General features: G+C 69.2%; 41 protein-coding genes and 1 pseudogene (1 of these 42 cut by a window edge). 30 read left to right on the top strand and 12 right to left on the bottom strand.

Going from position 1 to position 49601, the window contains the following annotated elements:
- Positions 1-293: pseudogene (locus AB0H36_RS21365) on the top strand (hypothetical protein); the annotation flags it as partial.
- A gap of 22 nt (positions 294-315) precedes the next feature.
- Here the strand turns inward: AB0H36_RS21365 and AB0H36_RS21360 are convergent.
- A complete protein-coding gene (locus tag AB0H36_RS21360) occupies positions 316-1536 on the bottom strand; it encodes an aldose epimerase family protein (protein WP_360525800.1) in 1221 nt (406 codons plus the stop codon).
- Positions 1537-1762: 226 nt separating this feature from the next.
- Between AB0H36_RS21360 and AB0H36_RS21355 the strand changes: the two genes are divergently transcribed.
- The 3 genes from AB0H36_RS21355 (at position 1763) to AB0H36_RS21345 (ending at position 5541) form a co-directional block, all read left to right on the top strand.
- A complete protein-coding gene (locus AB0H36_RS21355; protein ID WP_360525797.1) occupies positions 1763-2362 on the top strand; it encodes an isochorismatase family protein in 600 nt (199 codons plus the stop codon).
- 4 nt (positions 2363-2366) lie between these two features.
- Positions 2367-3296, top strand: a complete 930-nt coding sequence (locus AB0H36_RS21350) for a DJ-1/PfpI family protein (protein WP_360525794.1) — start codon at positions 2367-2369, stop codon at positions 3294-3296.
- A gap of 97 nt (positions 3297-3393) precedes the next feature.
- On the top strand, positions 3394-5541 hold the full coding sequence (locus AB0H36_RS21345) for an MMPL family transporter (protein WP_360525791.1): 2148 nt from the start codon (positions 3394-3396) through the stop codon (positions 5539-5541).
- 112 nt (positions 5542-5653) lie between these two features.
- On the opposite strand, the gene AB0H36_RS21340 is transcribed toward AB0H36_RS21345, so the two are convergent.
- Positions 5654-8815: a glycoside hydrolase family 3 N-terminal domain-containing protein gene (locus AB0H36_RS21340; protein WP_360525788.1), complete on the bottom strand. Its 3162-nt coding sequence runs from the start codon at positions 8813-8815 to the stop codon at positions 5654-5656.
- 207 nt (positions 8816-9022) lie between these two features.
- Here AB0H36_RS21340 and AB0H36_RS21335 point away from each other — a divergent pair, with 207 nt between their 5' ends.
- Both AB0H36_RS21335 and AB0H36_RS21330 read left to right on the top strand, forming a co-directional pair.
- Entirely contained in the window at positions 9023-9982 is a 960-nt protein-coding gene (locus AB0H36_RS21335; RefSeq protein WP_360525784.1) for an LLM class F420-dependent oxidoreductase, read from the top strand.
- A 119-nt stretch (positions 9983-10101) separates the two neighbouring features.
- Positions 10102-13776 carry a S8 family peptidase gene (locus tag AB0H36_RS21330; protein ID WP_360525781.1) on the top strand — a complete coding sequence of 1225 codons (3675 nt, stop codon included), beginning with the start codon at positions 10102-10104 and terminating at the stop codon, positions 13774-13776.
- A 96-nt stretch (positions 13777-13872) separates the two neighbouring features.
- Here the strand turns inward: AB0H36_RS21330 and AB0H36_RS21325 are convergent, their stop codons facing one another.
- On the bottom strand, positions 13873-15231 hold the full coding sequence (locus AB0H36_RS21325; protein ID WP_360525778.1) for a lytic murein transglycosylase: 1359 nt from the start codon (positions 15229-15231) through the stop codon (positions 13873-13875).
- A gap of 252 nt (positions 15232-15483) precedes the next feature.
- On the opposite strand from AB0H36_RS21325, the gene hemL reads away from it, so the two are divergent.
- From hemL to AB0H36_RS21280, 9 genes are all read left to right on the top strand, one after another.
- The gene (hemL, locus tag AB0H36_RS21320) at positions 15484-16806 is read left to right on the top strand and encodes a glutamate-1-semialdehyde 2,1-aminomutase (protein WP_360525775.1); all 1323 of its coding nucleotides are present in this window, start codon (positions 15484-15486) and stop codon (positions 16804-16806) included.
- Between the two features lie 58 nt (positions 16807-16864).
- On the top strand, positions 16865-17488 hold the full coding sequence (locus AB0H36_RS21315; RefSeq protein WP_360525809.1) for a histidine phosphatase family protein: 624 nt from the start codon (positions 16865-16867) through the stop codon (positions 17486-17488).
- Entirely contained in the window at positions 17488-18054 is a 567-nt protein-coding gene (locus tag AB0H36_RS21310; RefSeq protein ID WP_360525773.1) for a TlpA disulfide reductase family protein, read from the top strand. The genes AB0H36_RS21315 and AB0H36_RS21310 overlap by 1 nt, the downstream gene beginning before the upstream one ends.
- Positions 18054-18797 (top strand): cytochrome c biogenesis protein CcdA, encoded by a 744-nt coding sequence (locus AB0H36_RS21305; RefSeq protein WP_360525770.1) that lies wholly within the window; start codon positions 18054-18056, stop codon positions 18795-18797. Before AB0H36_RS21310 ends, AB0H36_RS21305 begins: the two co-directional genes overlap by 1 nt.
- A gap of 1 nt (position 18798) precedes the next feature.
- Positions 18799-20373: a cytochrome c biogenesis protein ResB gene (locus AB0H36_RS21300; protein ID WP_360525767.1), complete on the top strand. Its 1575-nt coding sequence runs from the start codon at positions 18799-18801 to the stop codon at positions 20371-20373.
- A complete protein-coding gene (gene ccsB / locus AB0H36_RS21295; protein ID WP_360525764.1) occupies positions 20370-21359 on the top strand; it encodes a c-type cytochrome biogenesis protein CcsB in 990 nt (329 codons plus the stop codon). Before AB0H36_RS21300 ends, ccsB begins: the two co-directional genes overlap by 4 nt.
- Before the next feature lies 1 nt (position 21360).
- A complete protein-coding gene (locus tag AB0H36_RS21290) occupies positions 21361-21612 on the top strand; it encodes a DUF4229 domain-containing protein (RefSeq protein WP_360525761.1) in 252 nt (83 codons plus the stop codon).
- A gap of 249 nt (positions 21613-21861) precedes the next feature.
- A complete protein-coding gene (locus AB0H36_RS21285; RefSeq protein ID WP_360525758.1) occupies positions 21862-22467 on the top strand; it encodes a TetR-like C-terminal domain-containing protein in 606 nt (201 codons plus the stop codon).
- Between the two features lie 60 nt (positions 22468-22527).
- A complete protein-coding gene (locus AB0H36_RS21280; RefSeq protein ID WP_360525755.1) occupies positions 22528-24111 on the top strand; it encodes an MFS transporter in 1584 nt (527 codons plus the stop codon).
- Between the two features lie 83 nt (positions 24112-24194).
- Here the strand turns inward: AB0H36_RS21280 and AB0H36_RS21275 are convergent, their stop codons facing one another.
- Positions 24195-25214, bottom strand: coding sequence for a M48 family metallopeptidase (locus tag AB0H36_RS21275; RefSeq protein ID WP_360525752.1), 1020 nt, complete (start codon positions 25212-25214; stop codon positions 24195-24197).
- Positions 25215-25314: 100 nt separating this feature from the next.
- Here AB0H36_RS21275 and AB0H36_RS21270 point away from each other — a divergent pair, with 100 nt between their 5' ends.
- A complete protein-coding gene (locus tag AB0H36_RS21270) occupies positions 25315-25971 on the top strand; it encodes a hypothetical protein (RefSeq protein ID WP_360525749.1) in 657 nt (218 codons plus the stop codon).
- A gap of 79 nt (positions 25972-26050) precedes the next feature.
- The gene (locus AB0H36_RS21265; protein ID WP_360525746.1) at positions 26051-27205 is read left to right on the top strand and encodes a PLP-dependent cysteine synthase family protein; all 1155 of its coding nucleotides are present in this window, start codon (positions 26051-26053) and stop codon (positions 27203-27205) included.
- Positions 27206-27208: 3 nt separating this feature from the next.
- On the opposite strand, the gene AB0H36_RS21260 is transcribed toward AB0H36_RS21265, so the two are convergent.
- Complete coding sequence (locus AB0H36_RS21260; protein ID WP_360525743.1) at positions 27209-28294, bottom strand: hypothetical protein; 1086 nt, start codon at positions 28292-28294, stop codon at positions 27209-27211.
- A gap of 219 nt (positions 28295-28513) precedes the next feature.
- The gene (locus tag AB0H36_RS21255; RefSeq protein WP_360525740.1) at positions 28514-29386 is read right to left on the bottom strand and encodes a 1,4-dihydroxy-2-naphthoate polyprenyltransferase; all 873 of its coding nucleotides are present in this window, start codon (positions 29384-29386) and stop codon (positions 28514-28516) included.
- A gap of 103 nt (positions 29387-29489) precedes the next feature.
- Between AB0H36_RS21255 and menE the strand changes: the two genes are divergently transcribed.
- The 3 genes from menE to menD are packed head-to-tail and all read left to right on the top strand — an operon-like array spanning position 29490 to position 33147.
- Positions 29490-30581, top strand: coding sequence for an o-succinylbenzoate--CoA ligase (gene menE / locus AB0H36_RS21250; RefSeq protein ID WP_360525737.1), 1092 nt, complete (start codon positions 29490-29492; stop codon positions 30579-30581).
- Positions 30578-31510, top strand: coding sequence for an o-succinylbenzoate synthase (locus AB0H36_RS21245; protein WP_360525734.1), 933 nt, complete (start codon positions 30578-30580; stop codon positions 31508-31510). The genes menE and AB0H36_RS21245 overlap by 4 nt, the downstream gene beginning before the upstream one ends.
- The gene (gene menD, locus AB0H36_RS21240; protein WP_360525731.1) at positions 31507-33147 is read left to right on the top strand and encodes a 2-succinyl-5-enolpyruvyl-6-hydroxy-3-cyclohexene-1-carboxylic-acid synthase; all 1641 of its coding nucleotides are present in this window, start codon (positions 31507-31509) and stop codon (positions 33145-33147) included. Before AB0H36_RS21245 ends, menD begins: the two co-directional genes overlap by 4 nt.
- Here the strand turns inward: menD and mptB are convergent.
- The 4 genes from mptB to AB0H36_RS21220 form a co-directional block, all read right to left on the bottom strand.
- A complete protein-coding gene (gene mptB, locus AB0H36_RS21235) occupies positions 33134-34555 on the bottom strand; it encodes a polyprenol phosphomannose-dependent alpha 1,6 mannosyltransferase MptB (protein WP_360525728.1) in 1422 nt (473 codons plus the stop codon). The genes menD and mptB overlap by 14 nt on opposite strands.
- 50 nt (positions 34556-34605) lie before the next feature.
- Positions 34606-35370, bottom strand: a complete 765-nt coding sequence (locus AB0H36_RS21230) for an ABC transporter permease (protein WP_360525725.1) — start codon at positions 35368-35370, stop codon at positions 34606-34608.
- Positions 35367-36353 carry an ATP-binding cassette domain-containing protein gene (locus tag AB0H36_RS21225; RefSeq protein WP_360525722.1) on the bottom strand — a complete coding sequence of 329 codons (987 nt, stop codon included), beginning with the start codon at positions 36351-36353 and terminating at the stop codon, positions 35367-35369. Before AB0H36_RS21225 ends, AB0H36_RS21230 begins: the two co-directional genes overlap by 4 nt.
- 463 nt (positions 36354-36816) lie before the next feature.
- Positions 36817-37446 (bottom strand): PadR family transcriptional regulator, encoded by a 630-nt coding sequence (locus AB0H36_RS21220; protein WP_360525719.1) that lies wholly within the window; start codon positions 37444-37446, stop codon positions 36817-36819.
- 57 nt (positions 37447-37503) lie between these two features.
- Between AB0H36_RS21220 and AB0H36_RS21215 the strand changes: the two genes are divergently transcribed.
- Positions 37504-38328: a GNAT family N-acetyltransferase gene (locus AB0H36_RS21215; protein WP_360525716.1), complete on the top strand. Its 825-nt coding sequence runs from the start codon at positions 37504-37506 to the stop codon at positions 38326-38328.
- Positions 38329-38359: 31 nt separating this feature from the next.
- On the opposite strand, the gene AB0H36_RS21210 is transcribed toward AB0H36_RS21215, so the two are convergent.
- Together AB0H36_RS21210 and AB0H36_RS21205 are read right to left on the bottom strand one after the other, a co-directional pair.
- Positions 38360-38980: an MBL fold metallo-hydrolase gene (locus AB0H36_RS21210; protein ID WP_360525713.1), complete on the bottom strand. Its 621-nt coding sequence runs from the start codon at positions 38978-38980 to the stop codon at positions 38360-38362.
- Positions 38981-38982: 2 nt separating this feature from the next.
- Positions 38983-40245: an isochorismate synthase gene (locus tag AB0H36_RS21205; RefSeq protein ID WP_360525710.1), complete on the bottom strand. Its 1263-nt coding sequence runs from the start codon at positions 40243-40245 to the stop codon at positions 38983-38985.
- 143 nt (positions 40246-40388) lie between these two features.
- On the opposite strand from AB0H36_RS21205, the gene AB0H36_RS21200 reads away from it, so the two are divergent.
- From AB0H36_RS21200 to AB0H36_RS21160, 9 genes are all read left to right on the top strand, one after another.
- Entirely contained in the window at positions 40389-41087 is a 699-nt protein-coding gene (locus AB0H36_RS21200; protein WP_360525707.1) for a demethylmenaquinone methyltransferase, read from the top strand.
- 173 nt (positions 41088-41260) lie between these two features.
- Positions 41261-42574 (top strand): geranylgeranyl reductase family protein, encoded by a 1314-nt coding sequence (locus AB0H36_RS21195; RefSeq protein ID WP_360525704.1) that lies wholly within the window; start codon positions 41261-41263, stop codon positions 42572-42574.
- Between the two features lie 116 nt (positions 42575-42690).
- Entirely contained in the window at positions 42691-43050 is a 360-nt protein-coding gene (locus tag AB0H36_RS21190) for an NADH-quinone oxidoreductase subunit A (RefSeq protein WP_132147066.1), read from the top strand.
- Between the two features lie 3 nt (positions 43051-43053).
- The gene (locus AB0H36_RS21185; RefSeq protein WP_360487297.1) at positions 43054-43608 is read left to right on the top strand and encodes an NADH-quinone oxidoreductase subunit B family protein; all 555 of its coding nucleotides are present in this window, start codon (positions 43054-43056) and stop codon (positions 43606-43608) included.
- Positions 43605-44312: an NADH-quinone oxidoreductase subunit C gene (locus AB0H36_RS21180; RefSeq protein ID WP_360525701.1), complete on the top strand. Its 708-nt coding sequence runs from the start codon at positions 43605-43607 to the stop codon at positions 44310-44312. The genes AB0H36_RS21185 and AB0H36_RS21180 overlap by 4 nt, the downstream gene beginning before the upstream one ends.
- A complete protein-coding gene (locus tag AB0H36_RS21175) occupies positions 44312-45664 on the top strand; it encodes an NADH-quinone oxidoreductase subunit D (protein ID WP_360525698.1) in 1353 nt (450 codons plus the stop codon). Before AB0H36_RS21180 ends, AB0H36_RS21175 begins: the two co-directional genes overlap by 1 nt.
- Positions 45665-46471: an NADH-quinone oxidoreductase subunit NuoE gene (nuoE, locus tag AB0H36_RS21170; RefSeq protein ID WP_360525695.1), complete on the top strand. Its 807-nt coding sequence runs from the start codon at positions 45665-45667 to the stop codon at positions 46469-46471.
- A 2-nt stretch (positions 46472-46473) separates the two neighbouring features.
- Entirely contained in the window at positions 46474-47775 is a 1302-nt protein-coding gene (gene nuoF, locus AB0H36_RS21165) for an NADH-quinone oxidoreductase subunit NuoF (protein ID WP_360525692.1), read from the top strand.
- Positions 47772-49601, top strand: partial view of an NADH-quinone oxidoreductase subunit G gene (locus AB0H36_RS21160; RefSeq protein WP_360525689.1) — the 5' portion only. Its footprint extends 615 nt past the window's final position; only the first 1830 of its 2445 coding nucleotides appear in the window; its start codon is at positions 47772-47774; its stop codon lies off the right edge, out of view. Before nuoF ends, AB0H36_RS21160 begins: the two co-directional genes overlap by 4 nt.

Raw genomic sequence — 49601 nt, 5'->3', positions numbered from 1 at the left:
GAACGAGTCCGGCGCGGCGCTGTCTGTATGGGCCGGTGACGCGATGGACCACGACGGAACCGGCTCGCGTCGACGACGGCGACCTGGTCACCTGCGGCTCGGGATGGTTCGCGGGCGTCGACCTGGCCTGCTGGCTCCTCGAACGCGAACTCAACGCCAACCCCGAGGTGGTCGCGCTCGAACAATGGATCGGCCGGGACCGGCAAGGCACTGTGTGGCGGACCGCCAGGCCACCACAATCGCAGCCGCAGCACGCCGGCAGGGGGGAGTGCTCCCCGACACCGCGATTGTGATGGCCTGGGCGTCCGGCCTCGGCTACTTCGTGCCGAAGGTGTACGTGGTGGTGGAGGTGTAGGTGTCGCCGGGGCGGAGGACGGTGGACGGGAAGTTGGGGTGGTTGGGGGAGTCGGGGAAGTGCTGGGTCTCGAAGGCGAAGGCGTCGCCTTGGCGGTACGACTTGTTGCCGATGCCCTGGAAGGTGCCGTCGAGGAAGTTGCCGCTGTAGAACTGCGCGCCCGGCTCGGTGGTGTGGACGGTGACGGTGCGGCCTTCGTCGGGCTCCCAGAAGCGGGCCGCGAAGCGCAGGCCGTCCTTGCCGGCGTCGGCGCCGAGGACGAAGTTGTGGTCGTACCCGCGGCCGATCACCAGTTGCGGGTGGTCGTCGCGGATCCGCTTGCCGATCGCCGTCGGCTTGCTGAAGTCGAACGGCGTCCCGGCCGTCGGTGCGATCTCGCCGGTCGGGATCAGCCCGGCGTCGACCGGGGTGTACGACGGCGCGTCCATCTGCAGCACATGGCCGTCGATCGAGCCGCTGCCCTCTCCGGCCAGGTTGAAGTACACGTGGTTGGTCAGGTTGACCACGGTCGCCTTGCCGGAGACGGTCGCGTGGTACTCGATCCGCAGGGTGTCGCGGCGGTCGAGCGTGTACGTCACCCTGGTGGTCAGCTCACCCGGAAAGCCCATCTCGCCGTCGGGGCTGACGTAGCTGAACGCGACCCCGACGGCCTTGTCGCTGCGCACGACCTTGGCCTGCCACACCTTCTTGTCGAAGCCGATGGTGCCGCCGTGCAACGCGTTCTCGCCGTTGTTGACCGGGATCTGGTACGTCGTCCCGTCGAGCGTGAACCGGCCTTTGGCGATCCGGTTGCCGTACCGGCCGATGGTGGAGCCGAAGTACGGGCTGAGCGTCGCGTAGTCCGGCAGGTTGTCGAAGCCGAGGCTGATGTTCTCGGTGCGGCCGCGCCGGTCCGGGGTCTCGACCCGCTGGATGGTGGCGCCCCAGGTCAGCATCGAGATGGTGACCCGGCCGTTGGTGAACGTGTAGACGTCGACCTGCTGTCCGTCCGGGGTGGTGCCGAACGGGTCCTTGCGGATCTCGAACCTGCCGTGGTGTTCGCCCATGGCGGTCAACCTATCCGCCGTACCAGCGGCCGAACTGGCCTGGGCCACCCCACTGAGACTGCCCGCGGTGGCTGCGCCGAGGCCGATGGCCCCGGCCGTCCGCAGGACCTGGCGGCGAGGTAACTGGTCGGACATCGCAATCCCCTCACTGAGTCGTCGAAGTCGGCGAGAGCGTTCTCATGGAGCCGACCCGGGCACGATAGGCACGAGTGTCCAGTGTTTGGAACAGTTCGTAACGGTTTGAATTCGTCCGATGACTGCATGACAGTGGAAACGTCCCGCGCCGCCTGACCGGATCCGTCCGCCGCCGGGCCCGATCAGGTCTTCAGCGGTACGGCGTCCGGCCGCCAGGATGATCGTCATGAGCCGAACCGCACTGATCGTGATCGACGTCCAGGAGTCCTTCCGGGTCCGCCCGAACTGGGCCGCCGTGAACCACCCCGACATCGCCGACCGGGTCGACCGCCTGGTCCGCGCGGCCCGGGACAAGGGCGACCTCGTGGTCTGGGTGCTGCACTCCGAGCCGGGCACCGGCGGAGCCTTCGACCCGGCCAACGGCCACGTCCGCCTGATCGAGGGTCTCGAGCCGGTCGACGGCGAGCCGATGATCACCAAGACCTCGCACAACGCCTTCAGTACAACGAATCTTCAGCAGCAGCTGACGCAGCACGGTGTCACCGAACTGGTGATCAGCGGCATCCGCACCGAGCAGTGCTGCGAGACGACCGCGCGAGTCGCCTCCGACTTCGGGTACGACGTCGTGTTCGTCACCGAGGCGACCGCGACCACCCCGCTGCCGCACTGGACGATGCCGGCCGACGCGACCCTCGAGGAGGTCCTCGCCGACCCGCGGACCCTGAGCCCCGAGGTCGTCACCGAGCGGACCGAGTACGCGCTGGCCGGCCGGTTCGCCACCATTCGGACGCTCGACGACCTCACCGCCGTACCCGTGCCATCCTGACCAGATGAGCCCCACCCAGGTCGCGTTCCTCTTGGTGCCGAAGCTGCACCTGCTGGATCTGGCCGGGCCGGCGCAGGTCTTCTCGACCGCGAACGACCTCGGCTACGGCTACCGGCTGAGCTACGTGGCCGAGACCGACGAGATCGTCACCGCGCAGGGCGTCCCGGTCAAGGCCCGGCTGGACTGGCCCGACCTGGGGCCCGGCGACCTGATCGTCGTACCGGGGTGGCGGTCGCCGCGGTTGTCGCCGGTGCCGCCGATCGGGCCGGAGACCAGGCAGCGGTTGCGCAGTCATCACGCCGGCGGTGGGTCGGTGGCGAGTGTGTGCTCGGGGGCTGACGCGCTCGGGGCGGCCGGACTGCTCGACGGTCGGCGGTACACGACGCACCACGACCTGACCGACGAGCTGGCGGCGCGATACCCGCGGGCGACGATCGTGCGTGACGTCCTGTACGTCATGGACGACCGGGTCATCACCTCGGCCGGGATCGCGAGCGGTATCGACCTGGCGTTGCACCTGGTCGCCGGGCAGCACGGTGCCGAGGCGGCCGCGCGGGTGGCCCGCGAGATGGTCGTCTACGCGCGGCGGAACGGCGACGAGCTGCAGGAGAGCGTGATGTTGCGGCATCGCGGTCACCTCAGCGATCTCGCCCACCGCGTGCAGGACGTCATCGACGCCCGGTACGCCGACCGGCTGCTGCTGACCGAGCTCGCCCGGCAGGTCGGGGTGAGCGAGCGGACCTTGACCCGCATCTTCACCGCTGCGACCGGCCTGACCCCGTTGCGCTACCAGCAGCTGCTCCGGCTGGAACGCGCCGAGCACCTGATCGGCCACGGTACGACGGTCGAGGCAGCCGCCCGCGCGGTCGGCTTCGAGGACGCCCGGATGCTGCGCCGGCTCCGCTCCCGCACCGCCGAGCCGGTCGCAGGGTAGGCCTAACTCCACCCCGCCCGGGGGCTCAAGACTCCTGAGTTCCGCCCGCGTTCCGGACAGGCTCGTCCTGACCGGAACAAGGAAGAGGTGGGGCAGGGTGAGCAGGGGTTCAGTGACTGTGCGCGTCGCGCGCTGGAGTGCGACCCATCCATGGCGGGCGATCGGCCTCTGGCTGCTGCTCGTCGTCGTCGCGATCGGGATGTCGGTGGTCATCCCGAAGCAGCAGGCGGAAGACAAGGACACCTGGGTCGGCCAGTCCGGCCAGGCCGCGGAACTGATCGAGAAGGCGAACCTGGGCGACAGCCCGACCGAGACGGTCCTGCTGACCGACCCGGACGGCCCGCTGGACAAGGCCGCCGCGGGCACGGCGATCGCGCAGCTCCAGCAGAAGCTCGGAGCACTCGACTCGGTGCAGGCCGTCGGCCAGCCGGTGTGGTCCCAGAACGGCAAGGCCGCGCTGCTGCCGATGGAGCTGAAGGGCACCGACGACGACGCCGCGGACAACATCGAGCAGATCGTCGCCACCACCGCCGAGGTGCAGCAGGCGAACCCGGACCTGACGATCGCGCAGGCCGGCAGCGCGTCGGTCGACGCCGGGATCTGGAAGCAGGTCGGCTCCGACCTGGTGAAGGCGGAGAAGCTCAGCCTGCCGATCACCTTCGCGCTGATGCTGCTGGCCTTCGGCGCGCTGATCGCGGCCGGAATCCCGGTGCTGCTGGCGTTCTCGGCCGTCGGCGCCGCGCTCGGTTTCTACGCGCCACTGTCCTACCTGTTCCCGGACGGCGGCTCGGTGGCGAACGTCGTGATGCTGATCGGTATGGCGGTCGGCGTCGACTACTCGCTCTTCTACCTCAAGCGTGAACGCGAGGAACGTCGCAAGGGGCGCAGCACCCTGGACGCGGTCGAGATCGCCGCGGCGACCTCCGGGCACTCGGTGGTCGTCTCCGGCTTCGCCGTGATCGTCTCGATGGCCGGCCTGTACGTCGCTCAGGACGCCACTTTCGAGTCGATGGCAACGGCAACGATCGTGGTCGTCGCGGTTGCGGTGCTCGGCTCGCTGACCGTCCTGCCCGCGCTGCTCGCGAAGCTCGGGCACCGGGTCGACCGGCCGCGGGTCCCGCTGCTGTGGCGGCTCAACCGGCGCATCGGCCCGGGTGGCATCAGCCGCCGCGTCCTGGCGCCCGTACTGCGTCATCCCCGTGCCGCGCTGTCGCTGTCCGTTGTCGCCATGGTGGCCCTCGCCGTACCGGCGCTGGGGATGAAGACCGAGTCGGCCGACCTGAACACGCTGCCGCAGAGCATCCCCGAGGTGCGCACGCTCAAGGACCTGCAGGCCAACTTCCCGTCCCAGGGCGGTCTGTCGTACGACGTCGTCGCGCAGGGCGGCGGCGCGGTCACGGCGCTGGCCGGGCTGCAGCAGTCCGCCGTGCAGAGCGGCAAGTTCGTCGTCGCGCCGGGGGAGACGATCCGGCAGGGTGACGGGACCGCCGTACTGACGTTGGTGTCGGTGTTGCCGGAGAACAGCGAGAACGCAGCGACCGCGCTCGGGCAGTTGCGCGACGAACTGGCGCCGGCGGCGCTGGGCTCTCAGGTGACCTGGGCGGTCGGCGGCGAGTCCGCCGAGTCCGTTGACTACGGCAACAACCAGCGGGACAAGCTGCCGTACGTGATCGCGTTCGTCCTGGCGCTGACGCTGGTGATGATGGCGGCGACCTTCCGCAGTGTCGCGATCGCGGTGGTGACGACGTTGCTGAACCTGGCCTCGGTCGCCGCGTGCTTCGGCGTCCTGGCGCTGGTGTTCCAGCACACCTGGGCCGAAGGGTTGCTCGGGTTCACCTCGGCCGGGTTCGTGGTGTCGTGGATCCCGTTGTTCCTGTTCGTGATCCTGGTCGGGCTGTCGATGGACTACCACGTGTTCGTGCTCGGCCGGATCCGGGAGGGCGTCGCGGCGGGGCTGGCGCCGCGGGAGGCCGTCCGCAAGGGCATCACCGAGTCGGCGGGTGTGGTGACGAGCGCGGCAGCCGTGATGATCTCGGTGTTCGCGGTCTTCGCCACCCTCAGCATGCTCGAGATGAAGCAGATGGGGGTCGGCCTGGCCGTCGCCGTACTGATCGACGCCACCCTGGTCCGGATCGTGATGCTGCCGTCGATCATGGTCCTGCTCGGCCGCAAGGCCTGGTGGCCGAACAAGCTCGCCGCGGCCGCCGCTCCGGAGGTCCGGGAGCGGGAGCTCGCATCGGTCTAGACCGAATTCCAACCTTTTCGCCGGAACCTCCGTCTACCAGGTGCCGGGGGGATGAGCCGCGGGGGATGTGGCGGCCGGGATGGGAGAGGGGCCCGTCCCGGCCGCCACTCGGCTAGTTCGTGAAGGCGGTCGTCAGCTTGCTGACGGCCGCGTTCAGCTGTCCGGTCAGGAGCAGGTGCTCGGCGTCCGACGTCAGCTTGGACGTCGGCTCGGCGATGTCCTGTCCGATCCGGTTCTGCGCGATCCAGCGGGCCGCGCTCACCACCGCGTCACCCTCGGCATAGGAGTCGGCCTTGGTCCGCTCCAGGTACTTCGCCGACTGAGCCAGAGCCGCCAACGCAATCGGCGCCTGCGGTCCTGACCAGTCCTTGACGTGGAGCGCGACTCCGGCGGCGACACCCGCAGCCAGGGCATACGGGTCGTGCTCCCGCAGCAGGACATCGCGGGCCTCGGTCAGCTTCTGCCGGGCCGTCGCCTGCGTGGTCAGACCCCAGCCGTAGGGGTACTGCGGGTCGTACGACGCGTCGCCGACGTTCAACGGCTGCTGGTCCTCGGCCCGCGGCCAGCTGACCGGGAGGCGACCGGTGAACGGCCGCTTGCCGAACAGCACGTCCGCCACACCCGCGCCCTCGGTGCCAGGCAGCCAGGACGCGACGAGGGTGTCGATTGTGCCTAGTTGGTCCGCGATCACCTGCGGCCGGCCGGACACGATCAGTACGACGCACTTCATCGCGCCACAGACCTTGTCGACCGTGGTCTTGTCCGCGTCCGACAGCAGCAGGTCGTGCCCGTTGCCCACGTCACCGATTCCCTCGGCGTACGGGCGTTCGCCGACCACGACCACGCCGACGTCGTGACCGTCCAGCGGAGCCGAGGCGTCCGCGCTGAAGGTTGCCGTCGGCGCGACCTGCTTGATCCCGTCCAGGATCGTCGTTCCGGTCGTCGTCGTACCGGAGCCGCCTTGCCAGCTGATACTCCAGCCGCCCATCTGGTTGCCGAGGTCGTTGGCGTTGCTGCCGGCGACGTACACCTTGTCGGTCGCGGCCAGGGGCAGCAGGTTGCCGTCGTTCTTCAGCAGCACCTGAGACTTGGCCGCGGCCTCGCGGCCGACCGCCCGGTGTGCGGCCGAGCCGATGTCGGCGATCCGCGAGGTGTCGGCGTACGGCTTCTCGAACAGGCCGAGCTTGAACTTCTCGGTCAGGATCCGCCGGACCGCGTCGTCGATCCGGGTCATCGGGACCCGGCCGGCGGTGACCTCGCCGGTCAGGCCCTGGGTGAAGCCCTGGTAGTTCGTCGGCACCATGATCATGTCGAGACCGGCGTTGACCGACGTCTGGATGTCGCTCGGGTAGTCGCCCGGCAGCTGGTCGATGGCCTGCCAGTCGCTGATCACGAACCCGCCGAAGCCCATCCGGTCCTTCAGCACGCCGTTGATCAGCTCACCGTTGCCGTGCATCTTCACCGGCGCCTGGCCGTCCACCGCGACACTCGAGTACGACGGCATCACGGTGCCGACTCCGAGGTCGACAGAGGTCTCGAACGGCGCGAGGTGCAGGGTCTCCAGCTGCTGCCGGGTGACCTCGGTGACGCCCTGGTCGATCTTGTACGAGCCGGTCGTCGACGAGCCGTACGTCGTGCCGCCGTCGCCGACGAAGTGCTTCGCGGTCGCCAGCACCCGGTTGTTCTGCTTGAGCTGGCTGCCGTCGGCCTTGCCCTGCAGCCCGGTGATCACGGTCGCCATCGACTGCACGAGCGCCGGGTCCTCGCCGTACCCCTCGTAGGTGCGGCCCCAGCGGTCGTCGCGGACGACGCACACGCACGGCGCGAAGTCCCACGGGATGCCGGTGGCGCGGACCTCGGTCGCGGTCACCTCACCGGTCCGGCGGGCCAGGTCCGGATCGCGGGTCGCGCCGATCCCGAGGTTGTGCGGCAGGATCGTCGCGCCGACCACGTTGTTGTGCCCGTGCACGGCGTCGACGCCGTAGACCAACGGGATCTGCAGCCGGGTCGCCTGGGCGTTGAGCTGGAAGGTGTCGATCATCGCGGCCCACGCGGCCGGCGTGTTCGGGGTCGGCACCGAGCCGCCGCCGGAAAGCAGCGAGCCGAGCGCGTACGTCGCGATGTCGCTGCGGGACCGGAGTGCGTTGCGCTCGGCCTGGGTCATCTGGCCGACCTTCTCGGCCAGGTTCATCCGGGCGAGCAGGTCCGCGACCCGCTTCTTGATCGGGAGCTTGCTGTTCAGGTACGGCAGGTCGTGAGCGTTGATCACCACGGTCGGCTGGGCTGCCGGCGGCTTCGCTCCGGTGACCGTGAGCTCGAGCGGGATCGTCTCGGCGACCTCGGCGGTGCGGTCCTTGCTCGTGCTGACGGAGACGGTCTGCGACGCGCCGGACGCCGTACCCACGGGGAAGGTGATGGTGCCGGACGTGGGTGTGTAGTCGTCCGAGCCGGCGCTCCCGGCGCCGGTCTGGTAGGCGACGGTGACCGGCTCCTCGAGCGGGGTGCTGCCGGTGGTCCCGACCGAGATCTTGACCTGGGCGGTCCCGCCCTCCTTCACCGGGTAGACGCCGGCGTCGGTGACGACACTCGCCTTGAGCGCCGGGTCGGCCTTGCCGAACACCTCGACCTGGTCGATCGCGAACTCACCCGGCGCTCCGGCCGGCATGGTGAACGCGTACCCCCACATGTGGGTCAGGTTCAGGATCTGGTCGATGCCGCCGACCGGCTGGTAGTCGCCGCGGTAGACCAGGTCGGTGAACGGGATCTCGACCAGGTGCCAGCCCTGCCAGTCGTCGGTGAAGCTGGTGTTCCACAGCTCCGAGGCCTCGGCGTTGGCGCCGCCGTCCTTGATCTCGAAGAAGATCCGCTTGCCGGATCCCGGCGGCAGCGGCGCGGTGTTCTGGCCGTACCACCAGAACCGGATGCCCTTGTGCGCCGACCAGTCACCAGGGTTCTGGTCGAACGTCACGTCGTGGCTGAACCCACCCCAGCCACTGATGTTGTACGTCCCGTGCAGCACCTTCTCGCCACTGGGCGCGTCCGCCCGAGCCTGCAGTTCCATCGTTGGCGGGTCGTCGCCGTCACTGCCCCACCCGAAGATCCCCGGGTTCGGCGGTGACGCGAACGGCTCTCCTCCTTCGAACGCCGCCAGCACGATCGGCGCCGGATCGTCCGCCGCCGCGGGCGCGGCCGACAGGATCCCGGCGATCAGCGCGGTCGCTACGACGAGCGCCGTCCGGCGTTTCGGACGACGGGGAACTGGCCACCTGGGCATGGGCGACTCCTAGGCTCGGGCGCGGGCCGCGCCCGCGTCTCGGGCCCGACTCTCAGGCTTCGGCCCGGCGCTGGCAAGACCTCGCCGGTTCCGGAACTAGAGCGCTCTCACGGCAGCCGGATTGAGAAGCTGCAGTGGTCGAATTGAGTGCAAATTCAGTAGCCGGAGTGATGGACCCCGGTAGCTGCGGTTGGAAAGGATGGCGGTATGACACGTTTCGGCATTTTCGTTCCGCAGGGCTGGAAGATGGATCTGGCGCAGATCGCCGATCCGATCGAGCAGTGGGAGGCGATGACGGCGGTCGCCAAGCGGGCCGACGCGCAGTCGTGGGACTCGATCTGGCTGTTCGACCACTTCCACACGGTGCCGGAGCCGAGTGATAACACCACCTTCGAGTGCTGGTCCGCGACCGCGGCGCTGGCCCGCGACACCCAGCGGGTGAACATCGGCCAGATGGTCGGCTGCAACGGGTACCGCAACCCGGCGCTCTACGCGAAGATCGCGTCCACCGTCGACGTCGCCAGCCACGGCCGCCTGTACGCCGGGATCGGCGCCGGCTGGTACGAGCACGAGTGGAAGGCCTACGGCTACGAGTGGACCGACACCAAGCCGCGGATGGCCGCCTTCCGGGAGGCGACCGAGATCATCTACAAGATGTGGACCGAGGACAAGCCGGTCTACTCCGGCAAGTACTACTCGATCGACGCGCCGATCAACGAGCCGAAGGGTGTCCGCAAGCCGCACCCGAGCTTCTGGATCGGCGGCGGCGGTCCGCAGGTCACGCTGAAGCTGGTCGCGCAGTACGGCGACGCCGCGAACATCGGCGGCGGCAACCCGGACGTGATCAAGGAGAAGTGCGACATCCTGCGGCAGCACTGCGAGAAGGTCGGCCGCAACTACGACGACATCATCAAGTCGACCAACTTCAACGTGTTCCCGATCGACAAGGGTGACGACCCGCAGAAGGCGACCGAGAAGGCGCTCGGCCCGATGAACCGGGAAAAGTTCGACAAGGACAACTTCGTCGCCACCGAGGACGAGATCGCCGACAAGGTCGAGGCCGCCCTGGAGGCCGGCGCCGACTACGTCAACTTCTACGTCCCCGGGGTCGCGTACGACGTGGACCTGGTCGACCGCGTGGAGCAGGTGGCCAAGCGGTTCTCGTGATGGCTGGTACCGGTCATGGCGGGTGTACGTCACCAGGACCGGTGGACCGGGGCTTAGGGCAACTGTAAGGCTCCCGAGGATGGCCTCGCGTGGGTCGGGGCATCGGGAGGTATCCCCCTGTGACTGCCCGATCGTCACGGCTCGCGAAGAGCCTGCTCGCGACGGTGGTCGCCAGCACACTGCTGCTGGCGACCACCACCGCAGAAGCCGCCGACACCCCCGCCGCGACCGCTGATCGCCCGACGCCGGGCGTAAGCACCCAGCGGATCACGCTGATCACCGGCGACGTCGCCGAGCTCACTACCAGCTCGAACGGCCAGGTCTCCGCCCGGCTGACCAACGACGAGCCGTACTACTTCGGCACCTTCGACGGCGACCTCAGCCTGGTCCCCGCGGAGGCGTACCCGCTGCTCACCGAAGGCCGCCTCGACCAGCGGCTCTTCAACCTGACCGACCTGGTCGCCCAGGGGTACGACGACGCACGCAGCGACCGCCTGCCCCTCCTGCTGACTGCGCCGAAGACCCTACGCAGCACCCCAACCGCGCCACAGGCCGCGACCGTGCGCCGTACGCTCCCCAGCGTCGGCAGCACCGCGGTCAGCGTGCAGAAGTCGGACGCCAAGACCTTTTGGGACGGCATCAGCGGCCCGACCACCTTCAAGAGCAGCCAGGTCAGCAAGATCTGGCTCGACGGCCGCACCCGCGCCACTCTCGACCAGTCCACGAAACAGATCGGTGCGCCGACCGCATGGCAGGCCGGATACGACGGCCGCGGCGTCAAGGTCGCCGTACTCGACACCGGGTACGACGCCGGCCACCCCGACCTTGCCAAGCAGGTGGTCGCGTCGGAGAGCTTCGTCCCGGACCAGCCGGTCCAGGACCTGCACGGCCACGGCACCCACACCGCGTCGATCGTCGCCGGCTTCGGTACGGCGTCCGCCGGCAAGCGCAAGGGTGTCGCGCCAGGCGCGGACCTGCTGATCGGCAAGGTGCTGGACAACAGCGGCAGCGGCCTGGACTCCGAGGCGATCGCCGGGATGGAGTGGGCCGTCCAGCAGGGCGCGAAGGTGGTCAGCATGAGCCTCGGTGGCTGGCCGACCGACGGCTCCGACCCGATGAGCCAGGCCGTCGACCAGCTCTCCCAGTCCAGCGGCGCGCTGTTCGTGATCGCGGCCGGCAACTCGGGCGCGGAGGAAACCGTTGCGTCTCCGGGGACCGCGACCGAGGCGCTCACCGTCGGCGCGGTCGACCGCGACGACCAGTTGGCGTACTTCTCCAGCCGCGGCCCGCGGCTCGGTGACGGCGCCCTCAAGCCCGAGGTGACCGCGCCCGGTGTCGAGATCGCGGCCGCCCGCGCGGCCGGGACCGAGCAGGGCCACGTGCTCAGTGAGCACTACACGGCGATGAGCGGCACCTCGATGGCGACTCCGCACGTCGCCGGCGCGGCCGCGATCCTGGCCCAGCGCCACCCGGACTGGACCGGGCAGCAACTCAAGGCTGCCCTTGCCGCGACCGCTGTCCCGTCGGCCGCGGCAAGGGCCGATCAGCAGGGGCTCGGCCGGATCGACATCCCGAAGGCCCTCGACCCGAAGGTCCTGCCGGACACCGCGAACCTGTTCTTCGGTGACCTGTCCTGGAGCGGACCGACGGCCCCGGCGCCGGTCACCCGCACGGTTGCCTACCGCAACAACTCGAACCGGCCGGTGACGCTCGACCTGACCGTCGGCGCCGAGTCGCCCGCGAAGATCAAGGCGGCGCTCACGGTCAGCCCGGCGCGGCTCACGATCCCGGCCGGCGGTACGGCGTCCGCCACGGTCACCCTCGACCTGGCCAAGACCCAGCCGGCCAAGTACTCCGGCGTTCTCACGGCCCGGTCCGGCGGTACGTCGTACCGGACCGGGCTCGGGTTCGCGGCCGGGGGACGGCTGAACCAGGTGACGGTGAAGGGGATCGGCCGCGACGGTCAGCCGGCGACCACGAAGACGGGCGCCAGCGGCGTCCAGCTGTGGAACCAGGACACCGGTGACGTGCAGGCGATCGCGTTCGACCAGACCGGCAGCCGGACCCTCGAGGTGCCGACCGGGCGGTACAGCGTGATGGCATACGCGATGGGCGGCGACGAGGCCAACTGGACCAACTCGGTGACACTGATGGGCGACCCGGACGAGTGGATCGACCGCGACCGCACGTTCACCTTCGACGCCCGGACCGCGAACAAGGTCACCGTGAAGACCCCGCTGCGGGCCGACGCGCAGGGCATCGGCATCGCCTGGCACCGCAAGGTCGGCAACCGGGACGCGGTCTCCGGCTGGGCGTACAACGAGCGGGTCGCCAACGGCGTCTACGTGCAGGACTTCGGAAAGGTTGCCAACGGCACCTTCCAGGTCGTGCAGCGGTGGGACCTCGCACAGCCCAAGCTGACCGTCGACGTCAGCGGCACGGGCAGCGCCTTCCGCCTTCCGACCCCGGACGAAGCGTCGTACCGGACCGTCTTCGTGGGGAACGAGAAGCTGCCCCTGTTCAACGGCGGCGACGGTACGGCGGGCGAGCTGGCGGGCGCCAAGGACAAGGTGGCGCTGATCCGCTGGAAGTCGCTGAACGAGGTGACGAAGCAGGTCAAGGCGGCGAAGGACGCCGGCGCCAAGGCTGTGTTCATGTACAACGAGAAGCCCGGCTACTGGTCGACCGGATCCGAGCAGGGCATCCCGTTCTACCTGCTGCGCGCCGAGCAGGGGAAGCAACTGCTCGACCTGCTCGCCAAGGGACCCGTGACGTTCCAGCTGAACGGTCTGCTCGACAGCACCTACCGCTACGACCTGGCCGTCGGGCCGTCGACAGTGCGCGGCCCGCTGACCTACGACATCGGCAAGATGCGCCCGGCCGCGGTGACCACGGACTACGGTCGCAACGACGCGTGGTACCTGCACCTCGACCAGCGGACCGCTCACCTGCCGGGGATCTCGACCGGTCTCTCCTCGACCCGTCAGGTCACCGGACCGGTCACGCGGACCGACTACCTCGCCACCGACCTGAAGGGCGTCACGTGGGACGAACGGACGGCGGCAGGGGAGTGGAACGAGTCCGGGTTCGAGTACACGATCGCCCGCGGCTACCGCCCGAACGAAAAGGTCACCCGCGGTTGGTGGGAGTCGCTGATGCGTCCGGCGACGCCGTACAACGCGACGGGCAGCGAGGCCGAGGGTCTGCCCGCGGCGCGCTTCGAGAATGCGCTGCGGATCGCGATTCCGCAGTACGTGAGCGGCGATGGCGACACGTACGGCTGGGGCGACCGTGGTGACGTGACGAGCCTGAAGCTGAGCAGCAACGGCGTGGAGCTTGGCAGCAAGAACTGGTCGGTTGCGCAGTTCGCCGTACCGGCGAAGGCGGCCTGGTACGACCTGACCTTGGACCAGAAGCGTGGCCCGAAGAGTTGGGCGACGACCTCGACTGCGACCCACACGGAGTGGCGCTTCTTCTCCAAGCCGTCGCGCGACCGTGCCGTGCTGCCGCTCGTCCAGGTCGACTACAAGGTGGGTGACGGCCGGCTCGAGCTGACACCCGGCTACCAGCCCGGGGTCCGCGGTCTGGGCATCTTCCGGACCACCGCCGAGATCTCGTACGACGGGACGACCTGGCAACAACTGCGGTTGCGGGGCGTGGGGCGCACGGTGCGGGCCGAGCTTCCGGACGCGCCGGCGGATGCGTCCTACGCGAACATCCGCGTCACTGCCACGGATCTGACCGGCAACCGGATCAGTCAGACCATCGAGAAGGCCTGGCTTATCGATCGTTAAAAAGGGCGACGCCACGAAGCTGGGGGGAGGTGCTCCGTGGCGTCGCCGGGGGCGCGCCCAGGGAGGGGTGGGGGCAGGCGCGCCGGTCCAGTTACGTCAGCTTCCGCCGATGCCTCCACCGAGGACGCCCAGCAGCCCCAGCAGGGACAGCAGGTTGCGGATGACCTGGTCGACGGCTTTGGTGCCGCCGGTCTGGTAGGCGGTCACGCACTTCTGCAACTGCTCCTGGGTCGGCTTGGTGATGGTCACCTTCGCCATCTCCGCCTGGCAGTACTGCGTGGCCTTGGTCAGCTCGCCCACCGTGCTGCCGACGGTGCCGACGATCAGGCCGGCGGCGGTCTGCAGCGTGGCCAGCCCGGGGGCGCTCGGCGTCGTGGTCGGTGGCTTCGGCGTCGGGGAGGTCGGGTCGCTCGTGGTCGGCGGCTTGGTGGTCGGCTTCGTCGTCGGGTCGGTGGTCGACGGCGGCTTCTTGGTCGGCTCGGTGCTCGGCCTGCCGCTCTGCTCCACCGCCCCCGGCGTCGGCTTGGTCGCCGGGTACGTCGGCAGGTCCACCGCCTGCGGCAGGTTGTCGTCGGCCGGGGCGTCGACGGTCGGGTCGCCGATCTGCTCGCCGGCTCGGTCGATGCCCTGGTCGCCGCTCTCGGTCCCGTTGCCGACCGCGATCCAGCTGCCACCGGCGTACGCCTTGGCGATGCTGATCACCAGGTCGGCGTACTGCTGGGAGTGGTTGTAGCGCAGGACGGCCGAGTTCAGGTCGCTTGCCTTGGACAGGTCGGTCTTGCCGGAGCACAGGTAGACCGCGGTCGACATCGCCGCGTCGTCGATGTCCTGCGGGTTCCGGACGCCGTCGCCGTCGCCGTCCACACCCATCGACCGCCAGGTGCCGGGGATGAACTGCATCGGGCCGACCGCGCGGTCGAACGCGCCGTCGCCGTCGAACGCGCCCGCGTCCGTGTCGGTGATCCGCGCCGTGCTCGCGCCGTCGAGCCGCGGGCCGAGGATGCCCGGTACGGCGACGCCCTTGGAGTTCAGCGAGTTGCCGCCGAAACGGCCGTGGTTCGACTCCACCCGGCCGATCGCGGCCACCAGCGTCCACGGCAGGTTGCAGGCCGGATCGACCTGGGCCATCACCTGCTGGGCCCGCGAGTACGCCTTCAACGCCAGCGTCGGGATCCCGTTGCGGGACAGGCCGGAGACCACCTGGGTCGGCTGCTCACCGGGGTCGACACCGTGGCCGACCACGCCCGGCACCGGCACGTTCGCCGGTTCCGCGATCGGTTTGGCCGGGACCACGACCGGGTCGTTGCCGGCGAGTCCCTGCTCCAGTGAGGCCGTGGCAACTGCCGGATCGTCCGTGGCGCTGACGGTGAATGCGCTCGCGAACAACGCCAGCGGAACCAACGGCGCCACCTGACGCCATCCGCTCCCGGTGGCGCGGCGCTTGCCCTTCGCCATCGATGATCCCTCCGTGACTCATCGACCTGTCCGGCCCCACGCCGCGGACGGTCATTTCGTCGTGTCGGTTGACGCCGTCCCTTGGTCTAACGCCCGCCCCGTGCGTGGGTTACGCGCCGGGCCAGACCGTGTACGAGCAGTCACCGGGTACCCATACTGGTGCGTAACAAGGCATCTGTGAACCCCCTGGTGCCGTTTGTCCGGGGCCTTGCACCCTGCCCGCCCGCCTGACCTGCGGGCGGGTCGGGGAGAATGGCGGCCGTGCCCGACCACACTGATCAGTCCGCCGCGCTCTTCGAGAGGGCCTCCGCAGTCACCCCGGGCGGGGTCAACTCTCCCGTGCGTGCGTTCCGCGCCGTCGGCGGCGTGCCGCGTTTCATGGCATCGGGTGACCGATGTCACATCACCGATGTCGACGGCAACCGCTACCTCGACCTGGTCTGCTCCTGGGGACCGATGCTGCTCGGCCACGCGCACCCGGAGGTGACCGCCGCTGTCCAGGCCGCGGTCTCCCGCGGGACGTCGTACGGGACTCCCACCGAGACCGAGGTGCTGCTCGGCGAGGAGATCGTCGCCCGCACCCCGGTGGACAAGGTCCGGCTGGTGTCGTCCGGGACCGAGGCGACCATGTCCGCGCTCCGGCTGGCCCGCGGGTTCACCGGGCGCGCCAAGATCGTGAAGTTCGCCGGCTGCTACCACGGTCACGTGGACGCGCTGCTGGCGCAGGCCGGCTCCGGCGTGATCACCCTCGGCATCCCCGGGACGCCGGGAGTCACCGAGGCCACCACGGCCGACACCATCGTGCTGCCGTACAACGACCAGGCCGCCGTCACCGCCGCCTTCGCCGAGTACGGCGACCAGATCGCGGCCGTGATCACCGAGGCGTCCCCCGGCAACATGGGCGTGGTCCCGCCCCGCGACGACTTCAACGCCTTCCTGGCCCGCACCTGCACCGAGAACGGCGCGCTGTTCATCTCCGACGAGGTGATGACCGGCTTCCGGATCACCCGCTCCGGTTGGTACGGCGTGGACGGCGTCCAGCCGGACCTGATGACGTTCGGCAAGGTGATGGGCGGTGGCTTCCCGGCCGCCGCGTTCGGTGGCCGGGCCGACGTGATGGCGCACCTGGCGCCGGAGGGCTCGGTCTACCAGGCGGGGACGCTGTCCGGGAACCCGGTGGCCACCGCGGCCGGCCTGACCACGTTGCGGCTGGCAACCGACGAGGTGTACGCCCGGCTCGATGAGACCTCGGCCACCATCCAGCGGCTGGTCTCCACCGCGCTGGAGAAGGAAGGTGTGCCGCACGTCATTCAGGCGGCCGGGAACCTCTTCAGCGTCTTCTTCGTGGAGTCGGTGGAGGGAACTGCCGAGATCAGGGACTTCGCGGGGGCGAACACCCAGGTGCTGCCCCGGTTCGCGGCGTTCTTCCATGCCATGCTGGACGCCGGCGTCTACCTGCCGCCGAGCGCCTTCGAGGCGTGGTTCGTCAGTGCCGCCATCGACGATGACGCGCTGGCCGAGTTGGAGTCCGCCCTCGCCCCGGCAGCCCGTGCGGCCGCCGCAGTACAGAACTGAAGGGCTCTACCGAACTGATGAAAGGGCAGCGGTGACCGAAACGACGGTCGTGCACCTGATGCGTCACGGCGAGGTGCACAACCCGACCGGCGTGCTCTACGGCCGGATCCCCGACTTCCACCTGTCCGAGCTCGGGCGGGCGATGGCCGAGCGGGTGGCCGAGCACGTGAAGGGCCGCGACATCGTGCATCTGGTCAGCTCGCCGCTGGAGCGGGCCCAGGAGACGATGGAGCCGATCGCCAAGGTGTTCGGCCTCACGCCGGACATCGACGAGCGGGTGATCGAGGCGGCGAACCTGTTCGAGGGCAAGAAGTTCGGCGTCGGCGACGGTGCGCTGCGTCAGCCGAGTGCCTGGTGGCTGCTGCGCAACCCGTGGAAGCCGTCCTGGGGTGAGCCCTACAGCCAGCTGGTCCGGCGGATGCGGGACGCGATCGAGACCGCCCGGCAGAAGGCCGCGGGGCACGAGGCCCTGATCGTGTCGCACCAGCTGCCGATCTGGATCGTCCGGTCCGCGATCGAGAACCGGCGGATGCTGCACGACCCGCGCAAGCGCCAGTGCAGCCTCGCCAGCCTGACCTCCTTCACCTTCCACGGCGACTCGATCGTCTCCGTCGGGTACGCCGAACCCGCCAAAGACCTGTTGCCGGTGAAAAACCCGAAGAAGTTCGTGGGTGGCGCCTGATGTTTCGTCGTACGGCGTTTGCCGTCGCCGCAGTGCTCCTGGTCGCGGGCTGCAGCTCCGGCCAGGACGCCGCGGAGAACCGGCAGGGCCAGACCGGCTTCGTCAGCGGGAACGGCCGGGTGGCGTCGTTCCCGGCGGGCGAGCGGGTGGCCGCGCCGGACTTCGGCGGCACGACGCTGGACGGCGAGGCGTGGCAGCTGGCCGACGCCAAGGGCAAGGTCGTCGTACTGAACGTGTGGGGTTCGTGGTGCGGGCCGTGCCGGGAGGAGGCGCCCGCCTTCGGTGAGGCCGCGGCCGAGCTCGGCGAGTCGGTGCAGTTCATCGGGCTGAACACCCGGGACCTGGACACGGCGGCGCCGAAGAAGTTCGTCGACGTGTTCAAGATTCCGTACCCGAGCATCTACGACCCGCAGGGCAAGCTGCTGCTGAAGTTCCGCGGCCAGAAGATCTCCGCCAGCTCGATCCCGTCCACACTGGTGATCGACAAGGAGGGCAAGGTCGCGTCCCGGGTGCTCGGGCCGGTGACCAAGCAGACGCTCCTTGGAATGGTGAAAGACGCAAGCTGATGGGTGAGTGGTTCGCCGACTCGATGACGGGGTCGATGCTGCTGGCACTGCCGATCGCGGTGCTGGCCGGCGCGATCTCGTTCTTCTCGCCGTGCGTCGTCCCGTTGCTGCCCGGCTACCTGTCCTACGTGACCGGGCTGTCCGCGGCCGAGCTCGGGTCGAAGGCCCGCGGGCGGATGCTGGCCGGGACGGCGTTGTTCGTGGCCGGGTTCTCGGCGGTGTTCATCCTGACCGGGGTGGTGTTCGGCGCGGCCGGTGACGCGCTGCTCGAGCACCAGACCGTGATCACGCGGGTGCTCGGCGCGGCGACCGTCGTACTGGGGCTGGTGTTCCTCGGTGGGTTCGGGTTCCTGCAGAAGGATCTGCGCGTGCACCGGGTGCCGGCGGTCGGGATCGCGGCGGCCCCGCTGCTCGGCGTACTGTTCGGATTCGGCTGGACGCCGTGCATCGGGCCGACGCTCGGGACCGTGATGACGCTGGCCGCGACCGAGGGCAGTGCCGGGCGCGGCGCGGCGCTGGCGGTCGTGTTCAGTCTCGGGCTGGGGATTCCGTTCATCGTGGCGGCGCTGGCGTTCCGGCGGATGCTGGGCGCGGTGGCGTGGGTCCGGGCCCACCAGGTGCTGGTCATCCGGATCGGCGGTGTGCTGATGATCGCGGTGGGACTGCTGCTGCTGACAGGAGTGTGGGATTCGATGACCGCCGATCTGCGGCAGTGGGTCAGCAACTTCGGGTCGGCGGTGTGACATGACCGACGTCAAGGACCGGGCCACCGCCCCGCCTTCCTCGGAGCAGCCGCCCGCACTGGGTTTCGTCGGCTGGCTGCGCTGGACCTGGCGGCAGCTCACGTCGATGAAGACGGCGCTGGTGCTGCTCTTCCTGCTCGCGCTCGGCGCCGTCCCCGGTTCGCTGATCCCGCAGACGGCGATCGACCCGATCAAGGTCGCCGACTTCCTCGAGGCGCACCCGAAGCTCGGGCCGTTCTACGACAAGCTCGGGCTGTTCGACGTCTACAAGTCGGCCTGGTTCTCGGCCATCTACCTGCTGCTGTTCATCTCGCTGATCGGGTGCGTGGTGCCCCGGCTCGGCGTGTACCTGAAGGCACTGCGGGCCCGGCCACCGAAGCCGCCGCGCAACCTGAACCGGCTGGCCGGCTACCAGAGCTTCACCGTCGACGAGCCGGGCGACGTGCTGGCGGTCGCCACCCGCGAGCTCCGCAAGCGGCGGTTCCGGGTGCAGGCGTACGACGGCGCCGTCGGGGCCGAGCGCGGTTACCTGCGCGAAGCCGGCAACCTGCTCTTCCACTTCTCCTTGATCCTGGCCCTGATCGGGGTTGCCTGGGGCTCGCTGTTCGGCTACCGCGGCACCGTGCTGGTTGTGGTCGGCAACGGTTTCTCCAACTCCCTGGCGCAGTACGACGACTTCGTGCCGGGCCGCGTGTTCAGCGAGGACGACCTGCCGCCGTTCTCGCTGACCGTGAAGGACTTCAACGTGCGGTTCCAGGAGGACGGGCCGCAGCGGGGCGCGGCGCGTGAGTTCAACGCGCAGCTGACCTACCAGGAGACGCCGGACGCGCCGGAGAAGTCGTACGACCTGAAGGTCAACCACCCGCTGAAGCTGGACGGAAGCAGCGTCTACCTGCTCGGTCACGGCTACGCGCCGAAGGTGACGGTGAAGGATGGGAACGGGCAGGTCGCGTTCTCCGGGCCGGCGCCGTTCCTGCCGCAGGACGGCAACTTCTCGTCGTTCGGCGTGATCAAGGCGCCGGACGGTCGGCCGGCCCAGCTCGGGTTCGAAGGGTTCTTCCTGCCGACCGCGGTGATCGACCAGCGCGGCCCGGTCTCGGTGTTCCCCGACGACCTCAACCCCGAGTTGGTGATGACGGCGTACTACGGCCGGCCGCAGCCGGAGACCGGGAAGCCGGAGTCGGTGTACCAGCTGGACAAGTCGAAGCTGACCCAGTTCGAGAAGGACGGCGACAAGCTGCGGTTCCAGATGGCGCCGGGGCAGACCACCACGCTGCCGGACAAGATGGGCTCGATCACCTTCGACGGGTACAGCCGCTGGGTGAAGCTGCAGGTCAGCCACACCCCCGGCACCGACCTCGCGCTGGCGGGCATCCTGCTGGCGATCCTCGGGCTGATGGGGTCGCTGTTCGTGCACCCACGCCGTACCTGGGTGCGCGTCCGGACCGAGGACGGGCGTACCGTGGTCGAGGTCGCCGGACTGGACCGCGGACCCGAGCGCGGCCTCGGTGACGAGCTCCAGGCCATCAGCAAGGCACTACAACCAGACCGTTCGAGCACGCAGGAGAAACCATGAGTCCGGAGACCTACGCGCAAGTCTCCAACCTGCTGATCCCGACCGCCACGGTCATCTACGCCCTCGCGATGGTCTCCCACGCCCTGGAGTGGGCCATGGGCCGCGCTGCGGTGGCTCAGACTGCAGAGGTCGAGCAAGAGGTTCTGGTCGCCTCCGACGGTGAACCTGTCACGGGTGGTGGGTCCGTCGGCGCCACAGCGGTTGAGAGCCCCGAGCGCTCCGAGCGGATGGCGGCTGCCAGCCGGGTTGGGGTTCTGCTGACCTGGTTGGCGTTCGTGCTGCACCTGGGTGGTGTGGTGACCCGTGGCCTGGCGGCCGAGCGGGTGCCGTGGGGCAACATGTACGAGTTCTCGATCACGGCGTCCCTGGCCGTCGCCGCGGTCTACCTGATCTTCGTGCACCGCTACAAGCTGCAGTGGCTCGGTCTCGGCGTGACGCTGGTCGTGGCCGCCGTACTGGGCCTGGCGACGCTGGCGCTCTACACCCCGGCCGGTCCGCTGGTGCCGGCGCTGCACTCGTACTGGCTCGTCATCCACGTGTCCGCGGCCGCGATCTCCGGCGGCGCGTTCACCGTCGGCGGCCTGGTCTCGGTGCTGTACCTGATCAAGGCCCGCGCCGAGCGCCGCGTGCTGGCCGGCGGGACCATGTCGGCGTCGCTGCGCCGGCTGCCGAGTGCCGAGGCGATGGACGGTACGGCGTACAAGGTGCTCGCGTTCGCCTTCCCGCTGTGGACGTTCGGCGTACTCGTGGCCGGTCCGATCTGGGCGGAGTACGCCTGGGGCCGGTACTGGGGCTGGGACCCGAAGGAGGTCTGGTCGCTGGTCACCTGGGTCGTGTATGCCGCCTACCTGCACGCCCGCGCGACGGCCGGCTGGCGTGGCCGCCGGGCCGCGGTGATCGCGATCGTCGGTTGGTTCGTCTTCCTGTTCAACTTCGTCGGAGTAAACCTGTTGGTGTCCGGCCTGCACTCCTACGCTGGGGTGTGAGATGAAGGAGTTCGCCATCTACACCGGCCTGCGGGCGGCCCTGTTCGCCGTCTGCCTGGCCGTGCTGTGGTTCGCCTTCCGGAGCTGGCTGACGATCTGGCCGATCGCCCTGGTGGCGCTGATCGTCTCCTCGATCCTCTCGATCTTCGTCCTGCGCGCCGCCCGCGACCGGCTGGCCGGCAAGATCGAGCAGCGCGCCGAGAAGATCTCGCACCGCATCGAGCAGGCCCGCACCGCCGAGGACGACGACTGACCCGCTGAACCGCGGACACCATCCGGGGGCCTCGGACATCTGACCAGATGTCCGAGGCCCCCGTCGCATGTCCGGGCTCACCTGGGCAAACCGCCGTACCACCCGGACCGCTGGTACGCAGAGTGACGCAGGCCACTTCCAAAATCTCCGGAAAATCCTTTGTGCATTCCTTCACATGAGTCGTAGAGTGATGGATGAAACGAAACCGTTTCGTTCTATCGGTGACTAGTCGTCTACGCAGGGTGATGAATGGTGGAGTCAGCAGGGGTCCGGCAGCGTCCTCGGGTCGAGGGCGGTCGCGAGGAGGAGATCCTCGACGCGACCGTGGCCGTGGTGGCCGAGCTGGGGTACGACCGGCTGACCATGGACGCGGTGGCGACGGCCGCCAAGGCCAGCAAGGCGACGCTGTACCGGCGCTGGTCCACCAAGGCCGACCTGGTCGTCGACGCGATCAGCCGGGCGAAGGGCTGCCCGCTTCCGGAGGACGTCGACACCGGCAGCCTGCGGGGTGACCTGATCTCGATGTCGTGCGGCGACGGCGGCTTCACCGACGAGCTTCCGATGTCCGTGATCGCCGGCCTGCTGACCGCGCTGCACCGTGACGACGACCTGCAGCGGGCGTTCCAGGAGCGCTTCCTGGCGCCTCGGCTCGACGTGACCCGCGCGGTCTACCAGCGGGCCGTGGAGCGGGGTGAGATCGCGCCGGACGTGGACGTGCAACTGCTGTCGACCACGCTGCCGGCGGTGATCATCCACCACGCCTACATCCTCGGCGTCGAGCCGACCGACGACCTGATCCTCCGAGTGATCGACAACGTGATCCTGCCTGCGGCGCGGGGGTCGCAGGCGAGCTGACCGGTTGAGGGGCCGGTCCGCGATCGAACCACGCAACTACGCCCAAGAGGGGAACTATTCATGTCCGAAGACGTCGTCAAGGCCGATCCGCCGGACCGGCGGCCGGTCGACACGGTGCCGGGCCAGGCTGCCGCGGAGGCAGGCAACGGCCACGGTCACCGCAACCTCGGGATCGCACTCGCGCTGATCAGCATGGCGCAGCTGATGGTGGTGCTGGACGGCACCATCGTCAACATCGCGCTCCCGCACATCCAGAACGAGCTCGGCTTCAGCAACGCCAACCTGCCGTGGGTGGTGAACGCCTACGCGCTCGCCTTCGGTGGTCTGCTGCTGCTCGGCGGCCGCATCGGTGACATCATCGGCCGCCGCAAGGTGTTCGTCTTCGGTGTCGTGCTGTTCGGCCTGGCATCGTTCGTCGGCGGTATCGCCCAGAGCGAGAGCGTGCTGCTCGCCAGCCGGATCCTGCAAGGTGTGGCGGCCGCGGCGGCCTCGCCGAACGCGCTGGCACTGATCACCACCACCTTCCCGGCCGGCAAGGAGCGCAACCGCGCGATGGGTGTGTACGCCGCGATGTCCGGCGCCGGCGCGGCCGTCGGCCTGATCCTCGGCGGTGCGCTGACCGAGGCGGACTGGCGGTGGACCTTCTTCATCAACACGCCGATCGGCCTGATCGTCGCCGTACTGGCCTTCCGGTTCCTGGGCGAGTCGCCGCGGCAGACCGGCAAGTTCGACCTGCCCGGTGCGATCACCGGCACGGCCGGTCTGACCTCGCTGGTCTACGGTCTGACCCACGCGGCCACCGAGGGCTGGGGCGACACGCTGACGCTGACCTACATCCTCGGCGGCCTGGCGCTGATCGCGATCTTCCTCGGTATCGAGGCCCGGTCGCGGCACGCGCTGATGCCGTTCCGGATCCTGGCCAACCGGACCCGCGGAGTCAGCTTCTTCGTGATGCTGGTCGTCGGCGCCGCGATGTTCTCGATGTTCTACTTCCTGGGCATCTACGTGCAGAACATCATGGGCTACAGCGCGATCAAGACCGGCTTCGCGTTCCTGCCGTTCAGCCTCGGCATCGTGGTCGCGGCGCAGGTCGCGTCGTCGCTCGTGGCGCGGATGGACCCGCGCTGGATCTCCGGCGCCGGTGGCGTGCTGGCGGCCGGCGGGATGCTCGGGTTCAGTCAGCTCGAGGTGGACTCGACGTACTGGACCCACCTGCTGCCGTTCATCCTGCTGCTGTCGTTCGGCATGGGCCTGATCTTCGTGCCGCTCACGCTGACCGCGGTCAGTGGTGTTGCGAACGAGGACTCCGGTGTCGGCTCCGCAGTACTGAACACGGTCCAGCAGATCGGTGGTGCGGTCGGCCTGGCGCTCCTCGGCACGATCTCGACCAGCGCGATCAAGGACCGGTTCACCGAGCTGGCCCCGGGTCTGCAGAAGGCGGCGCAGTCCGGCTCGACGCCGGAGCAGCTGAAGCAGCTCGAGGGGCAGTTCACCGCCGTGGCTACTACGCACGGATTCACCCGCGCGTTCCTGTGGTCGACGTTCCTGATGCTGGGCGCGGCCGTGGTCACGATCGTCGGCCTGTCCATCAAGCACAAGGACCTGGCCACCGATGGGCAGTCCGGCCCGGTCCACATGGGCTGAGCCTGGAAACTCGAAAGGCCCGCTTCCCGGGAGGGGGGAAGCGGGCCTTTCGCTTGTCCGGTGTCAGGGACGCGGCTCTGGTGTCAGGGACGCGGCGGGAACCTGTTGGAGACCCAGTCGCGGACGCCGCCCAGGCCGTCGCCCATGTCGCGCAGCAGTTTGGCCAGCGGGTCCTGGGACCGGGCGAAGGCTTCGGAGTAGGACTTGGCCGCGTTCTTCGCCTCCTGCGACATCGACGCGGTGGCGTCGTCCTGCCGCTTCGGATAGGTGCCGGACACGATCGCGGTGTACTCGCCCTCGTCGACCCAGTGCCGCAGCTCGTGCGCCCGTACGACGGCCAGCGGGTGCGACTGGGCCTCGAGCAGCAGCAGCTTGAGCAGGCTGTCGCGCAGGTCGCCGGCGCCCTCGTACTCCGTGCCCTGCGCCAGGAACGCCGTGGTGTCGAGCTCGCCGAGCTGACCGCCGCTGGCCAGCTTCATCTGGACGCGCAGCGCCACCGCCGGGTCCTGTACGGCGAGCAGGCCGGCGCGGTCACCGGACAGCTCCGCCTTGCGGGACCACTCGTGCAGGGCGGCGATGATCGCGCGGAGGCCGAGAGCGCCGATCGGCAGCCAGTTCACCGCGCCGGTGAGCCGCATCAGCCAGAACAGCAGCGACTGGTAGAGCGCATGACCGCTCTGGGCATGACCGAGCTCGTGACCGAGGATGAACCGGGTTTCCTCCTCGTCCAGGCCCTTCAAGAGCGCGCTGTTGAGCACGATGAACGGCTTGTCCATGCCGATCGTGACGGCGTTCCAGACCGGGCTGTTGGTCACGTACAGCTCGGGCAGCTGCCGGACGTCGAGGGTTATGCCCGCCTCGGTGTAGAGCCGGTGCACGGTCGGGAACTGCCGCTCGTCGACCCGGATCGCCGCGCCGAGGAACTGCAGCCGGAAGGCGCGCTCGTTGATCAGCCCGGACAGCTTCCGCAGCACGAAGTCGAACCCCTTCAGCTGCCGCAGCGCCACCAGCGCACCCCGGTCCGCCGGGTGCTCCCACGCCCGCGAACTGATATCCGTCAACGTCACCCGCTGCCGAGTCGGCCGCTCACCGTGCTCGCTCATCACTCCCCCTGCCAGTCGACACCCTGTCCCCACAACCTAGCTCGCTCCCGGGTCGCCCACCCGAACCCAGGGAGATCAATCCAGGCGAGATGATGAGCGGATGACAATCGCTTGGCTCCGGTTGGCCGGAGGGCCTTACAACAGTCCCAGCCGCGAGCGGGACTTCTCCGGCCAGGTCGTGGACAAGACGTGGGAGGCTCTCGGCCGGCTCGAGGCGAAGCTGCTCAACGAGTACGACGGCGCCGCCTGGCTTGCCCAGCGCGGTTATGAGCGGGTCGCGCTGCATATCGAGTACCAGGCGAAGAAGCGGGGGAGACAACGGAGGGCGGTGCCGGTCATCGGGAGGTTGCTGTCACCTGACTTCTCCGTCGTGTGCCCGGACTTGGCGGGGATGACGGTCGACGAGATGGTCGAGTTCTTCGAGCCGGTCGTCCTGGACGCGCTTTCGGTGGTCGGAGAGCGCAAGGAACTTGGGCCGTTGCCGCCGGTGGGGCACTGTGGTCACCTCGTCCGCGTGCCACTGATCCCGTTGATCGAGGATCCATCGCCGTACGACGAGGAGCCGGGGGACTGCTTCGTCATCACCCGGATGGCGCCGAGCGGCGTAACTCCCGCTCTGATCGAGCGGTACGAGGCGGATTTCCAGCGGCTGCTGTCCGAGGAGGCGTTTGGCCAGGTGATCGAGGCCGAAACCGCGGAGGACGCGCTGCGCTGGGTCGTGCGTCCGCTGCGGAAGGCCCGTCGGCACAGAGATTGAGTCGCACGGCATGCGCACGCCGTACGCTCACCGAGCGTAGGAATATTCAAATGTGGGCTTAGCATCTAGCCTGGCCCGCATGAGTGAGGTTGATGGGGTGTGTCGCGAGGTTGATCGGCGTGACGAGAAGGCTCGGGCCTGGGTGGCCGAGGCGATCCGGATCGTCGACGCGGACGCGAACCGGAGCGCGGACACGCACCTGCACGTGTTCCCGATGCCGGAGCTCACCGGGGTCGACCTGTACCTGAAGGACGAGTCCGTGCACCCGACCGGCTCGCTCAAGCACCGGTTGGCGCGCTCGCTGTTCCTGTACGCGCTGTGCAACGGCTGGATCCGCGAGGGCACCACGGTGATCGAGGCGTCCAGCGGCTCGACCGCGGTCAGCGAGGCGTACTTCGCCCGTCTGCTCGGCCTCCCGTTCATCGCGGTGATGCCGCGCTCGACCAGCCCGGAGAAGGTCGAGCTGATCGAGTTCTACGGCGGCCGCTGCCACTTCGTCGAGCGGTCCGGCCAGATCTACGGCGAGGCGAAGCGGCTGGCCGAGGAGACCGGCGGCCACTACATGGACCAGTTCACGTACGCCGAGCGCGCCACCGACTGGCGTGGCAACAACAACATCGCCGAGTCGATCTTCGGCCAGCTGAAGCTCGAGCAGCACCCGATCCCCACCTGGGTCGTGGTCGGCGCCGGCACCGGCGGCACGTCGGCCACCATCGGCCGCTACGTCCGCTACCTCCGGTACGACACCTCGGTCTGCGTGGTCGACCCGGAGAACTCGGCCTTCTTCCCCGGGTACGAGGCCGCGGACGACGACTTCTCCACCGGCCGGCCGTCCCGCATCGAAGGCATCGGCCGCCCGCGCGTCGAGCCGTCGTTCGTCCTCGGCGTGGTCGACCGGATGATCTCCGTCCCCGATGCCGCCTCGATCGCCGCGATGCGCTTCTGCTCCCGCGTGACCGGCCGCCTCGTCGGCGGCTCCACCGGCACCAACCTCTGGGGCGCCCTCCGCCTGGCCGAGGAGATGCGCCGTACCGGCACCCGAGGCAGCATCGTCACCCTCCTCTGCGACAGCGGCGAACGCTACGGCAACACCTACTACGACGACGCCTGGCTCCGTACCAACGGCATCGACATCACGCCGTACACCGTGACGTTGGAGACCTTCGTGACAACCGGCCGTTGGGTAGAACCTCAGCCGCTGAGCACGCAGGAGCGTCCGCGCCCGGTCAGCTGACCGTCAGTTCTCGCTGCCGGCGAAGTCGTCCGCCTGGCGTCGCGACCGGGCCCGGGCGAGGTAGGTGGCCAAGTCCGCTGTCGCGCGGCCGGTGTCTTCGTGGCTCTCCAGATTTCCCTGCAGATAGATTCGATTCGCCATGCCCTCGAGAACAGCTTCTCTGACCTCCTCGGGCTGATTGGCGATGAATGCATGGACGGTCCGCAGCCGAAGGTCCGCCCGTTTGGATCGTCGTGATTCACGATGATCGACCGACCCGCGGGTGAAGCAGAGGCAGGCGAGGCCAACGGCCGCCAAGGCGATCCAGAGCCTTGTCAGGGTGACGGTCGCCGACGACAAGATAGTTGAATCCGAGTCGAAATAGTGGGTCAGGAGTATGACCAGCGGAACGCCGCCGACGGCAAGGCCCAGCAAGTCCCAGGTCCAACCGGCGAACGCCTTGTTGCGCGCATTCTTTCCGTAGTTGTCGGCGACCGCCTGTTGGGTGAGCGCGGTCAAGACCTTTGCGCCTTGGCCGCGCATCTCCTCCAGGCTGGCCAGGTCGCGACTTGCCCCCAGTACGGCCGCCATGAGCGTTTCCTCGAGTTCCTCGAGGTTCGCTCGATAATTCTGCGTGGCAGCCGAGACCTGCCGCTCCAGCGAATCCCCGATCTCCTTCTCCAGTTGCCTCTTGTACGCCGACAACGTGACCGACTCGGCGGCGACGGCCTGCTGTGCTTCGGCGACCTGGCGATGGAGTTGGCTCAGCGGCGGCCAGATCCCCAACTGCTCGAGGACCGTGTCGACGCCGTCGGCGGCGGCCCGCAGACAGGGTGCGCAACCGTCGGGGTCCAGTGCATATCGCGAAAGGTGTGGCTGCACGTTTGCCGCGATATGGATGTGGACATTGTCCAACATGTGCGTCGAGTATCGCCGCGGGTCTTCCTGTCGATGAGCGTCGATTGTCTCGACCAGCCAGCGCAGGCGCGACAGCGAATCCGCCAAGTCCGCATCATCCGGTAGCGCGAGGCTCTTGAGTTGCCCCGTGATCTGATTGATCAGCGCCCACAGCGGATGGTTTTTGAATCTGGTTTCCCAAATTGATCCCATAGGCCCCCACCAACTCGAAGCCAGGATGCGCTTCCGGCCCCGAACGCGTCAACGCGTGCACGTCCTGGATATCGACAAAGCGTATGCAATCGTTACTCGCCGTATGAACGGAACTGGCCGGTCTCGAAAATCGTGCATCATCGCAGTTTGTTGCCCACGGCATCGATGCCGGACCTCGACCCGGTGCCGATCCCGCCGAACGGGTGGCTCGGGGACGTCCTAGCTTCCGATGGCGAGGCCGACGGCGAGGCCGACTGCGTAGGCGAGTTCGGTCAGGCCGGTGGCTTTGAGGACGGGGATCAGGGCCGGTCCTGTTGCGTCGCTGACGACTGTGCGGACTGCCTTGGCGGCCAGGGGCAGGGCGATGAGGGCCAGGAGCGTCCACGGGGTGGCGAGGGCTGAGATGGCCGCCAGGATGAAGGCCAGGGCGATCAAGGTGGCGTACAGGTGGCGGGAGCGGGGGGCACCCAGGACGACGGCCAGGGTGCGTTTTCCGGTGACGGTGTCGGTCGGGATGTCGCGGAGGTTGTTGGCGATCAGGAGGGCGCAGGCGATCGAGCCGATGGCCACGGCGCCGGCCACGGCCGTCCAGTGGAGGGTCTCTGCCTGGACGTAGGTGGTGCCCAGTACGGCGACCAGGCCGAAGAACACGAAGACGCTGACCTCACCGAGTGCGCGGTAGCCGTACGGGCGCTTGCCGCCGGTGTAGAACCATGCGCCGACCAGTGAGGCCGCACCGGCGATCAGCAGCCACCAGTTGGAGGTAGCGCAAAGAATGACCCCGAGTACGGCGCCTACACCGAAGCAGGTGAACGCTGCGGTCTTCACCTGTCCCGGTGTGGCGACCTTGGAGCCGACCAGACGCAGTGGGCCGACACGGTTCTCGTCGGTGCCGCGGATGCCGTCGCTGTAGTCGTTGGCGTAGTTGACCCCGATCTGCAGGGCCAGGGCGACGCCGAGGGCCAGCAAGGCCTTCCACCAGACGAAGCCGTCCAGGTAGGCGGCTGCACCGGTTCCGACGAGGACAGGAGCGATCGCGGCGGGCAGCGTGCGTGGGCGCGCGCCTTCGATCCACTGGGCAGGTGTGGCCATGACTGCCGATTGTGTCAGCCACACCCGCACCAGCCACGACCAGGGCAGCCGCGGGCAGCCGCGAGCAGGGCGGCAGCGGGTGGGCCGTACGCTCGTTGCTGACATGTCTACGTTGCGCCTGGTCCCCGGTACGCCGGATGCGGTGTTGTCTGCGCTTGCCGCCGTACTGGAGGGGACGGGTACGGCGTTTGCGCCGGTCCCCTCGGATCCGGCGGCTGCGGCCCGAGTCCGGCAGGCGGCTGCGCCGGACGAGCCGCTGGAGGACCACTGTGCTGTGGTGCTCACCACATCCGGGTCGTCCGGTGAGCCGAAGGGCGTGCTGCTGTCCCGCGAGGCCCTGCTCGCCTCCGCGACCGCTACGCACGACCGACTCGGTGGCCCCGGCCAGTGGCTGCTGCCGATGAAGCCGTACTTCGTGGGCGGCCTGCAGATCCTCACCCGGTCAGTCGTGGCGGGCCTGGCCCCAGTCGTCGCTAAGGCGAGCTTCAGCGAGGCAGCCGCCGCGATGACCGGCGCCCGGCGCTACACCGCGATGGTCCCGACCCAACTCGCGCGCTACTTGGATACCGACGTCGACGCCCTGCGCGTGTTCGACGCGATCATCATCGGTGGCGCCGCGACCCCGGCTCCGTTGAAGGCCCGCGCGGCCGAGGCCGGCGTCACCGCGATCCCGGCGTACGGGATGACGGAGACCGGCAGCGGATGCGTCTACGCCGGCAAGCCGTTGGAGGGTACGGCGATCGCCTTCGACGCCGGCCGCATCCTGATCAAAGGCCCGACGCTGTTCTCCGGCTACCGACGACGGCCCGAGTTGACGGCCGAGGTGCTCCGGGACGGCTGGTTCCGCACACAGGACCGCGGCGAGCTCGTCGACGGTCGCCTGCGGGTGATCGGCCGGGTGGACGACGTGGTGATCTCAGGCGGCGTCAACATCACGCTCCCGACCGTCCAGGCCCGGCTGCTCGAGCACCCGCGGCTGAAGGATGTGGTCGTGCTGGGCGTGCCCGACGCCGAGTGGGGGACCCGGGTGGTCGCCTTTGTCGTGGGTGAACCCGGCCGCGACGAGCTGCGCGACTTCGTGGCCGAGGTGCTGCCGCGGACCTGGGCCCCGCGTGAAGTGGTCCAGCTGTCCGTACTGCCGATGCTTGCCTCAGGCAAGGTTGATCGTCAGGCGCTGCTGGAGGGCGTGCGGTGATCACGTACTCGATCGGCCTCAAGAACAGGTTCCGCGGCATCACCGTGCGCGAGGGCATGCTCTTCGAAGGCCCCGCGGGCTGGGCCGAGTGGAGTCCGTTCCTGGACTACGACGACGCGACCTGCGTGCCTTGGTTGCAGGCGGCCCAGGAGGCGGCCGTCGACGGGTGGCCGGCTCCGGTGCGGGACGCCGTACCCGTGAACTGTACTGTGCCCGCTGTCGGTCCGGAGCGCGCTGCCGAGATCGTGCGGACGTCTGGATGCCGCACGGCCAAGGTGAAGGTGGCAGAGCCGGGGCAGTCGGTCGCGGACGACCTGGAGCGCGTGGAGGCAGTCCGGGACGCCATCGGAGCCGGGCGTGTGCGCATTGACGCCAACGGCGCGTGGTCGGTAGATGAGGCTGTGCAAGCACTACGGGAGCTCCAGCGCTTCGACCTGGAGTACGTCGAGCAGCCGTGCGCGCGCGTGGAGGATCTAGCAGCCGTCAGACGCCGTACCGACGTCCCCGTGGCGGCAGACGAGTCGATCCGGCGGGCCGAGGACCCCTTGCTGGTGAAGAAGCTGGACGCGGCGGACATCGCCGTACTGAAGGTCCAGCCCATCGGTGGAGTGCGTGCGTGCCTGGACATCGCTGAGCAGATCGGACTCCCTGTGGTGGTCTCGTCAGCGCTCGAGACGTCAGTGGGTATCGCTGCGGGTGTTGCACTCGCTGCCGCGCTTCCGGAGCTGCCGTACGCGTGCGGGCTCGCCACAGTGTCCATGTTCACCAGCGACGTCGTGGCAGAGCCGCTGCTACCGGTGGACGGCTTCCTGCCGGTACGGCGCGTGCAGCCGGACCCAGCGTTGCTGGACGCTGCCCGAGCGGATGCGACCAGGACTGCGGTGTGGGAAGAGCGCATGAGCCAAGTGCAGATGAGGAGTGCCGGATGAACCCGTCCACGGCGTTTGCGACTGTGGTGGTCGACGAACTGATCCGCAACGGCGTACGCGAAGCCGTAGTGGCGCCGGGCTCCCGCAGTGCGCCACTGGCGCTCGCACTCGCTGCAGCGGACCGTGACGGCCGGCTGCGGCTGCACGTCCGGATCGACGAGCGTACGGCGGGCTTCCTGGCGATCGGCCTGATCCGTGGGACCGGACTGCCGGTGCCCGTGGTCACCACGTCGGGTACGGCGGTAGCCAACCTGCACCCGGCCGTGCTGGAAGCCTCGCACAGCGGCCTGCCCCTCATCGTCCTCAGCGCGGACCGGCCACCGGCCCTGCGGGGGAGCGGCGCCAACCAGACGACCGATCAGCTGAAGGTGTTCGGCTCTGCGGTGCGGCTGTTCCACGAGATGGGCACTCCGGTCCGCGAGGTGGGCCAGGTGGCGTACTGGCGGTCGCAGGTCGCCCGGGCCGTGGCCAACGCGGTCGGTGCCCGGTCGGCCGACCCGGGCCCGGTGCAACTCAACTGCCCGCTCGCTGAGCCGCTGGTGCCCACCGATGGGCCGGAGTGGCCCGAGCCGTTGGACGGTCGTAGTAGTGGGCCTTGGACTGCGGTGCATGCTGCCGCCGGGCAGCCGTCGGCCGTCCAGCCTGGGCCGAAGACTGTCGTCGTTGCGGGCGATGGCGCGTCACAGGCGGCGCGGCTCGCGGCGGAGGCCGGTCAATGGCCGTTGTTCGCCGAGCCGTCCAGCCGGGCGCGGACCGGTCCGTCGGTCATATCGGCGTACCGGCTGTTGCTGCAGGCAAACTCTTTGGCGGCGGAGATCGAACGGGTCCTGGTGTACGGGCACCCGACGCTGTCCCGGCCGATCGCCAAGCTGCTCGCGCGGCCCGACGTCGAGGTGATCGTGGTGTCACCGGCCGGCTTGTGGCCGGACTCGGCTCGCCGTGCGTCGTCCGTCGTCACGGGGCTGGAGGTGGCCGGTCCCGACACCACCGACTGGCTCGAGCGCTGGCAGCACGCGGACCAACTGGCTCGTCCGGTCATCGACAAGGTGCTCGCGGACGGCCTGAACGGCCCGCGCATCGCCGCGATCGTGGGGGAGGCGGTCGGCGCCGACGGCATGCTCGTGGTCGCGTCGTCGAACCCGGTCCGCGACCTCGACCTCGCACCGGTGGTCCCGATCCGCACCATCGCCAACCGCGGCCTGGCCGGCATCGACGGCACCATATCGACGGCTGTCGGAGCAGCGCTGGCCAATGCGGGGCCGACGTACGCGCTGATCGGGGACCTGGCCTTCCTGCACGACGCCAACGGCCTGATCATCGGCCCCGACGAGGCCCGTCCCGACCTGCGCATCATCGTGGTCAACGACAACGGCGGCGGCATCTTCTCCACCCTCGAGCAGGGTGATCCGACCCACGCCGGCTACTTCGAGCGAGTCTTCGGTACGCCGCACAACTCCGACCTGTCTGCCCTGTGCGCAGCAACCGGCACCCGCTACACGCTGGCCGAGACCCCGGACGCGCTGCGTGCCGCGCTGAGCCCGATGGTCGCCGGTCTGGATGTGGTGGAAGCGCGAGTTTCCCGCGACGACCACCGGCCGCTGGGCGAAGCGCTGGTGGCGGCGCTCAAGCAGCAGTGACGGGGACACGGGTCTTCTTCGCGGGCTGCAGCTTGCGCAGGTGATTGAGCAACGGCGCGATGGTCGCGATGGCCAGCGCTGTCGTGGTGAGGATCGGGATGGTGGCGCCGCGCAGCGAGGAGTTGAGCGGCGCCGCGATGGTGAAGATCAGGCTGACCGCTGTGACGATCGTGGTCAGCCGCCGGCCGGGCCGAGCGACGGCAAGGAATGGCAGGCACCACAGGAAGTACCAGTCGTGCGCACTCGGGCCTAGCAGCACCACAGCGAGCAGAGCGATGCCCACTGCGCGCGCCGCGTGGTGGATGGACGACCGCAGGCTCAGTACGGCGATCAGTCCGATCGCCAGCAGCATCCCGGCCAAGCGGACCAGTTGCAGTGCCTGCTCGGCGGCGGTGTCCTCACCCAGCCACGCGAGTACGCCGGACGCCGCCATGCCGATCAGGTTCGCAATGGAGAACGGTGAGCGCACCAGACCGGGCACGTCGAGCGCACTCAGCCATCCGGACCCCACTCCGGTCAGCTCCCCGATGGTTACTAGCGTCAACACCGACACAGCACCGGCGATCGCCAGACTGGCGAACCGCAGCGCCCGCCCAGCCCGCGGACTCATCACTGCGGCGATGGCGATCACCACTAGGCCGCCAGGCAGCTTCACTGCGGCCGCAGCACCCGCTACGACTGCCGCCGTACCCCAATGGCCCGTCAAGGCGAGAGCAAACGCACTACAGGCCAGTCCGAGCATCAGTACGTCGTTATGCGCCGCGCCGATGCCGTGCATGATCAGCATCGGGTTGGCTACGACCAGCCAGGTCGCGACCAGCGGGTCGACGCGGCATGCGGTCGCCAGTCGCGGTACGGCCCACGCGATCAGGAGCATGCCGACCACAGCGAGCAGGCGGTGGGCGAGCATCAGGACGTACGGGTCCATGGTCAGGTGTGCGACCAGACCGCCGTATGCGAGAGGTAGTGGCCCGTACGGCGCCGGCGTCTGCATCCACATGGGGTCGACGGCCTCGACGATGTGACCGGACAGCACCCCGGGGCCTACGTCGTACGGGTTGTAGCCCTCGGCCACGAGCGCACCCTGCGCGGCGTAGCTCCACGCGTCCCGGCTGAACAGCGGCGGGATCAGCAGCAGCGGAGCGGTCCAGTACGCCGTCATGCGCAGCAGTGGGAGTCGTTCGCCGGCCATCACGCGGCGGCCCACGGACAGCCAGGCCCAGGCCATCAGCCCGAGCCCGGCCACCATGAACGACAGTCCGACCATCCGGCCCAGCAGCGAGGTCCGCAGTTCGCCGGTGATCGGGAACGACGCCACCCAGGAGGAGGGCGGCACCACCGAGGTCACCAGGCTCGCCACGGCGACTACGACGGAGCCGACCACCCCACGGATCATCGGCGAGCGCATGAGCGGAAGTTAGCCGCCGTGGGCGACTCCCCGATGAACAGCGGCTTGCGTCAGGCGGATTCCTTGCGGAAGGTCCGCGCCCCGACGGTCAGGCCGACGATCGTCAGCAGCACGACCCAGAACAGGCCCCACAGCGACGAACTGTTGTCGATGTCGCCGCGGAACAGCGCCCGGACACCGTTCACCACGTGCTTCAGCGGGCTGATGTCGGACAGCCGCTGCAGCCAGGTCGGACCGATCTGCATCGGCAGCAGGATGCCGGACAGCAGCAGGAGCGGCATTGCGATCCCGTTCAGCAGGGGGGCCAGTGCGTCCTCGCTCTTCGTGATGAGCGCGACCGAGTACGACAGCGACGCGAACGTCGCGCCGAGCAGGGCCACGATCACCAGCGACAGCAGCACGCCGCCCCACGGCGCCCGCAGGCCGAGCGGGATCGCGGCGATCAGCAGCACCAGCGTCTGCACGACCAGTACGACGACGTCGCGCAGTACGCGCCCCGCCATCAGCGCCATCCGGGACGCCGGGGTGACCCGGTCGGCCTCGATCACGCCGGCCCGGTACTCGGCGATCAGGCCGAAGCCGACGAACATCGCGCCGAACATGCCGAGCTGGACGATCAGGCCGGGGATGAACACCTGGTACGCGTTCGTGGTCGCGCCCTCGCTGATCTGCGCGGTGATCGGCTTCAGCAGCGGGCCGAACAGGAACAGGTACATCAACGGCTGGCTGAGCATCAGGATCGCCCACATCGGGTTCCGCAGCGTCAGCCGCATCGCCCGGTGGAACACGATCCACGTCTCGCGAAGCACGGTCATGCCACGACCTCCTTCTCCTGCTGTGCCGGGGCTGCCTCGTCGCGCAGCGAGCGGCCGGTCATGGTCAGGAACACGTCGTCCAGCGTCGGACGGTGCACCTCGACGCCGTTCAGCTCGATGCCCTGGGCATCGATCTGGCGGAGCAGGCCGGGCAGCACCGAACCGCCACGCGGGATCCGAAACCCGACCACGTCACCATCGGTCTCGAAGTCGATCGCACCCTCCAGCTCCTCGGCGATCTTCGTCACCGCCGGCGCCTGCCCGGCGTCGGCGAGGCTGAGCCGGACCGCGTCGCCGGAGACCTGCTGCTTCAGCGTGTCCGGCGTGCCGGAGGCAACGATCTTGCCGTGGTCGATGACCAGGATCCGGTCGCAGAGCGCGTCCGCCTCGTCCAGGTAGTGCGTGGTGAGGAAGATGGTCGCGCCGCGGTCGCGGAGACCGCGGATGTGCTGCCAGAGGTTCGCCCGGGCCTGCGGGTCGAGGCCGGTGGTCGGCTCGTCCAGGAACACCAGCCGCGGGTCGTGGATCAACCCCATCACGATGTCGAGCCGGCGCCGCTGGCCGCCGGACAGCGTCTTGCACTGCCGCCGCCACAGGCCCGTCAGGTCGAGCTCCTCGAACAACCGCTGCCCGTCCGCGGCCGCCTTGGCCTTCGGTACGCCGTACAGCCGAGCGTGGTCGACGACCTCGTCACCCGCGACCGCCTCCGGCAGGGTCGAACCGCTCTGCGGCACGTACCCGATGCCGCGGCGGACGCCGACCGGGTCCTTGGCCAGGTCGCACCCAGCCACCGTCGCGGTGCCGGCGGTCGGCTTGATCAGCGTCGCCAGCATCCGCATCGTCGTGGTCTTGCCGGCCCCGTTGGGCCCCAGAAACCCGACGATCTCCCCGTCGGCCACCTCCAGATCAACCCCCTGCACGGCCTCCACCGGACCACGCTTGGTCTTGAAAGTGCGCGCCAACCCCCGCGCTTCGATCATCATGCGGCCAGTCTGGGTGATCAACTTTGAATAGTCAACATTGATTAGTTGTACCTTCCTACGCGTGCTCCGCAGGCACTCCTCGTCGCGGCGCTCCTTGTCGCACCCACTCCGCGCGCTACCCGCCCATCCGAGTTCTGCGCGCTGCCGCGCGCGTTGACCGCCCCGTGGTGGCAACTGCTCCTGGTCCCCGAAGCGTCCATGGGGTGATGCGCACGAGCCGTGGACCCTACCGCGGCTTTGCGCTCACCGTCCTCCGATTTCCGCCTGAGCGTGGATGCGTTCAACCCTCCGACCACGCCCGACTCGACGAGTCACGCCGACCGAAGGATCACCGCGGGCGGCAGCCCGCAAGTCGCGGCGATAGCCGCAAGCCCGGGCGGCAGCGCGAAATGAAAGGGTGGGCGGGCAGCGCGCGGAGCGGTTGCGACGCAGGAGCCACCGCGCAGCACGCGTGGGGAGGAAGTTACTTGGTTGGTGGCGTCGGAATCTTGCCCCAGTGGGTGATCATCCCGGGGTACGGGGCCCAGTCGGCGGGTTCGCCGGCGAAGGAGTAGTAGCCGTTCGTCACGCGTTCGTGGAAGGCGCGGGTCCAGTCGAGCTCGCCGCGGTCGCGGGCGGTGGTGATGCGGAACATCTCGACGACGTGGTTCGGCGTACCCGGGTCCTCGAACACCTGCCGCTCCGCGAACGGCTCGGCCTTCTGCCGCTGCTCGAGTTGCGTGATGCGCGCCTCCAGCGCGGCCAGCACCTCGTCGCGCTGCAGCGACCACAGGAAGCTCAGCGTCACCATCATCCGGTCGGGATGGAAGCCGTCCACGTGCCACAGCATCTGCCGCAGCAGCGAGAAGTACTCCGTCTCACCGTCCGTCGTGAGCTTGTACGACGTACGCCCCGGCCGGCTCGCCGCGCCGTCCTCGAGCTCCTGCAGGTACCCGTGCTTGGCCAGTGTCCGCAGCCCGGTGTAGATCGAGCCGGGGTTGATGTTCGCCCAGTTCTGCACGTTCCAGGTGAGCAGCTCACGGCGCAGCTGGTACCCGTAGGCCGGCTGGAAGATCCGCACGACCCCGAGCAGCAGCAAGCGCGTGGTGGACATAGTCGCAGTGTAAATCCGCGCGACGCCGGCGCCGGTCGAGGCGTAATCTGCGTGGGCATGGACGTGCGTGTGACGAGTGACGCGGCCGCCTTCGAGCAGACGGTCTTCCCTTTCCTGCAACAGGATCCGGTGCTGCACACGATCATCATGGGCAACGTCCACGCCCAGGCGTCCAGCGGTCGTACGGCGGATGAGCCGTCGTACTTCGTCTCCGTCCACGACGGCGACGCGGTGGTCGGTGCGGCGATGCGGACCCCGGGGCGGAACGTGTACCTCGGCGCCCTCCCCCCGGAGTTCGCGGAAGCGGTCGCTGATGCGTACCTCGACGTACTTCCCGAGCTGAGCGGCGTCGCCGGGGACCGCCCGGCGGCCTTGCGGTTCGCCGACCGGTGGTGCGCGCGACGCGGCGGTACGGCGACCGAGACCAAGGGGACCCGCCTCCACAAGCTCGGCACGCTGACCCCGCTCTCAGCGGAGGGCTCGCCACGGTTGATGCAGAACGACGAGGTCGAGCTGGTGGGGAGCTGGGCGAAGGCCGGCTTTGCGGAGGAGCTCGGCGGGGACTACCTGGACTGGGCCGAGGATCACCTGGAGCACGAGACGATGTGGATCTGGGAGGCCGACGGGCAGGCGGTGAGCATGGTCGGGTACCACCTGCCGGTCTACGGCGCCTGCCGGGTCGGGCCGGTCTACACCCCTCCGGAGCGTCGGCGGAACGGGTACGCCGGTGCGCTCACCAGTCATGTGACCGCAGAGATCCTTGCGCAGGGCAACCAAGCCTGCCTCTACACCGACCTGGCCAACCCGACCTCGAACAAGATCTACTTCCAGGCCGGCTACCGCCCCCTCGCCGACTTCATCGACGTCGAGCTCACCGCCTGATCGCCCGCCGGGGGCGGTGCGGTGTCCTTGGTCAGGTGAGGTCGATGGATTCGCCGGGGGTGAGGGCGCGGTAGTTGGTGCCGGCTACTTCGCCGATGAAGCGTTTGAGCATGCCTTGGCCGATCGGGCTGAGGAGGGCGTCGTGGATGCCGACCGTCTGCTTCGCCTTGATGGCGCGGGCGTACTCGACCGCGGGTGGGAGGGAGAACCAGGGGCCCGAGATGGGGACCAGGTTGGTGTGGACCTGGCGGTCGGGTTGGGTGAAGGAGTCACCCGGGTGGTAGACCGCGTCCTCGATCAGGTAGCCGACGTTCTCGCAGGGGACGCCGAGCTCCGGAAGGATGATGGCGTGGTCCTTGCCGTAGGCACGGACTGAGTAACCGGCGGCCTCGAAGGACTGGCCGTCGGCGACCACAGTGACGCGGTCGCCCAGCGCAGTGAGCTGGGCGGCGACGCCGGCGTTGGTGTAGACGGGGACCTCCAGAGCGGCGATGCGCTCGATGTCCAGGTGGTCGGGGTGCTCGTGGGTGACCAGGACCGCGTCGGCGCGTTCGAAGGCCGCGTCCTCGCTGAACGTTCCCGGGTCGACGAGCAGGACCTTGCCGTCCTTCTCCAGCCGGACACAGGCGTGCGCAAACTTCGTGAGCTTCACAGTCAGTCTCCCAACGCGTCTCTCATCGGAACCAGCTTGGCGTTCGTCTCGGCGAGCTCGGCGACCGGGTCGGAGCCGGCCACGATGCCGGCGCCGGCGAACAGCCGCATCCGCCGGGCGTCGTCCGGGTCGGCCTGACCGCAGCGCAGCGCGATGCACCACTCGCCGTCGCCGGCCGCGTCCATCCAGCCGACCGGTCCGCTGAACCGCCCCCGCCGCATGCCCTCGATCTCACCGATCAGGTCGCGCGCCAGGTCGGTCGGCGTACCGCAGACTGCCGCCGACGGGTGCAGCGCGGCGGCGAGGCCGAGCGCGGACGCGCCGTTGTCGGCGACGCCGGCCACGTCGGTGGCCAGGTGCATCACGTTCGGCAGGTGCAGCACGAACGGGGTCTCCGGGACGTTCATCGACTTGCAGTGCGGCTTCAGCGCGTCGGCGACCGAGCGGACCGCGAACTCGTGCTCCTCCAGGTCCTTGCTCGACCGGGCCAGCGACGCGGCCAGCGCGAGGTCGTGCGCGTCGTCTCCGGTACGGCGGATGGTCCCGGCCAGCACGCGGGACGTGATCAACCCCTTCTCCCGCCGCACGAGCAGCTCGGGGGTCGCGCCGATCAGGCCGTCGACGGAGAACGTCCAGCAGTTCGGGTACGCCGCCGCCAGCCGGCGCAACGGCCAGCGCAGGTCGATCGGCTGCTCGGCGATCGCGATCAGGTCGCGGGCCAGCACCACCTTGTCGAGCTCACCGGCGGTGATCCGCTTGATCGCGTCGGCGACGATGCTCGACCAGTCGGTGCCGGACCGGGCGCCGTCGGCGAACGCGACGTCGTACACCGGTGACGGCTCGTGGACGGCGAGTTCCGGCGGCACGGCCAGCGAGGACGCCGGCGAGATCGTGGTCACCCAGGTCGTCCCGCCCCGGCGGCCGACGATCACCTCGGGCACGACCAGCTCGCTCGGGTCGTCGTCGGTGAACCCGAACGACCCGAAGCAGACCAGCCCGGACCCTGGTACGCCGACCTCGTCGCGCACCACCGCGGCCGCGACCAGGTCCTTCCACCAGGCCACCGCCTCCTGGAAGCGGTTGCTACCGGCAACGTCGAGGCGGGCGGCGACGCCCCAACCGACGTGACCGTCGCCACGCCGTACCCAGGCCAGGCCGCCCTCGGCCGGCAGATGGTCCATCAACTGGGCCGACACCCCGTCGACTCGCTGGCTGCGGATGACCAGATGGGGAGCCTGGCTCCCGACCGGCTCGGACAAGCTCACCGCACCCACCCCTCGCTCGCGGCATGACCCCGGATCGCGATGGCCAGCCGGCTCTCTGGGAATGCACTCACGAGATGCAAGCGTATGCCTGCCCGATGTCCAGTGGATTTCGGAGCCTGTCGGACCCGTGATCAACTAGACACGTGACCCGCGCAGATCTGAGCAAAGACCCGCAGGCCGTGGCGGCCATGTTCGACAACGTGGCGGAGGGGTACGACCGGACGAACGCGGTCGCGACGATGGGTCTGGAGAAGCTGCACTGGCGGCCGCAGACGTTCGCCGAGATCGCGCCCCGGAAGGGGATGCGGATCCTGGACCTGGCCGCCGGGACCGGCGCGTCGAGCATCAAGCTGCTGGAGGCCGGCGCCGAGGTGGTGTCGTGCGACTTCTCGGTCGGCATGCTGCGGGTCGGGAAGCGGCGGTACCCGGGGCTGGACCTGATCGCGGGGGACGCGCTGCGGCTGCCGTTCGCCGACGACACGTTCGACGTGGTGACGATCTCGTGGGCGCTGCGGAACGTGAACGACGTCACGGTCGCGCTCCAGGAGATGCTCCGGGTGACCCGGCCGGGCGGGCGGCTCGTCGTACTGGAGCAGTCGCACCCGACCTGGAAGCCGTTCCGGGTCGTGTACCTGGAGTACATGATGCGCGCGGTGCCGGCGGTGGCGAAGGTGGTGTCGACGAACCCGGAGGCGTACGAGTACCTGGCCGAGTCGACCCGGGCCTGGTTGCCGCAGGAGCCGCTCGCGCGCGCCATCGAGGCCTCCGGCTGGACCCGGGTGCAGTGGCGCAATCTGACCGGTGGCCTGGTGGCCATCCACCGGGCGGTCAAGCCTGCTTAATTACGCAAGGAAAATTGCGCGTAAATCGCTTGTGGACAAGGGGAAGTGGGCCGGTTTCGTGTCCGAGTCAGGCAGTCCTAGACTGTCGGGTGTCGAGGCTTCGTGAATCCCTTCACGATCTCACACAGTACGAGCGCACAGAGCCCAATGAACCTTCCAGGCCGGGAATCGAGATGAGCCAGAGCGTGCCGAGCGGGCAGCAGGCGGAGACCGCCGATGTGATCGTCGTCGGCGCCGGACCCGCAGGCTCGGCCGCCGCCTACCACCTGGCCAACGCCGGACTCGACGTCCTGCTGCTGGAGAAGACCGCGTTCCCGCGGGAGAAGGTCTGCGGCGACGGGCTCACCCCGCGCGGCACCAAGCAGCTGATCAACATGGGCATCGACATCTCCGAAGAGGCCGGCTGGATCCGCAACTACGGACTCCGCATCCAGGGCGCCGGGCACGTCCTGCAGCTGGACTGGCCGGACCTGTCCAGCCACCCGAACTACGGGCTGACCCGGAACCGGATGGACTTCGACGACATGCTCGCCCGGCAGGCCGTGAAGGCCGGCGCCCGGCTGCGCGAGCGGACCAACGTGAGCGGCCCGATCCTGGACGACCGGGGCTTCATCGTCGGCGTCACCGCCAAGCCGGTCGACGACAACGGCCGCCGGGCCGGCGCCGACGTCGAGTTCCGCGCGCCGCTGGTGATGGCCGCCGACGGCAACTCGTCGCGGCTCAGCATCGCGATGGGCCTGCACAAGCGCGACGACCGCCCGATGGGGGTCGCCGTCCGCACCTACTTCACCAGCCCGCGCCACGACGACGACTACCTCGAGTCGTGGCTGGAGCTGTGGGCCGACGACCCGCAGAACCCGGGCCAGCGCAACCTGCTGCCCGGCTACGGCTGGATCTTCGGGATGGGCGACGGCACCGTCAACGTCGGCCTCGGCATCCTGAACACGTCCGAGGCGTTCGGCAAGGTCGACTACTCCGACCTGCTGAAGCAGTGGCTGAAGAACACCCCGGAGGAGTGGCAGTTCCGGGACGAGTTCCAGACCATCCCGATCCGTGGCGCGGCGCTGCCGATGGGCTTCAACCGGCAGCCGCACTACACCCGCGGCCTGATGCTGCTCGGCGACGCCGGCGGCATGGTCAACCCGTTCAACGGCGAGGGCATCCCGTACGCGATGGAGTCCGGGGCGTTCGCCGCCGAGGTCGCCGCCCAGGCGCTGCACCGGCAGCCGAACCAGCGCGAGCGGGCGCTGTCGGCGTACCCGAAGGCGCTCAAGCAGGAGTACGGCGGCTACTACACGCTCGGCCGGATCTTCGTGAAGCTGATCGGAAATCCGGAGGTGATGCGGCTGTGCACGAAGTACGGTCTGCCGCGCACCACGCTGATGAAGTTCACCCTGAAGTTGCTGGCCAACCTCACCGACCCGCGCGACGGCGACGTGATGGACAAGATCATCAACGGGCTCACCAAGGTCGCCCCGGCCGCCTGAAACCGGCGGGGCGAGTGAGATGGGCCACAGCGGTACTGATAACACAGTGCCTGTAACACAGCTGACCGGAAACGCAGACAGACAGACCACCGGCTGAAGGAGGGAGCACGAACCCGATGCACCCTTACGTACCGATCCTCGTTCTCGGTGTGCTCGCGGCGATCTTCGTGGCGGGCACCTTGGTGACGAGCGCGCTGGTCGGACCCAAGCGCTACAACCGGGCCAAGCTCGACTCCTACGAGTGCGGGATCGAGCCGACCCCGCAACCGGTCGGTGGCGGGCGCTTCCCGGTGAAGTACTACATCACCGCGATGCTCTTCATCGTGTTCGACATCGAGATCATCTTCCTCTACCCGTGGGCGGTCGCCTTCGACCAGATGGCGCTGTTCGGGCTGATCGAGATGGTCATCTTCATCGTCACCGTCTTCGTCGCGTACGCCTACGTGTGGCGCCGCGGCGGACTGGAGTGGGACTGAGCCATGGGTGTTGAGGAACAGCTTCCGGCCGGCGTGCTGCTGACCACGATCGAGGGCCTGTCCGGCTACATGCGGAAGGCCTCGTTGTGGCCGGCAACCTTCGGGCTGGCCTGCTGCGCGATCGAGATGATGACCACCGGCGCGCCGCGGTACGACGCCGCCCGGTTCGGCATGGAGGTCTTCCGGGCGTCGCCGCGGCAGGCCGACCTGATGATCGTGGCCGGCCGGGTGAGCCAGAAGATGGCCCCGGTGCTGCGCCAGATCTACGACCAGATGCCGAACCCGAAGTGGGTGCTGGCGATGGGTGTGTGCGCGTCGTCGGGCGGCATGTTCAACAACTACGCGATCGTGCAGGGCGTGGACCACGTGGTCCCGGTCGACATGTACCTGCCCGGCTGCCCGCCGCGGCCGGAGATGCTGCTGGACGCGTTCCTCAAGCTGCACGACGACATCCAGCACAGCAAGCTCGGCGCGCACAAGCGGGCGGAGCTGCAGGAGCGCGAGGCCGCCGCGCTGGCCGCCTCGCCGACGATCGAGATGAAGGGGCTGCTCCGGTGAGCGAGCACCAGCCTGAGAACCTTCCGGCGACCTCGCCGGCCGGCGACGCTCAGACGCCGGCGGCCGAAGTGGTGGACCAGCGCCAGGGCATGTTCGGAGTCCGCGGCACCGGTGACACCTCCGGCTTCGGCGGCCTGCGCCGCCAGGTCGCGCTGCCCGGCGGTACGCCGAAGCCGTACGGCTCCTGGTTCGACGGCGCGACCGAGCGGCTGGAGAGCCTGGTCGGCGACGGCGCGATCGAGAAGGTCGTGGTCGACCGCGGCGAGCTGACCCTGCACGTCCAGCGCGAGCGGCTGGTCGAGGTCTGCCGGCACCTGCGCGACGACGAGGCGCTGCGGTTCGAGTTCTGCTCCGGCGTCAGCGGCGTGCACTACCCGAACGAGACCGGCCGCGAGCTGCACGCGGTCTACCACCTGATGTCGATGACCCACAACCGGCGGATCCGGCTGGAGGTGTCCGCCCCGGACGCCGATCCGCACATCCCGTCGGTCGTCTCGGTCTACCCGGCCAACGACTGGCACGAGCGCGAGACCTGGGACTTCTTCGGCATCATCTTCGACGGTCACCCGGCGCTGACCCGGATCCAGATGCCGGACGACTGGCCGGGCCACCCGCAGCGCAAGGACTACCCGCTCGGCGGTATCGACGTCGAGTACAAGGGCGCCGTCATCCCGCCGCCCGACACGCGGAGGTCGTACAACTGATGACCCAAACACAATCGACACCGTCAGACCCGTACGCGACCACTCGCGACACCACCGAGGGCAAGGTCTTCACCGTCACCGGTCAGGACTGGGACTCGGTCGTGGCCGGCCTCGGCGAGGAGCCCGAGGAGCGCGTCGTCGTCAACATGGGCCCGCAGCACCCGTCCACCCACGGCGTGCTCCGGCTCATCCTCGAGCTCGACGGCGAGACGGTGACCGAGGCCCGCTGCGGCATCGGCTACCTGCACACCGGCATCGAGAAGAACATGGAGTTCCGCTCCTGGACGCAGGGCGTCACGTTCTGCACCCGGATGGACTACCTGTCGCCGTTCTACAACGAGACCGCCTACTGCCTCGCGGTCGAGCGGCTGCTCGGGATCGAGGACCAGATCCCGGAGAAGGCGAACGTGATGCGGGTGCTCCTGATGGAGCTCAACCGGATCAGCAGCCACCTGGTCTGCATCGCCACCGGCGGCATGGAGATCGGCGCGCTCACCGTGATGACGATCGGCTTCCGGGAGCGGGAGATGACGCTCGACCTGTTCGAGCTGATCACCGGCCTGCGGATGAACCACGCGTTCATCCGGCCGGGCGGCGTTGCCCAGGACCTGCCCGCGGGCGCGCTGGACAAGATCCGCGAGTACATCACCTGGATGAACAAGCACCTGCCCGAGTACGCCGAGCTGTGCAACGCGAACCCGATCTTCAAGGGACGCCTGCAGAACGTCGGCTACCTGGACCTGGCCGGCTGCATGGCACTCGGCATCACCGGCCCGCCGCTGCGCTCGACCGGGTACGCGATGGACCTGCGCAAGACCCAGCCGTACTGCGGCTACGAGACGTACGACTTCGACGTACCGACCTGGGACACCGCGGACTCGTACGGTCGGTTCCGGGTCCGGCTGCAGGAGATGCACGAGTCGCTGAAGATCGTCGAGCAGTGCGCCGACCGGCTGGCCAAGATGGAGGGCGAGCCGGTGATGGTGGCCGACAAGAAGATCGGCTGGCCGAGCCAGCTGGCCGTCGGCACCGACGGGATGGGCAACTCGCTCGACCACATCAAGCACATCATGGGCGAGTCGATGGAAGCCCTGATCCATCACTTCAAGCTGGTCACCGAGGGCTTCCGGGTGCCGGCCGGCCAGGCGTACGTGGGGATCGAGTCGCCGCGCGGCGAGCTCGGCTGCCACGTCGTCTCCGACGGCGGCACCAAGCCGTACCGGGCGCACTTCCGTGACCCGTCCTTCGCAAACCTGCAGGCGATGCCGATCATGTGCGAGGGCGGCCAGGTCGCCGACGTGATCGTCGCCGTCGCCAGCCTTGACCCGGTGATGGGTGGAGTGGACCGATAGATGGCCGAGAACCACGCGACTGCGACCGACAAGCCGGTGCCGTACAGCACCGGTGACTCGAACATCACGGAGACCACGATCGCGGAGATGCGCGAGCTGGCCGCCCGCTACCCGCAGGGCCGGTCCGCGCTGCTGCCGATGCTGCACCTGGTGCAGTCGGTCGAGGGCCGGGTCACGCCGGAGGGCATCGAGGCCTGCGCCGAGGTGCTCGGGCTGACCGGCGCCGAGGTGTCCGCGGTGGCGACCTTCTACACGATGTACAAGCGCCGTCCGGTCGGCGACTACCACGTCGGCGTCTGCACCAACACGCTGTGCGCGGTGATGGGCGGCGACGTGATCTTCGAGCGGCTGAAGCAGCACCTCGACGTCGGCAACGACGAGACCACCGAGGACGGCAAGATCACCCTCGAGCACCTGGAGTGCAACGCCGCCTGCGACTACGCGCCGGTGATGATGGTGAACTGGGAGTTCTTCGACGACATGACGCCGGAGTCGGCCACCCAGCTGGTCGACGACCTGCGCGAGGGCACCGAGGTGAAGTCGCCGCGCGGCGCCACCATCTGCACCTGGCGCGAGGCCGAGCGGGTGCTCGCCGGGTTCCCCGACGGCCGTGCCGACGAGGGCCCGACCGGCGGCAAGGCGACGCTGGCCGGCCTGCGGCTGGCCCGCGAGCGGAACTGGACGGCTCCGGGTGGCCGCGGCGGCTCCCCGGCGCCGGTCGAGCCCGTCCCCGGTCCGCGTCCCGAGGACCAGCCCGGACGTGAGTCGCAGGCCGTCCACACCGACGACCCGCGGAAGGAGGACTGACCATGCTGACCCCGGTTCTGTCCGACAACTGGGACCAGATCCGCTCCTGGCAGCTGGCGTCGTACCAGCGCTCCGGCGGGTACGACGCGCTGCAGAGCGCACTGCGGATGCAGCCGGCCGACGTGGTTGCCGCGGTCAAGGACTCGGGTCTGCGCGGCCGTGGCGGCGCGGGCTTCCCGACCGGGATGAAGTGGTCGTTCATCCCGCAGGACAACCCGAAGCCGAAGTACCTGGTGGTGAACGCGGACGAGTCCGAGCCGGGCACCTGCAAGGACATCCCGCTGATGCTCGCCTCGCCGCACACGCTGGTCGAGGGCGTCATCATCTCCTCGTACGCGATCCGCGCGTCGACCGCGTTCATCTACGTCCGCGGTGAGGTGCTGCACGTGATCCGCCGGCTGCAGCAGGCGGTCGAGGAGGCGAAGGCGGCCGGTTACATCGGCACGAACATCCTCGGCAGCGGCTACGACCTGGACGTGATCGTGCACGCCGGCGCCGGCGCGTACATCTGCGGCGAGGAGACGGCGCTGCTCGACTCGCTGGAAGGCCGTCGCGGTCAACCCCGGCTGCGTCCTCCCTTCCCGGCCGTGGCCGGCCTGTACGGCTGCCCCACAGTGATCAACAACGTCGAGTCGATCGCATCCGTTCCCGCCATCATCAAGAACGGCGCGGACTGGTTCTCCTCGATGGGCACCGAGAAGTCCAAGGGCATGACGCTGTACTCGCTGTCCGGGCACGTCACCCGGCCGGGCCAGTACGAGGCGCCGATGGGGATCACGCTGCGGCAGCTGATCGACCTGGCCGGCGGGATCCGCGAGGGTCACGAGCTGAAGTTCTGGACCCCGGGCGGGTCCTCGACCCCGCTGCTCACCGCCGAGCACCTGGACGTCCCGCTGGACTACGAGGGCGTCGGCTCGGTCGGCTCGATGCTGGGTACCAAGGCGCTGCAGCTCTTCGACGAGACCACCTGCGTGGTCCGCTCGGTGCTGCGCTGGACCGAGTTCTACAAGCACGAGTCCTGCGGCAAGTGCACCCCGTGCCGTGAGGGCACCTGGTGGCTGGTGCAGATCCTGGAGCGGCTCGAGCACGGCAAGGGCACCGAGGACGACCTCGCCGAGCTGCTCGACCTGTGCGAGAACATCACCGGCCGTTCGTTCTGTGCGCTGGCCGACGGTGCGACCGCGCCGATCAGCAGCTCGATCCAGCACTTCAAGGACGAGTACCTGGCGCACTTCGAGAACGGCGGCTGCCCGTTCGACCCGATGGCAAGCACTGTCTTCGCTACCGCTGGAGCAAGCGCATGACGATCCAAGCGAACCCACCCGCCGGGTCGGAGGTGGAGCGCACCGATCTGGTGACCGTGACCATCGACGACATCGAGGTCAAGGTTCCGAAGAACACCCTGCTGATCCGGGCCGCGGAGCAGATCGGGATCCAGATCCCGCGGTTCTGCGACCACCCGCTGCTGGACCCGGTCGGCGCCTGCCGGCAGTGCCTGGTCGAGATCACCGACGCCGGGAACGGCCGGGGCATGCCGAAGCCGCAGGCCTCCTGCACGATCACCGTCGCCGACGGCATGGTGGTCCGCACCCAGGTGACCTCGCCGGTGGCCGACAAGGCGCAGCACGGGATCATGGAGTTCCTGCTGATCAACCACCCGCTGGACTGCCCGGTCTGCGACAAGGGCGGCGAGTGCCCGCTGCAGAACCAGGCGATGACCAACGGGCGCGGCGAGACCCGGTTCACCGAGGTCAAGCGGACCTACCCGAAGCCGATCAACATCTCGGCCGAGGTGCTACTGGACCGCGAGCGCTGCGTGCTGTGCGCCCGCTGCACCCGGTTCTCCGAGCAGATCGCCGGTGACCCGTTCATCGCGCTGATCGAGCGCGGCGCGCTGCAGCAGGTCGGCATCTACGAGAAGGAGCCGTTCGAGAGCTACTTCTCCGGCAACACCATCCAGATCTGCCCGGTGGGCGCGCTGACCAGCGCGGCGTACCGGTTCCGGTCCCGGCCGTTCGACCTGGTCTCGGTTCCGTCGGTGGCGGAGCACGACTCCTCCGGCGCGGCGATCCGGGTCGACCACCGGCGCGGCAAGGTGATGCGCCGGCTGGCCGGAGACGACCCGCAGGTCAACGAGGAGTGGATCTCGGACAAGGACCGGTTCGCGTTCAACTACGCGACCACCGGTGACCGGCTGACCCACCCGCTGATCCGCGAGGACGGCGAGCTCCGGCCGGCCTCCTGGCCGGAGGCGCTGACCTTCGCCGCGGAGAACCTGACCGCGGCCCGCGGCAACGCGGCGGTGCTGACCGGCGGCCGGCTCACCCTCGAGGACGCCTACGCGTACTCGAAGTTCGCCCGGGTCGCGCTCGGCACCAACGACATCGACTTCCGGGCCCGGCCGCACTCCGCGGAGGAGGCGGACTTCCTCGCCGCCGCGGTGGCCGGCACCGGCATGGGTACGACGTTCGCCGACCTGCAGAAGGCCGGATCGGTGCTGCTCGTCGGGTTCGAGCCCGAGGAGGAGGCGCCGTCGGTGTTCCTGCGGCTGCGCAAGGGCGTCCGCTCGCACGGCACCAAGGTCTTCACGGTCGCGGCCTACGGTTCGCGCGGGGTGGAGAAGCTCGACGGTGTCGTCGTACCGGCGTCGCCGGGGACCGAGGCCGCCGTACTGGCTGATTTGGGCAACGCCGGTGCGACCGGCGCGGCTGCCCTGGCCGCGCTCGGGCCGGACTCGATCATCATCGTCGGCGAGCGGCTGGCGAGCGCGCCGGGCGGGTACTCGACGGCGCTGCGGCTGGCCCTGGACACGGGTGCTCAGCTGGCCTGGATCCCGCGTCGCGCGGGGGACCGGGCCGCGCTCGAGGCGGGCTGCCTGCCGGGTCTGCTGCCCGGCGGCCGGCTGGTGTCCGACCCGCACGCGCGGGTCGACATGCAGGCCGCGTGGGGTGTCGACAGCCTGCCGGCGAACGTCGGCCGGGACCTGACCGAGATCCTCGCTGAGTTGAACAGGAGCGCGGCCGGTTCGCTGCAGGCGCTGGTCGTCGCGGGTGTCGAGATCGACGACCTGCCGGACCCGGCGGCGGCGCTGGCCGCGCTGGAGGCGGCGCCGTTCGTGGTCAGCTTCGAG

This window comes from Kribbella sp. NPDC050820 (assembly GCF_040653975.1).
In the GTDB taxonomy this organism is placed as follows: Bacteria; Actinomycetota; Actinomycetes; order Propionibacteriales; family Kribbellaceae; genus Kribbella.
This window is presented reverse-complemented; position numbering and strand designations above follow the sequence as displayed.

What these genes read in the sequence shown, in the direction of transcription:
- AB0H36_RS21225 (WP_360525722.1), bottom strand. Translation starts at nt 36,353, where the DNA reads ATGATGATCGAAGCGCGGGGGTTGGCGCGCACTTTCAAGACCAAGCGT.
- AB0H36_RS21215 (WP_360525716.1), top strand. Translation starts at nt 37,504, where the DNA reads ATGGACGTGCGTGTGACGAGTGACGCGGCCGCCTTCGAGCAGACGGTC.
- AB0H36_RS21340 (WP_360525788.1), bottom strand. Translation starts at nt 8,815, where the DNA reads ATGCCCAGGTGGCCAGTTCCCCGTCGTCCGAAACGCCGGACGGCGCTC.
- AB0H36_RS21195 (WP_360525704.1), top strand. Translation starts at nt 41,261, where the DNA reads ATGAGCCAGAGCGTGCCGAGCGGGCAGCAGGCGGAGACCGCCGATGTG.
- AB0H36_RS21285 (WP_360525758.1), top strand. Translation starts at nt 21,862, where the DNA reads ATGGTGGAGTCAGCAGGGGTCCGGCAGCGTCCTCGGGTCGAGGGCGGT.
- AB0H36_RS21335 (WP_360525784.1), top strand. Translation starts at nt 9,023, where the DNA reads ATGACACGTTTCGGCATTTTCGTTCCGCAGGGCTGGAAGATGGATCTG.
- AB0H36_RS21185 (WP_360487297.1), top strand. Translation starts at nt 43,054, where the DNA reads ATGGGTGTTGAGGAACAGCTTCCGGCCGGCGTGCTGCTGACCACGATC.
- AB0H36_RS21355 (WP_360525797.1), top strand. Translation starts at nt 1,763, where the DNA reads ATGAGCCGAACCGCACTGATCGTGATCGACGTCCAGGAGTCCTTCCGG.
- menE (WP_360525737.1), top strand. Translation starts at nt 29,490, where the DNA reads ATGTCTACGTTGCGCCTGGTCCCCGGTACGCCGGATGCGGTGTTGTCT.
- AB0H36_RS21350 (WP_360525794.1), top strand. Translation starts at nt 2,367, where the DNA reads ATGAGCCCCACCCAGGTCGCGTTCCTCTTGGTGCCGAAGCTGCACCTG.
- AB0H36_RS21280 (WP_360525755.1), top strand. Translation starts at nt 22,528, where the DNA reads ATGTCCGAAGACGTCGTCAAGGCCGATCCGCCGGACCGGCGGCCGGTC.
- AB0H36_RS21265 (WP_360525746.1), top strand. Translation starts at nt 26,051, where the DNA reads ATGAGTGAGGTTGATGGGGTGTGTCGCGAGGTTGATCGGCGTGACGAG.
- AB0H36_RS21220 (WP_360525719.1), bottom strand. Translation starts at nt 37,446, where the DNA reads ATGTCCACCACGCGCTTGCTGCTGCTCGGGGTCGTGCGGATCTTCCAG.
- mptB (WP_360525728.1), bottom strand. Translation starts at nt 34,555, where the DNA reads ATGCGCTCGCCGATGATCCGTGGGGTGGTCGGCTCCGTCGTAGTCGCC.
- AB0H36_RS21325 (WP_360525778.1), bottom strand. Translation starts at nt 15,231, where the DNA reads ATGGCGAAGGGCAAGCGCCGCGCCACCGGGAGCGGATGGCGTCAGGTG.
- AB0H36_RS21290 (WP_360525761.1), top strand. Translation starts at nt 21,361, where the DNA reads ATGAAGGAGTTCGCCATCTACACCGGCCTGCGGGCGGCCCTGTTCGCC.
- AB0H36_RS21260 (WP_360525743.1), bottom strand. Translation starts at nt 28,294, where the DNA reads ATGGGATCAATTTGGGAAACCAGATTCAAAAACCATCCGCTGTGGGCG.
- hemL (WP_360525775.1), top strand. Translation starts at nt 15,484, where the DNA reads ATGGCGGCCGTGCCCGACCACACTGATCAGTCCGCCGCGCTCTTCGAG.
- AB0H36_RS21305 (WP_360525770.1), top strand. Translation starts at nt 18,054, where the DNA reads ATGGGTGAGTGGTTCGCCGACTCGATGACGGGGTCGATGCTGCTGGCA.
- AB0H36_RS21315 (WP_360525809.1), top strand. Translation starts at nt 16,865, where the DNA reads ATGCGTCACGGCGAGGTGCACAACCCGACCGGCGTGCTCTACGGCCGG.
- nuoF (WP_360525692.1), top strand. Translation starts at nt 46,474, where the DNA reads ATGCTGACCCCGGTTCTGTCCGACAACTGGGACCAGATCCGCTCCTGG.
- ccsB (WP_360525764.1), top strand. Translation starts at nt 20,370, where the DNA reads ATGAGTCCGGAGACCTACGCGCAAGTCTCCAACCTGCTGATCCCGACC.
- menD (WP_360525731.1), top strand. Translation starts at nt 31,507, where the DNA reads ATGAACCCGTCCACGGCGTTTGCGACTGTGGTGGTCGACGAACTGATC.
- AB0H36_RS21175 (WP_360525698.1), top strand. Translation starts at nt 44,312, where the DNA reads ATGACCCAAACACAATCGACACCGTCAGACCCGTACGCGACCACTCGC.
- AB0H36_RS21270 (WP_360525749.1), top strand. Translation starts at nt 25,315, where the DNA reads ATGACAATCGCTTGGCTCCGGTTGGCCGGAGGGCCTTACAACAGTCCC.
- AB0H36_RS21255 (WP_360525740.1), bottom strand. Translation starts at nt 29,386, where the DNA reads ATGGCCACACCTGCCCAGTGGATCGAAGGCGCGCGCCCACGCACGCTG.
- AB0H36_RS21190 (WP_132147066.1), top strand. Translation starts at nt 42,691, where the DNA reads ATGCACCCTTACGTACCGATCCTCGTTCTCGGTGTGCTCGCGGCGATC.
- AB0H36_RS21275 (WP_360525752.1), bottom strand. Translation starts at nt 25,214, where the DNA reads ATGAGCGAGCACGGTGAGCGGCCGACTCGGCAGCGGGTGACGTTGACG.
- AB0H36_RS21300 (WP_360525767.1), top strand. Translation starts at nt 18,799, where the DNA reads ATGACCGACGTCAAGGACCGGGCCACCGCCCCGCCTTCCTCGGAGCAG.
- AB0H36_RS21360 (WP_360525800.1), bottom strand. Translation starts at nt 1,536, where the DNA reads ATGTCCGACCAGTTACCTCGCCGCCAGGTCCTGCGGACGGCCGGGGCC.
- nuoE (WP_360525695.1), top strand. Translation starts at nt 45,665, where the DNA reads ATGGCCGAGAACCACGCGACTGCGACCGACAAGCCGGTGCCGTACAGC.
- AB0H36_RS21230 (WP_360525725.1), bottom strand. Translation starts at nt 35,370, where the DNA reads ATGACCGTGCTTCGCGAGACGTGGATCGTGTTCCACCGGGCGATGCGG.
- AB0H36_RS21310 (WP_360525773.1), top strand. Translation starts at nt 17,488, where the DNA reads ATGTTTCGTCGTACGGCGTTTGCCGTCGCCGCAGTGCTCCTGGTCGCG.